We start from the raw sequence: 57671 nt of genomic DNA, 5'->3' as shown, positions 1-57671 counted from the left end.
GGCCGAGATCATTGGGATTTGTCCCAATGTTTAACGATGGGTTAACTTTTTTCTTGCCCATCAATAGGTTCGGCGGCAATCTCCCGGAATTGCTTTTGGGGGACTACCAATGTTGAAGAAGTCTATTGTCGCGCTCGGCGCGGTTTCAATGCTTGCTGCCTGCGCGACGCCGCCGAAGGACATCGCGCCGGCCTATGTTTCGACCACGCTGTATGAGAATTTGACCTGCCAGCAACTGCGCAACGAGGCGGAAGGCGTCTCCGCCCGTGCTGCCGCGGCATTCGGTAAGCAGGAATCCAACCGAGGCCAAGACGCAGCCATGACGACCGTTGGCGTGGTGCTGTTCTGGCCGGCACTGTTCTTCATGAAGGGTGACGGTGCTGACGCTGCCGAAGTGGCTCGCCTCAAAGGCGAAATGCAGGCCATCGAGCAAGTGAACCGCGTTAAGAACTGCGGCATCGTGTTCGCGGCGAGCTAACTCGGGTTGATCCTTTTGGACCGGTCATTCATATTGCCGGTCCACCCAGCCTTCGGGCAGTGGAATGGAAGGTTGGCTCGAGTGGTTGAAGGCACCTGATTGAAAATCGGGCGGGCGTCGAAAGGCGTCTCGCGGGTTCGAATCCCGCACCTTATTTGAGAACGCCGCTCCGGTTCTTGCCGTTGAGCGGCGTTCCGCATTTTTGCGTCTAAGCCCGGATAGACTCCCCCACCACGTCAGCCCACTCAATGACCCGATCGACCGTCACGCCGCTAGCCGAGATGACGGCATGATCAACATGCACTCCGACGTAGTGGCCCGGCTCGACCTTGCCCAGAAACGGCGGGCTGCACCGCTTGGCACGCATGGCCTGCATCATGCCTGTGGAAGTGAGCCGGAAGTCGTCTCGATTGTAGCCGGCGGCTAATATTTCATCGGCGGACAACTCCGGCCCAAGGGCAACGTTTTCGCGCCATTCGAACCGCAATGCCGGGATGCTGGTGTCGTCCAGCCGCAGGCTCCGGAAGCGCCAAATCTGCGGCCCATCCTTTTCGGATATGCAGCCGATGACCAGTTCAAACGGAATCGGCGACGTGACTTCTGGTCGGTCTGGCAGTACCCGTCCCAGCCACTGGATGGCCTGGTCTACGGTGCCGCCCATTGTGGCCGAGATCACCAGGCGGGACAGTGCGTCGATTTCATCATTGCCGCCGCAACCACCAACCACCAACGGTGCATTGGGTGCCTTTCGGAGCTTGTCTGTCTTGGCGACCAAGGTGCCTGTTTGGTCGAACGTGGCACCGTCAGCGGCCATCTCGATATGGTCGCCATATCGCGTTGCAAGCAATGCGCTCATGCGGCTTCTCCCAAGGGCAGTGCATCGGTGAATTCGCCGACCATCGGCCCAAGCTCGCGCATGACGGCTGTCTCGGCCTTCAGCGCATCAATACGCTCGCGCATGCCAGCAACTGCGTCGGCGAAGTTGTCTCGACTGCCGGCACTCGTGGTGCCGCTGGTCTTGGGTGACGCGGGCACTTCCGGCGGCTCGATCTTGAACGTGCCGTCGGGGTTGAGGCCGAAAGCCGCGTAGACGTCGGCAGGCTTGCGGATGCCGCTGAGCTGCACGTCCAGCCGGAACTGGTTTCGCTGGTCGGGCGTCATCTGGTCGAAAAATGATTGGTTGGCGCCGGCCTTGAGGGTGTTGGGATAATCAATGAACTCCTGGAATCCAGTCAGGAAGTTCGACATAGCCGTGGCGGCCTCGACGACGGCGCCCTTCAGCGCCGTGCCGACGGTTTCAGACACGGCTTGGAATTTTCGGTCTAGCTCGGCAGCATTGTCGACGAGGTCTTCCGACATCACGACGCCCAAATCGCGAGCCTGCTTGATCGTGTCGCGAATGCCGTCCTCGCCCTGCTCAATGAGCTGCACAAACTTTTCGCCGCCGGTGCCTCCGAAAATCTCGTCGGCAATCCGGATTTGGGCTGCCTGGTCGAGCCGGCCAAGTTTGCCAATGATTTCGGAGAACAGGGCCGATGGGTCTTGAAGCTTTGCCTTGAGTTCTTCCGCGGTGAAGCCGAGACGCTGGAATGCCTCGGCGGCCGGCCCAGCGCTGGTGACGATAAACTCGTCGGCACGCAGGGACAGCTCCTTGAGGCCGTCCGTTAGGGCGTCCATACCAATGCGATTCTGCCGCGCGACGTAGCCTAGTTCTTGGAAGGCCTCGATACCGACGCCGGCGCGCTTAGCCTCATCACCCACACTGGCGACGGCGGACGCCACCTGTCCGACCTGGCTGATCAGGCCACCCACGCCAAGGGCGACAAGCGGGCCTGCGAGTCCCTTGGCCATGGCCCCGAACGACGAGACCACGCTCTTGTTCATTCTAGCAAAGCGGCTCTCAATCGTCTTCGCCGACCTGTCGGTTTGCTGCATCGCCTTGCGCATGGTTGCGTCATATTGCGAGATGCGAGCTTCGAGGCTCACCAGCAGCGTTTGGATTTTATCGGCCACCAGGCGCCTCGAGGTGGGCAGCCATCGAGCGCAACATTGCTGCGACTTCTACCCGACCAGACGCAGCCACCAGGAAGGCGACAGTTTCTGCCAGGATGCGGTCGGCGGCGATTTCTTCGGGCGCGAGTTGGCGTTCCGCGGCCGGAGCCGGCGGTTGGGGAGTGGTCATGTTGTCTCCGGAAAATGAAAAACCCGCCGGCGAGGGCGGGTTTTTTGTGTGGGCGGCAGATCTTTAGTTGCAGAATTAGAGCATCGACTGTATTTATTGGCCGATGCCCATCGTCATCCAACTGTCCATCGCGTCAAAGCACTCCAAGTGCGGACCGCAATGGCGCAATCCGCGAGCAGCAAGCTTCAACTTGCCAATCAAGGAGTGACAGATGGTTGTTTGCCACTGGCCTAAGTCGGTACACGTATGCTCTTACATGCGTTACCGTTTTGGACGTTGGGAGTTCGTTCGCGAACACTGCCGTTCATATCCGTCGTAATCGGTTGGCCACCTAGACGGTAGATAAGTCGGCGATGGGCGTCACCCTACTCCAATATCCGAATAGCGAGCAAGCGTTAAGATTGCGTTAAGCACTCCTCTCGGGGAAAAGCACAAATGCAGCAAATGCACGGCGATCCTTAATGGCCACCGCCGCAAAGTCTTTGATAGCTGCTTCGACGGCGTCGATGTCGACGAGTACGGTCGACTTGTGCGTCCTGGCTGTCGGGTCGTAATCTGCAGTATGCCGCTTCAGCTGCATTTGCCTGAACATGTAGGCAAAATCTTGAATCTCTTGAGGAAATTTCTCTAGAGTTTTTGACTCGCAGGCTTTTTTGGCGGGGCCATGACTTAAAGAGCGATAGACTTGTTTCCAAGCGGAGCTGCTTCGCTCTGCACCAGTCCCACCAACCAATAGATCTGCACAGCATCGCGCCAACGCATGGAACATTGCGTAGTAGGCGGTGCTCGTCGCGCGATGAAGGTTAGTTTGCCTCGGCTTGCCCGAGCCATTCTCTGCCAAACAGCGGGCCGTCTTTATCAGATCATGCGGGAGCAAGTTCCGTACGCCCTCGATCGCTGTTTGCGACAAAAGACAAAAGAGGGAACGCCATCTCGCCGATCGCGCTCAGATGGGGGCGCACATGCCGAACTGCTCCCGATACTTTGCGTGCGTCGATGTCTTTGCGCGTGCCTTCAAAGACTACTTCGATCTTCAGAACCTCATCGCCTTCAAAGTCGACATCACGAGCGACATTGACGCTAAGAATCTTGATGTTGTCAAAATCCTTTGTGATCGTGTCTTCGATGATCTTCTGCAGATCCATGGCCCTGTCCGAGTCTGTCAAATTCAGCTCTTTTGCGCTCAGCGTTATCGGTCAACAGAATGCTTGACAAGCGGTAAAATTTTTATGTACGGAGAGTTCTCCGTACATAAATTTGTGTTTGGTCAGCCATGTTTCAACCCTTGGGACGTAGGTTGGGTTCCAAACAATGACCATGAGACGGTTTTACTACCCAAACTCTGCGAACGGATCTACCGGCTCATCCCGGCTACCGGGCGCGCCGACCTTGCTCCGATCCGTTGGGCTAAATCCGAGCTTCGACAGTGCCGTGATAAGCTTTGAAGCATTCCGTCCATCACCGGTCCGGAACTGGTGAAACAGCCGAACGGCGATTTCCAAAATGAGCCGGTCTCCGGCCGTCAGCCAGACGCCATAGCCGGACAGCTCGCCCCAAACGGCCGTCTCTGCCGGTGACAGATTGTCCGGCGCCGAGCCAATCGGATCAGTGATAGCCGGTTCATTCCGGCGGTCAGCATAGCGCGCCGGCCGCCTGTCCAGTTGGCCAGACAGACGCAGCATGTGGGTGGGTTTGCGTGGCCGTGCCATTTGACCCTCATATTTTGAATTGGGTTCTTGCGCACGTTAGGGGGCGCGCGGTGTGGGAAAATCAGTTCTTTCCGAAGCTGACCCACCCCTCCCTAAGCCTTGCGCCACGCCAAGCGGTCGCCAGCATCGGCAGGGAGCAGTGCGGTGTCCCGCGAAACAATCAATTCGCGCGGCTCCGTGGAGGCATCAGGGGACTTGCCAACAGCAAGGTACACATCGCCATAGGTCTCAACCTGCAGTTCATACTCGCCATCGTCTGGCGGCACTGGTTGGGTGTTGCCGGCGCGGTACAATGTTTCCTGCCACATGAAGTCGCGCTCAACAGTGCCACCGTCCATGCCGATCAAGCGGTAGCATTCCACGACAATCATACCGCAATGCCCCGGCGGCGCATTGCCGCCTTGGCACGCGCGACCGACGCGCTCCGGTTTCCCGCTTCCTGGACCAACGCCGCGACGGTGTCGTCATAGGCAGGGAATGCCACAATGCTGACTTCGTAGAGGTCAAGGTCGAGGATGGTGCGCACTGGCATGTCGCCAGACTCATCCCACTCCTGGGACTTCACACGAAACCCAAATGAGCACCCCGAAAGGTCTCCACGACCCACCAGGCCGAGAGCGGTCTGGCCATCTGGAGTGGTATCATCGATGTCGACATTGAAATACAGTCCAATGCGGTCGACTCGCAGCTTGAGCGTGCCTGATTTGGTCCTTCCCAACACGCGCCCCGTGTCATGGTCCAGCAGACAGCGAACGTCCGCTTTCTCCTTCAACGCGCTGTCAAAGCACTTGGGGTGCAGGCGCTCCACGAAATAGTCGCCAATGACGGCATCGCTGTTAAATCGTGCGGCATACCCACTAATTGCGGCCAATGCTACGCCCCCGTTTTCTCTTGGCGATGTTCTCGCGTAGCTCCTTCGCCACTTCGTATGGATCAGAACGGCAGTACCTTGCTGCCTGGCCAGGTAGTTTCAGCCACGACCAACCGGGGCGCCGTTTTGTCTGATCATCCGCAATGTCGGTGTTCATCTCGTTTTTAGACATAACCAGCCGCCTTCGCTTCTCGAGCAATCCGCTGAACATGACCGTCGCGAGCGTCGCCCAGCCAAACAGGTTCAAAGACACCAAGCCGCGTCCAGGACACGCCATCGGCCTCGAGGTCATCCACCAGTCGGCGGAGATCGAGGCGAGCTTCATGGGCTGCTTCGAGGGCCGTGACCATCGCTGCAACGCGCATGCCGTATTCAGCTTTCACGGCCTCGCACACCGCCAGAGATGCCCGGCCGCGGGCTTCCTCGACGCGGGCCTTTTGCAGGGTAACCGCCGCATCATGGTCTGAAATCGACCTGTTGACCTCGGCCAGGCGCGATCGCAGGGCAGTGCGAGCGTCGACGGTTTCATCGCCCAACAGGGCCGCGACGGATGGCCGGACAGCCGGTGCTGGGGTGTCTGCCAGTTCACGTTCGATGCGGCGCTGCTCCTGGCGAAGGCTAGAAAGTGCAGCGTTGAGGGTCCCTAGTCGCTCAACGCGGGCGGCGTAGTCGGTGTCGGTTTCCGCCATTGTCGGCGCTTCGAACGGTGCCTGCTTCTTCATCAGGGCCATGTCAGATCCTCGAGAATGTTGCGCGGATGGCCTTAGCGAAGGCCGAGCCGGTGACAATGCAGGCGCGCCGGTGCGAGGTGACCTGCCAATGTCCGGCGATCGCTCCAGTCGGTTGGAAGCGCTCGACGATTTCACCGGGCCATGTGATCGCGAGTTCATCGAAATTGCTGACGACTTCGATCGCCGTGGGCAGGTCTTCGTCGACCAGCGCTGTTTCGATCAGGTCCAGCAGGGAGCGGCGGGCCGTAGGGATGGATGCTGGCGCGCCTTCGAGCGATGCACCGCCTGGGGTCATCGCAAACAGGCGATCAACACGCGGTGCGGCCTCGTGAAGCGTCGTGTCGCCGGCCAAGGCCAGGAACAGAGCGATAAAGCCGTCGTCATTGATCTCAGGTTTTGAGCCGGACGAGCCAAGCGGAAGAATGCCGGCCTCTTGCAGACGACGAGCAATCGTGCGGCTCCGGGATTGTGGGAAGCCGAGATGGCGCTCGAAGGCGGCCAAGGCGGCGGTGATAGTTGGCACGGGTGGCCTCCTAGATTTTCAGTTTTTCAGGGTGGTGGACAAAAAGAAGCCCAGCGCTTGGCTGGGCTAAAGTGCAGGGAGGACATCCCTTCATTCTCTATTGGGCGGCTGATCTCGGTTTTTGGGCTACGCCGCTAGAAATTCCTGCAACGCCAGCGCCGCGGCCGTCAGCCGGCGCTTACCCATTTTGTTGTCATTCGCCGGAACTAGAGCGCTCATGGACCGTACGGCCGCGGCGCCCATCAATATGTTGAAGTGGTCGGGTTCGGTGGCTTGGAACTGATCGACCGTTATGCGGTCCAGAGCGGCTTCCTCGACTGTATAGGTTTCCGGGTCGCTGCGGCGCACGCGACTGGATTCACCCATGCCATCCACTCGGCTTCCTCGACCAGCGAGCAGCCCAGAGAAAAGCCGTTCTGGCTGGGGGCCATAAGGCAAGCCGGCAGGAAGTGGATCGGCATGCGGAAGTCCGACCGCTGCGCGCGCCTCTGCCAGTGTGCCACCTCTCAAATGGGCAAAGGCCTGGCGGTCGATCGGTGGTTGCTTGGGGCGGCGGCGCATCGATTTCTTCGGATTGCCGGACGGAATGGCGCCCAGCATCTGACACAGCCAGTCCAGCGTGGTTTGGCGCGCCTTCACTTCGAATTCGGCTTCCGATTGCCGCGTTCGACCGGTTTCTTGCTCAAGTTTCCTGCCCCAGACATGCGTCAGTGCTCCTTTCGGAACGCGAAAGTTCCTGGCCTCCAGCTCGCCTTTGACCATGACAAACTGGACGTCCTGATAGGCGCGGGTGGCGAACTTGAGTTTGCCCCACTCGCTGATGGGTGGCAGGGGCGGGGTCCATATTGGGAAGCCCTCCTGATCATGCCCATCTGGCTCCGGCAGCGCTCGGAGAAGTTCACGCGCGTAGCCACCGTCATCCGCGAGCTTGGTGTCCCGGACTTTAGGCGTGGTGGTGTTATCGTTGGCGGCGCCGAGTGGGGTGGGGTCTATCTCAATGGCATGGGCAAACCAGGCAAGAGCCGATCGGTAGGGTCCTAAGTCATCATGGCGGCCAGCCACGACCGCGGAAAGCAGCGATTGCATCGGGTGTCCTCAAGAATTGCCGGCGGCTCTTCGGCCGCTTCTGGCTCGAATATATGTGTCGACCCACCACGAATTCATGGTGGCAACCGTCTCTTGTGGCGCTGGCTGGCGCTGGTCAAATCGGGCGGGGCCGAATTTCCGATTTTGGTTGCGAACAATAATGCTTACCGCGGCGGTCGTGGAAACCGGTGTTCAGGGAAGCTGACATACCCCCTCCGGGGCCTCTTGAAATGCGCAGAAGGTTCACCCATTTCATTTTTATGGCCGCACGACGGCCAACGGAATAGCCGCGCGGTGTACTGAAGGGCAGACCCAAGGCGGAAAACACGTGCCCTTCGACCTGGCCTAATGTGCGATGGCGGCTACCGGAAGGGACCCTCGCGCACTACGAGAAGGGAGCGCGACATGTTCGCTTCTGCCGTCTCGAAGCCGGGCAGTCTGGTGCCACTAAGTGGTATCGGGTCGAGTTGGGGTTGATGATTCACCCCGGTCTGGCTTCGGTGCTCATCTATTGGTCTAGATTGCTCTAGGGACCTGTTCCCGAATAGAAGGGGCACCCTCGGGTGTCCCTTTTGTTTTTGCTATGCGTCTTGGCCAGGCTGGCAGGATTGTCATTCGCCGGCCGGCGATCCGGGCGCAGCTGCCAGAACTCCTGCCATGTCATGCGGCGGCCTCGGAACGGGCGGTCGGTGGTTGCCGCGGGATTGGCGGCGCGTTTGGTGGTCATGAGTTTCCTCCCGTTCATCCTCGGATGTTCGCCTTGATCGCCGCCAGGAAAAAGTCGGTGCGCGCCACCGATGCTCCACCGGAGCAAGTCGGTGGGTGGAGTGTGCTCCACCACCACTTTTTACTATAGGCGAAATTGGTGGTGGAGCAGACCGTTTGCCGGCTCGATTTGCTCCACCAGTGCTCCACCAAAATTTGGTGGTGGAGCAGATCAGTTCATGGACTTTCCGGGCCGGTTCGCCTCGATGACGCGGATGCCCTTTTTGTCCTTTCGGTCGGCTTCGTCGTAGAAGGTGACCTCATCAATGACGCCGTTATCCTTCCACGTCTTGAGCACCTTCGCCGCTCTCGCGGGCTCCATTTCGCAATGGCGAATTACGACATGGCCACCCCATCGTGGGCCTCGCTTCGTGTCAGTGTAGGAACACGGCACGCCGGTGACCTCGCCATGCTCATCCACAAAGCCGGCCGACAAGTCGTCCAGGATGAGATTGATGGTGGCAATGGTCAGGCCCTCCATGACTGAAGGGGGCTGCCATGGGTGGAGCACGCCAACGTCATCACCGTGTTGAGTGGCCGTGCCGTTGTTGAGGCGGACCGTCTCCTTGCGGAACCACTTGGCCTGTCCAGTAACCAGCGTCAGGTTGGCTTTGGCGTCATCGAACCGAACAAACATATGCCGCTCGCGATCCTCAACCCCCATGACCTTTGCGTCGCCTTCGGACATGGCGAACAGCGTGGAGACCGAGCGCGCAACACCCACAAGGGCACCGCCGCCTCGAGCAGCATTCATGTCGCCGGGCGAGGACGAACCAGCCTTGCTAACGTGGTGCACCAGCAAGACGGCGCAGTCAGTTTGACGAGCGACTTCACGCCAGATTGCCGCAGCCCATTTGACCTCGCTGTTGCTGTTCTCGTCACCTTCGAAGGTTTCCGCGAATGGGTCCACGACCAGAACGTCGATGCGCTGCTGCCGCACGGCCGCAATGAGCTCGTCGACCAGCGGCATACGTGTCACCGTTTTCGACTTTGGGTCCGTTCGTGCCACTACAATTGATGAGGGATCATCAGCCAGAAAAATCCGATCTGCAATGTCGCCCTTGTTGATGCCCATGGATCGAACGCTCGCAGCCAGTCGGCGCCGCATTTCATCCACATCGTCCTCTGAGTTGACGACCAAGACTCGGCTTGGATAGCGCGGCACGAAACCGCCCCACTCTTCACCGCGTGCGGTTGCCAGCGCCAGCTGTAATGTAAGCAACGACTTTCCGGCGCCCGGTGGGGCCACCAGTACCGAAAGATGGCGCCTGATGAGCAGTCCAGGGATGATCCATTGCCGTAGCGGGATCTCGGTCTCATCAAAATCCAGTGCCGGCACCATAGCGATGGCTGGGGTGTTGCCGCCGTTATCATTCGCAGCCACAAGCGGCTCGAACGGCTTTTCGGGGGTGTTCACGATGCGCTTAAGCGGCGGCATTGATCACCTCCGCCATATCGCTGCCTGCCTGCGCAGGCATGACCATATGCACCTCGCGCCCGGCTTCGTGCCAGCGCTTGCCGCAGTCATTTGCCGCCTTGACGCCTGCAGGGTCGTGGTCCGCAAAAATGGTAACAGACTCGATACCGGACAGGGCTGGGAACGCAGACATCGTGCCGGCCGAGAGGCAGGCCCAGATCGGTCGGAATAGCGCCGCCAAGGCGGTCTCTATGCCTTCGGCGACGGCAAGGCCATGCGTCACGGTTTCGTCCGGTGACAGCCGTACCACGGCGTATTTGGCGCGGCCCATCATTTGCTTTCCGGGCGCAGCCTTGCCGCTGCCATCGGCTAGCAATGCGGTCCGGTGGATGCCGGTGGGCTCGTTGGTGAGGATGTCGGTCATGAGACCGAGCATGGCCGGATGCCGGTCCTTGCCAAAGGGGCATGACGGGTGGAAGCGAAGCGCGTCGCCGTCATAGGCCAGGCCGCGGCTGGCGAGATAGGCTTCGGCCAGCGTTCCGGCGATTGGCACGGCTTCGGACCATATGCGCATGGCCTTGGCGCTCTGCGCGCGCTTGTCGAGCGGCCGGACGGGTTCCAGCGGCAGCGGCTGCGGTTCGCGATCGTCCAAGCCGAGAACGGCTTTCACGTGGTCCCGGCATGCAGCAAAATCGTCGCCGGCAAATGAGTGGGTGGTGAAGCTGCCGTCTGTGGCGAAATACACCGACAGGCTGCGGTCGGCGCGGCTATGGCCAGGACCGGGGCAGACGATGCGGTTGCCGATGCGCTTGCCGCCTAGCTGGCCGGCGTATTTATCGAGAAGTGTCATTGGGCGCCTGCCCTCCAAATGCGGCCACAGCGGCAGCGGTGATAGTGTCGTGGATCTCGGACGAGATGATCGCGGCCGGCGTTCCGTTCCGGGCGGATGGGCAGAAGGTTCGCCACAGGCCCGATCGAGAGCGGCGCAACTGCCAGGAGGTCAGGCGAAGGCCGGGCGCGACTTCTATGTCGAAGGTCGCAAGGCATCCGCCCGCGGCCGAAGGCCGTAGGTTGGTAATGTTCATGATGGTCCTATGGGTAGGGGGTTAGGCGGCCTGTGCCCGAGAGTTGTCGTTGGCGGGCCGTGCCGCGATGCGCGCCGCGATCCACTCTTCGACTTCGGACTTCACAAAGCCAATTCGCTTATCGCCGAGCGGCACGGCGGCAGGGAAGCGGCCGTCGGCACGCGCCACGTTGATAGCGGTGCGGGAAAGGCTGGTCATGCGAGCGGCTTCTTTAATGGAAATGAGCAAGTCGACCTCCGGGTTGCGCCGGCATCATCACCGGCACAAGGTCTCTTGTGGACGGTGGTCAGTATGGTCAAACTGGTCAGCAGAATTATTTCTGGCCGGTGCAGTAAGCGGCCCATGTCTCCATCAACTTACGCCGCTTCTTGAAGGCATCGCCGCGCCGATACGCCCGTTCGGTTTCGTCGCCGACCAAATGCGAAAGGGCCGCTTCGGCGACCATCCCATCGACGTCGGTTTCTTCGGCGACCCAGTCTCGGAACGTCGACCGGAATCCGTGGACGGTTGCGGTATCGTGTAGCCGGCGCAGCGCCTTGGTAAGTGTCATATCGGACAACGGGCGGCCCTTCCGCTGCCCCAGAAAGATGAAGTCGTTGGGTTTGGGCTTCTCCGGTCGGATGGCCTGCAACACAGCGACGGCCTCGTCGGTCAGTGGGACGCGATGAAGACGTTTTTCTTTCATGCGCTCCGCCGGCACGGTCCAGACTTTGTTTTTTAGGTCGATTTCCGACCAAGGCGCCTCGCGCGCTTCGCCGGGCCTAGCGGCGGTCAAGATTGCGAAACGCAGGGCGGCGCCACCTGATCCGCCGAGATTTACCAGCTTGGACCAGAAATCCGGCATTTCGGCATAGGGTAGGGCGTCCAGGTGCTTCTTTGTGTCCGACTGTTTGGCCAGCAAGTCGAATATGTGACCCTTACCGCGAGCTGGGTTGTCGCCCGACCGCAGTTCCTTCGACTTGGCGTATTCGAGCACCGACTCAATGCGCACCCGGACGCGGCGACCCACCTCTGGTGTCTCCAGCCAAATGGGCCTTAGAATCGACAACACGTCTTCGGTGTTGATCTGATCGACCGGCTTCGCCCGGATCGGTTTGCAGACCACGGTCAATGTTCTTTCCCATTGGCGCACATGATTCGCGTTGGACCATCCGGGCTTTTTGGCTTCGAAGAACTCATCGGCCACGGCGCCGAAAGTGGGGATGCCGGCCGCCTTGCGCTTCTCGGCGATCGGGTCGAGACGATTGGCAAGCTGGTCGCGTACCTGGTCGGCTTTTTGGCGAGCCAATGCCAGAGATACGGGCGCCGCTCCAGAGCCATAGGCGCCGAGTCCGATTTCGCGCCGTCGGCCGTGCTGGTGAAACACGAAGACCCATGACCGTGCTAAGTTGCCCGCCTTCGTCTTTGTGGTGCGCAGGTAAAGGCCGTCACCGTCCGACAGCATACCCGGCGCCTTGGTCGTAAGTTGCGTCACTTTGAGCCGATGTTTGCCAGCCATTCATAAGTCCTTTCATAAGGATAAGGCTTGTCAACATGGTCAATATGGTTGGAAGGCACAAGAGGCGATGCGAAAAACACAAGGAAAACAGGTAGTTTCGTGTGTCATTGTTGACACTGTTGAACAGACTTATAGTCCTTGTGCACCCACCAAAGCCTTCCGGTGGACAGTCGTTGTAAAGAAGCTGCGCTCCCGCGCCGCATCGATGCTCGACTCTTAGCCTTCGTTTCCCACCAAGATTGCTGATTATTCATCCGGCGGAATTGGGTGGGATAGGTTTGCTCCCGTAAATCGGGGCCATGCCCACTGCCGATATGCGCAGTGGCCCTGTCCGAATGGCTCCATCATGAAGGAAGGCCCAATGACGCTTCACGTCGACGACCACCATGCCCATGACCTTGGATTTGCACACGATCTGCCGAGGCTGATCGGCCGACGGCGCCTGCTGGCACTGATGGGTGGCATGGGCCTTGTCGGTCTTGCTGGCGGCCCGGTCGCCGCACTCGACTGCGTGGCTCTGCCCTGGGAAACCGCCGGCCCCTATCCGGCCGATGGCAGCAATGTGAAGAACGGGCAGGTGGTCAATGCGCTGACCCAGCAGGGCGTTATCCGGCAGGACCTGCGGACATCGTTCGGCTCCCTGACCCGGGTGGCAGATGGTTTGCAACTCGACCTGGAGCTCACCCTGGTCAACGCCGATGGCTGCACGCCGCTAGAGGGTCATGCCATTTATCTTTGGCACTGCGACACCACCGGCAATTACTCGCTATATGACATTACCGACGCAAACTTTCTGCGTGGCGTCGGCGTAGCCGATGCAGAGGGAAAGGTGCGGTTCACCACCATCTTCCCCGGCTGTTATGACGGGCGCTGGCCCCATATCCATTTTGAGGTTTTCGAGAGCATCGAGACTGCGGTGAGCGGCGAGGCCTCTGTTCTCACCGCGCAGATCGCCATGCCCGAGGCCGACTGTGCAGATGTTTATGCCGCCGATGCCCGCTATTCCAATGGCACAGTCAATCTTGGACGCATAAGCATCGCCACGGACAATGTCTTCAGCGACAACAGCGCCGACGAGATCGCGCAGCAGACGCCGGTGCTCACCGGCGATCCGCAAAGCGGCTATACCGGCGTGGTGACCATTGCCGTGGATCTGACGGCCGAACGCAGCAGTGGCGGCCTGATGGCCCCGCCGAACGGCGCAGCGCCGGGCGGACCACCGCCGGATGGCGGCAACGGGGCGCCGCCTGCCATGCCATCGAACGGCTAGTGTTCACGGGGGGCGGCATCGCCCCCCGTTTCTTGTCCTGTGGATGACAGCGCCCAATCTGTCGCCAAGCTGTCAAAATGGCCCTGAAACCCCTTCAAATCTTGAACTTTCGTCGTGCTGGGCCGTGAAGCCACTTGATGTGAGGGGCTGGCGGCAGTAGCAGCGTCACAGCACACGCGACACGCCCAGCAAGGACGCATCATGTTCGGCTTCGACCCGAGTTTCTTCTCTTCGCTTCTGCAGGTCATCTTCATCGACCTGGTCCTGGCTGGCGACAACGCCGTGGTGATCGGCCTGGCGGCCGCGGGCCTGGCGTCGGATCTTCGACGCAAGGCCATCATGATCGGCATCCTGGCGGCGACCGTCTTGCGCATCGGCTTTGCGTTGATCACGACGCAGCTGCTCTCGCTCGGCGGCGGCTTGCTCATCGCCGGCGGTATCCTGCTGCTGTGGGTCTGCTGGAAGATGTATCGCGAGCTCACCGTCACCGAGGCCGAGGAAGAAGAGGCCACCGAGGCGCTCTCCAATGCCGACTACAATGCCGATGGCAGCGTGGCCGGGCGGGCGCCGCGCAAGACCCTGCGGCAGGCGGTGGTCCAGATCATCATCGCCGATGTGTCGATGTCGCTCGACAATGTGCTGGCTGTGGCTGGTGCCGCACAACACCATTTCGAAGCGCTGGTCTTCGGCCTGGCCCTGTCGGTGGTGCTGATGGGTGTTGCCGCGACCTTCATCGCGCGCTTGCTGCACCGTTTCCACTGGATCGCCTGGATCGGCCTGCTCATCATCCTGTTCGTTGCGCTTCGCATGACCGTTGAGGGCTTGGGGGCCTTTGTCGCCATCCCGGAAATCCCGTTCATCTACACGCCGCATGCTGCAGCGGCCGCTGCGCACTGATCCTTGGTCTCCCAGTCCGAACTGCGATAGCCTTTGGTAACCAACGGCGAAGGTTTGCGGCATTTGTCCGGCGCGGATAGGGATTTGCACACCTCGAAAGACTAGCTTCCGGCTGAATGCCTCTAGCCGGAAGCACCGCCATGTCCACCATCGCAGGATTGAGCATCGACCCGTCCTCCGCTGTCCCACACGAGCATGGGCGGAGCGACATCCCGGCGCTCGCTACGCGCAAGGTCACGGGCGCTGAATGGGACCGGGTGATCTCCGGCTTTGACGGCATATGCCAGGAACAGTTGTTTGCCTTCGCCTCGATCCGATGGCCGGGCGTTTCGCCCGAGCCGCGGCTTTTCGAATCGAAGGGGCGCATCGTTGGTGGTGCACTGGTACTCGTGCAGCGGCTGCCGCTCGGCCTGTCAAAAATTGCCATAGTCAAGTGGGGGCCCATGCTGGCCGATGCCGGCGCTGCTGATGCGTCAACGCTCTATGCTGGGATGATAGAAGCCCTGGTCGGCGAATATGCCGAACAGCGGGGCATGATGCTTTCGGTCCTGCCGCATGCATCGCCCCGCGAGCGCAACGACGAATATCACGCACTGCGCGACCGCGGCTTCAGGCGCGGCGCCGTCCTGCGCTTTCCGGATCGCTACCTCGTCAAACTACGCCTTTCCGATGCTGCCCAGCGCCAAAGCTTTGGCCAGGCCTGGCGGCGGCAGCTCAGCAAGGCCGAGAAGTCCGGCCTTGTGTTCGAGCATGCGGGTGCGGACCGCATTGAGGACTTCAAGACGCTTTACGCGGCCATGAGCGATCGCAAGCAGTTCCCGGACTATTCGGCTTTCGATACGCTCGATGCCCTCATGGCCATGGACGAGCCGCTCCGGCCCGAATTGTTCTTCGTGCGGCATGACGGCGAGCTGGTGGCCGGTGCACTGATCTTCAAGGCCGGCGACCGAGCGGTCTATCTCTACGGCGCCACCAATGACCAGGCATTGCCGTTGCGCGCGGGCTATTTCCTGCACTGGCACATCATTGGCTGGCTGCGCGACCATACACGCGCCAGCTGGTATGATCTGGGTGGTACCGATGGATTTCAGGGGCTGCACCAGTTCAAGAAGGGCATGGTGGGGGACGCCGGCGTCATCCGGCCGGTGCCGCCGGTCGCCAACTACGCCTCGCGCCCATTGGCCTATGCCTTGGGGGCAGGGGCCTTCGCGGCGCGCGAGGCTTACAACGAGTTGCGCCGCCGCATCGAGATGATCCGCCCGTCGCGCGCCAGGCCGGACCAGGTCCCAGCGCCGTTGCCGCCGGAGTTTCTGTGAGCCTCGCGCGACGCCTGGCGTCGCAATCCACCATCATTTTCGGCGGGCGGTTGTTCGGGGCCGGCCTCATCTTCCTGGTCCAGGCGTTCATTGCGCAGGTCTGGGGAGCCGCCATTCTGGGCGACTACCTGATTGTCATCGCGGCAGTGAACCTCATCGCCGTTGCCATGCCGCTGGGCTTCCAGACGATCGGCACCTATTTTGCGGCCGAGTATCGCGCGCGCGGCGACCGCCGGCAGCTGATCGCCTTCCTGTCCCGCGCATATGGCCACGTCTTGGCGGTCTTCCTCGCGGTTATTCTGGTCGGTCCGCTCCTGATGGGTTGGCTCGGCCTCTCGGGTCATGTGGTCGCGATGCACTTCTTGCCGGTAGCGCTGCTCGCGCTGGCCACCGCCCTGGTCTACGTCAATGGCGGGGTCCTGGTGGGCCTCAAGCGCCCCTATGCTGGCTTCTTTGCCGACGGCATCTTCCGCCCCATCATGGTGCTTGCAACGGTCCTGGGGTGTGCCGCGCTGTCGAGCGCGCCGACGGCAGCATTCAGCGCCATGCTGTGGATCATCGCGCTTGGTTATGTGGCCATTGCCCTGGTGCATCTGGGCTTTGTTGTCGCCACCCTGCCGCGCATTGAGAATACCGATGGGGCGCATGTGGCCGAAGTGCCGCGTTGGTGGCGCTTTGCCGCACCGTGGGTGCTGATCACGCTGGCGACGGACTTCTTCTTCGATATCGACCTTCTGCTCCTGGCCAATTTGCTGGACCGTGAGGAACTGGCGATTTTTGGCGTCTGCACGCGCATCTTCTCGCTGGTTTCGTTCGGCGTCGCGGCTGTCTATGCCGTCATCCTGCCGGACATGTTCGAGAGCGAGGCCAATGACGACCGGGAGGCCTTTCACCGTAAGGTCGGGGAGGCCAATCTAGCGGCGAGCCTGGTGTCGCTGGGCCTGTTCGCTCTGGTCGCCATCGGCGCGCCCTTCGCCCTGCTGCTCTTCGGTCCGGACTTCACCGCCGGGGCGGTCCCGCTGTCGATCCTGTGCCTGGCGCTGGTGGTGCGCTCTGCGATGGGGCCGGCGTCAATGGTCCTGTCCATCCACGACCGACCCTGGGCCAGTCTCCCCGCCGTCCTGCTCGGGATGGGGGCCCTGGCCCTCGGCAACGTGGTGCTGGTACCGATGTTCCACCTCGTGGGCGCGGCACTGGCTGCCATCATCGCCATATCGATATGGTCCGTGGCGCTCTGGGTGATTGCCCTGCGCACGGCCAGGATCGACGTTTCGATCCTGCAATGGTTCCGATCGCGCAGGGCCGTGGCGGCGGAGTAGGCTACGCCCCCACCAAGCCCTTGAGCCGCTGTTTGAGCCTGCCCATCCGACCCACATAGCCGCTGTCATACGGGACGTCGGGGCGCGAATAGAACTTCTCGATCAGCATGTAGTCCTGCCCGAAGATGTGTTTTTCGAGCAGCGCCGTCTCCTGGTAGCCGTAGCGCTTGAGAAGGGCCCGGGCGACCTCGTTCTCGGGGCGCACGAATGTGTATGCCTTGTGGAACCGGGTATTGTCCCAATGTTCGTCGAACTGGCGCATGCCGAACAGGCCGAGCTTGGTCTGGCGGTGGCTCGGGAAGACCCAGCTCCAATAGCGGAAGATCGATCCGCATTCCGGGCCGGAGACCATGGCCCCGCCAGGCACGCCGTCGGCACACATCAGCATGATATGCCAGGGGTCGATGGCCATCAGGCCCTTGAGGAAACCCTTGTTGAGGCGGCCCGCCTCGTGCTGCTTGAAGCGGTCGTTGTAGTGTGGCGAGGTCATGATGACATCGCTCAATTCGCGGTGGACGAGGTCAAGATCCGCATGGGTGGCGGCTCGGATGGTCATTTCGGCCATGATGTCCTCCTCGCGACGGCCATCGGCTGGCCGCCCTGGTCCAGAACCCTAGCATTTGCGCGGTTAACGTCCCGTGCCGTGCCCATTGGGCAAATGCCCATGCCGGAAAAAGCCATTAAGTCGCGGGCACAAGCCCTTGCCGCCTCGGGGGCGCGTCATTAGAACGGATCACGGGAGAGATAAGGGAGGATGACGATGAGCGACCAGCTCCTATTCCAGCCAAGCGCGGCCGCGATCGCGCGCACCCATACCACCGCCGAACAGTATGACGCGCTCTACCAGCGCTCGATCCAGGATCCGGATGGATTCTGGGCCGAGCAGGCCAAGCGCCTCGACTGGGTGACTTTCCCCACCAAGATCAAGAACTCCACGTTCGAATATCCAAACGTCTCGATCAAGTGGTTCGAGGACGGCGTCCTCAACGTTGCCGCCAACTGCATCGACCGTCATCTGGCTGAGCATGGCGACGATATTGCCATCATCTGGGAACCCGATAATCCCAATGACCAGGCTGAGTACATTTCCTATCGCACGCTGCACGAAAAGGTGTGCCGTTGCGCCAATGTGCTGAAGTCGCTGGGCGTCAGGAAGGGCGATCGCGTCACTATCTACCTGCCCATGATACCGCAGGCGGCCTATGCAATGCTGGCCTGCGCGCGCATCGGTGCCGTGCATTCGGTGGTGTTTGGCGGTTTCTCCCCCGATTCCCTGGCCGGCCGGATCAATGACTGCGACTCGGCCGTCGTCATCACCGCCGACGAGGGTCGCCGCGGCGGCAAGACCGTGCCGCTCAAGGCCAATGTCGACAAGGCGCTGGAAGACTGCCCTGGCGTTTCCAAGGTGCTGGTGGTCCACAATACCGGCGCTGATGTTGCCATGAAGGGCAGCCGTGACGTGTGGTGGCATGAGGCGGCAGCCGGCGTCGAACCGTTCCATGATCCCGAGCCGATGAATGCGGAAGATCCGCTGTTCATCCTCTATACCTCCGGCTCCACCGGCAAGCCCAAGGGCGTGCTGCACACAACCGGCGGCTATCTCACCTATACCTCTCTGACCCACGAGCTGAGCTTCGACTACAAGCGGGGCGAAGTGTTCTGGTGCACGGCGGATGTCGGCTGGATCACCGGTCACAGCTATATCGTCTATGGTCCGCTGGCCAATGGCGCGACCACGGTGATGTTCGAGGGCATCCCTTCCTGGCCCGATGCCAGCCGCTTCTGGCAGGTGGTGGAGCGTCACAAGGTCAACATCTTCCACACCGCGCCGACCGCGATCCGTTCGCTGATGGGCGCCGGCCCGGAATTCGTCGACAAGCATGACATGCCCTCGCTGCGCCTGCTCGGCACGGTGGGCGAGCCGATCAATCCCGAAGCCTGGCTGTGGTATTACAACAAGGTCGGCAAGGGGCGTTGCGAGATCGTCGATGCCTGGTGGCAGACGGAAACCGGCGGCCACATGATCGCGCCGTTCCCCGGTGCTATCCCGACCAAGCCCGGCTCGGCCACCAAGCCCTTTTTCGGCATCCAGCCCGAAGTGCTCTCGCCCGAAGGTAAACTGCAGGAGCAGACCAAGGCCGAAGGCGTGCTGGTCATCAAGGACAGCTGGCCCAGCCAGGCGCGCACCATCTGGGGTGATCATGGCCGGTTCGTCTCGACCTATTTCGAGACCTACAAGGGCAATTACTTCACCGGTGACGGCTGCCGTCGCGACGAGGACGGCTATTACTGGATCACCGGCCGCGTCGACGACGTGCTCAATGTCTCCGGCCATCGCCTCGGCACGGCGGAAGTCGAAAGCGCGCTTGTTGCCCATCCCAAGGTGTCGGAAGCGGCGGTGGTCGGCTTCCCCCACGACATCAAGGGGCAGGGCATCTATTGCTACGTCACGCTGATGGCGGGCGAAGAGTATGACGACGCGCTGCGGGGCGAGCTGCGCAACTGGGTCCGCAAGGAAATCGGGCCGATCGCGTCGCCGGACTTCATCCAATGGGCGCCCGGCCTGCCCAAGACGCGTTCGGGCAAGATCATGCGTCGCATCCTGCGCAAGGTCGCGGAGAACGATTTCGGCTCTCTGGGCGACACTTCGACCCTGGCTGATCCGACGGTCGTGGATGACCTGATCGCCAATCGCCAGAACAAGCCGGCCTGACCGGTTGTGAACCAGGGGGCGGTGACCGCGAGGTTGCCGCCCTTTCCCGTTGAACGGGGCGCCGGGTTGGCCGCCTGGCCAAAGCCGTGCTTTTGCAGCGGCGATCATTGTGTTGCCGCCATTTGCTGGGCAAGGTGCCACTCCCGATTCACAGTCCGGTGGCCCAGCGTGCTGCGTTCTTTCCTCGCTCTTTCCGTCCTTCTGGCCCTGGTGCCGCAAGTGTCCGCGGCCACGCTCGAGCAAATGGCCGGGCAGATGATCATTGTCGGCTTCGAGGGTGACGGCGTGGATGATGCCGGCGTCGAGGCGGTGGCCGGCGAACTTGCCGCCGGGCGCCTGGGCGGGGTGATGTATCTCAAGAAGAACGTGGCGAGCCTTGCCGCGGTGCGCGAGATGAATGCAATGTTTCGCGCCGCGGCACCGGAGTTGCCGCCCTTCATCACCCTCGATCAGGAGGGTGGCGCAGTCGAACGCCTGACCAAGGATGTCGGCTTTGCCGAAATCCCCAATGCCGCAACTGTTGCGGCCCGCAACACACCCGATGAGGCCGAAGCGCTTTATGCCCGCATGGCGGCGGCCATCGCGGACCAAGGCTTCTCGGTCAATTTTGGCCCGGTGGCCGATCTCGACATCAATCCGGACAACCAGATCATCGCGCGCTTCGGGCGCTCGTTCTCGGCCGATCCCGAAACGGTCATCGCCTATGACAAGGCCTTCATTGCGGCCCATCGGCACGCGGGCCTGGTGACCGCACTCAAGCACTTTCCAGGTCATGGCTCGTCGACCGCCGACAGCCATGAGGGCTTTGTCGACATCACCAGGACCTGGTCGGCGCTGGAGCTCGAACCCTACCGGGCGCTTGTCGCCCAGGATATGGCCGACATGGTCATGGTCGGGCACCTCTATCATGCCGACTATGCCGATGGAGACGGCCAGACGCCGTCTTCGCTCTCCCCGCGCTGGATCGATGGCGTCCTGCGCGGCGAACTGGGGTTTGACGGCGTGGTCATCAGCGACGATCTCGAAATGGGTGCCATCCGCGACCACTTTTCCCTCCAGCAGACAGTAACCGAGGCGGTGCGGGCGGGGATGGATATCCTGTTGTTCTCGAACACCGCCAAATACCGCCCCGGATTGTCGAAAGAGGTGCTCGACATCCTGCTCGCCGAGGGCCAGGCCGACCCGGCCTTCGCGGCCCGGATCGAACAGAGCTACGAGCGCATAGTGACGCTCAAGGCCCGGCTGCAGTGACATCTCTTTCCCCGGCTTTCTCCCTGCCCGTGTTTGCACCGTCATCGTTGGGCGATAAGATGGGCGGCAGTGACCAGGAGGCCCCAGGCTGATGTCGGAAGACCGCGAGATCCGCCGCGTCAGGGCGATGTTTCTGTCCGATGTGCATCTGGGAATGAAACCCATCCGCTGCGCGCAGCTCATCGAATTCCTGCGCGCCCATGATGCGGAGACCATCTACCTGGTTGGCGACATTCTCGATGGGTGGCGCCTGGCCAAGCAATGGCACTGGCCCGAGCAATACAATGCGCTGATCCAGATCCTGCTCGAGAAGGCGATGGCGGGGACGCGCATCATTTACCTGCCGGGCAATCACGACGAGTTCCTGCGCGAGTATCTGGGCACCTATTTCGGCGAAATCGAGCTGGTGGACCGCACCATCCACACCTCGGCGACCGGCAAGACCTATCTCGTCATCCATGGCGACCAGTTCGACGTGGTGGTGATGAACGCCAAGTGGCTCGCCCATGTGGGGGACTGGGCCTATAACGCCGCCCTGCGCGTCAACATCGCCATCAACTGGGTGCGCCGGCGCCTGGGTCTGCAATATTGGTCGCTCAGCGCCTGGGCCAAGCAGAAGGTGAAGAATGCGGTCTCGGTGATCGGCCGCTTCGAGGAGGCCCTGGTCCACGAGGCCAAGGAAATCGGCGTCGATGGCGTCATCTGCGGTCACATCCATTTCGCCGATATCCATGACCGGCTGGGCATCCAGTACATCAACACCGGTGACTGGGTGGAAAGCTGCACCGCTATCGTCGAGAATCACGAGGGCACCTTCGAGCTGATCAAGTGGACCGAGATGGTGACCGGCGAGCCGCGTCGGGCCAGGAGCCGCCGGGCGAGCGGACAATAATTTTCCTCGCCGGGGCGCCAGGCGCGCCGTTGAGGGCAAAAGCCATCCACAAACGCGGTCGCCCCCTTGCATTGCAACGATTTACAGGGCACGAAGCGACACGCGGCGCAGTTTCCCGGCGCCGGGAGTCTTTTTCCATGCCACCGGCCTTTACGCGCTTGGACACACCCGAGCTGCGCGCTTCCATTTATCAGTTTACGGTCTATCTTCCCGGCGGCGTTGCCTCGGTGTTCCTGGGCATCTGGCTGAGCGAGCATGGCATTCCCGCCGACCAGATTGGCGTCATCAATGCGCTGCCCACGCTGCTGCTGCTGCTGCTCAACATGATCGTGGGTCGCGTTGCCGACCGGGCGGATGACTGGCGTACGGCCCTCATTGTCATCTCCATTGCCTCGGCACTGGCGCCGCTGCCGCTCTATTTCGTCTCCGAATTCTGGGGCATCCTGCTGGTCTGGGCGCTGTGCGCCACGAGCAATGGGCTGGTGGCCCCGGTGATCGACGCGGCCACGGTGCGCATGACGCGCCGCAATGGCACCGATTTCGGCGTCATCCGCGCCTGGGCCACGGTGGGCTATGTGGTGGGTGCCGGCGGGCTGGGGCTGTTTCTCAACACGCTGGGCTCCGCGGCATTCGTGACGCTCTATGTGATCATGGTGGTGGCCCGGGCGGGCCTGGCTTATTTGCTGCCGCGGTTTCGCGCACCGGCGCCACAGGTGACGCTGGCCGATGCGGCGCCCGAGGCGGTGGCGCCGCCGAGCCGGCTGCGCGATTCCCTGCAGCCCTGGTTCGTCCTGCCGCTGCTGGCCTTTGCGCTGGTCAATTCGTCCAATGCCATCATCGGCAGTTTCGGGGCGCTGCTCTGGCATGAAAACGGCATTCCGAGCTATTTCCTCGGGCCGCTGCTGGGCTTTGCCGCGGTGGGCGAGGCGGTGCTGATGTTCGCCTGGCGACGCTTCGGCGGAAGGGTGACGGCCCGAAGCATGATCCTCGCCGGAGCCATTGCCGGTCTGGTCCGGTTCACGGTCATGGCCTTCAATCCGCCGGTGGAAGTGCTGTTCATGACGCAATTGCTGCATGCCTTCAGCTTCGGCATGGGCTATTTCGGGGTGGTGCACTTCATCGCCAACTGGACCAATGAGGCCAATGCTGCCGAGGCCCAGGGCTTTGCCAACATGCTCAACATGGCCATGGCGATGACGGCGCTGATCGTGTTCGGCGTGCTGGTGGAGCATTTCGCCGCCTATGCCTTCTTCTATTCAACGGTGACCTCGCTGCTGGCCATCGGCTGCGTGCTGCTGTCGCTCAAGATGCGGCCGCCGAAATCGCTGGTGGGGTAGGGGTATTGCCCGTGGCCGGGATTGGCCGGGCCGTGACACAGCGCCGGACGGCATCACTGCCTCCGGTTTGAATGGACGTGTCCCGAGGCGCGTGCGTCTCAGTAAAATAGTAAAATAGAGACGTCGCCGCCTCGGGACGCCGGTTTTTCGTAGAGGTCTCGGTCCCCATTGAACGCTCGTCGCAGGGTGACCGCTTCCTGGACGCGCAACTGGAGCGACCCAGCTACGCCCGGCTCCCCCCGCAAAAGTTCGCTGCAGTCCGTCCGCGCGGGAGTGATGGGGGGATTATGAGTGAGGTTCTGGACCCGGGGATAAAATGTTTCGCGCCTCGCGCTCAACCGATCCCGGTCCGTCCTCGGGCCTGACCCGAGGACCTCTGTCAACGCGCGCGCCGGCCTGGCGTCGACCGGCCCTCGGGTCAGGCCCGAGGGCGGCGCGGTGGGTGGGGCAGGATCGGTGCAAATGGCGAGGATGGCAGGTTCGGACCTCAAATCTGTCGTTCGAGCCCATACGATGAGACGATCAAAACCTGCCGACTTGCCACCCACCGCGCGTCACCCTCGGGCTTGACCCGAGGGCTCTTCACCTGGCGATGTCATCCCAGAGATCGCGCCCATTCAGACTTGTGTCGCTTCATAGCGCCCCTGCCAAACCCCCAAAGTACAGGGCGCTCGGCTCAAGGCCGAGGGTGACGGCCGGTGGGGTGGAAGCAAAGAGACAAAACCGGAAGACCGATTTCGACCCCATTTCTGCCCCTGAAAAACAAAGAGGCCCCGGATTGCTCCGGGGCCTTTTTTGCGTTCATTGCCGGACCGCTCAGTTCAGGCGGCCGCTTGCATGGGCGAGGGTTGTGTAGACCTTGCCCTTGTCCGAGAGCAGGTATTCGCGGGTTTCGGCGGCCGGGTTGGGGCCGGCGGCGGCGCGCTTCAGGAGCTGCTCGAACTCGCTCATATAGGCCTGGGCGGTGCGGGCGAATTCGGGGTCGCGCTGGATGCGCTTGCGCACTTCGTCATAGGTGCCCTGGCCGGTGAGCGTGTAGATGCGGCGGGTGAAAACGTTGCTTTCGCCAGCCTGATAGCGGGCCCAGGCTTCGCCAAGCGCCGCATCGTCGATGGAGCGGGCGATTTCCTCGCTGAGGCCGGACAGGGCCTGGGGCGACTGGCCGCCGGCCTGCTTGGCCGAGGCGTTGCGCAGCACATCGCGCAGCCATCCGCCGCCTTCGGCTTCGGCAGGCTGGCGCGGGGCGGCAGCAGGTGCGGCGGCCGGGGCTGGTGCGGGGGCAGGGGCCGGCTGCTCGATCACGGCCGCCGGGCGGATGGGATCGACCAGGGTCTGGCGGGGCGCTTCGGGGCGCCAGGCTTCGCGCGGCTCGGGCTGGCGGGCCGGCTCGGATTGGCGCGGCGGCTGGTAGGCCGGCGGCTCGGGCTGGCGCGGGGCACGCTGGGGCGCACGGCGATCGGTGAGGTCGTGGCTGGCCGGCTGCGAGCGGACGATGGCATTGAGCTCGGACAGGGCCTCGATCTGCTCGGCCACGACGCGGCGCATGGCGGCGGCGCTGGCACGGGTTTCCTCGGGCAGTTCGTTGACGCCGCGCGCCAGTTCGGCGCGGGTCGATTCGAGCTCGCTGCCCACTTCGCGGGCCGTTTCGCGCATGGCGTGGGCGGTATCGGCAAAGCGCTGGGTGGCTTCCTCGATGGCGCGCTGCATTTCGGTGACCATGCGCTGCTGGGCTTCCTGCAGGGCCTGATTGGCGCGGCGGCCTTCGGCGTCGGCGGTTTCGTGGAACTCGCCCAGCTTGCCGGTGACTTCGCCGGTGGTCTCGTCCAGGGCACGGCGCAGCTGGCCGGTGTTCGAGGCGATGGCGTTGCGCACCGAGCTGGTGGAGTCCGCGATGGTGTCGGCCAGCGAACTGGTGGTCGAGGTGAGCACGTCGGTGACGCTGCCGGCGGTGGAGGTGAGAACCTCGCTGACCCGGCTGGCATTGTCCTCGAGGGCCGAATTGACCTGGCTGGACTGTTCCGAAAGCGCCATGCGCACCGAGGTCGAGGTCTGGTTGAGGGCGGCGGCTGCCGCCTCTGCCGCGCGCTGCACGGCGCTGTCCATCTGCGAGACATTGGCGCTGAGCGCGGTGGAGAAGCGCTCATTGGTGGCGTAAAGCGCGTCGTTGACGCTGTTGGCGTTCTGCTCGAGCGCCTCGGTCACGGTGGCCGTGGTCTGGGCCAGGGCATCGTTGACCGTATGGGTGGTGGCGTTGAGGGCTTCGTCCATGGCGCGGCGCGCACCGATCAGGCGGCGTTCGGTATCGTTGACCGTATCGGCAATCGACTGGGCGAACAGGCGCATGCGGCCATCGATATCGTCGGCACGGGCGGCGAAGCTCTGCGCCAGCGCATCCATGGCGCCACGGCGATCCTCGAGGTTTTCGAGGGCAGTGGAGCTGGAAGCGTCCAGGGTCTGGGCGGCCTGGGTGAGGCCGGCGGCCTCGGTGTCGAGGCGACCAAGAATGGAGGCAAACTGCTCGACCATGCCGGCAATGGTGGCCTGCAGGGCGCCCACATGCTGGGTGACCATGGTGCCGGCCTGCTCGGTCTGGCCCATGGCTTCGCGCATGGTGTTGGAATAGTTCGCCGTCTGCTGGGCGACGCTGGTCTCGAGGCTCGCGAGGTTTGCGGTCGATGCATCGAGCACCCGCTGTAGCAGCAGGTTGGAGTCGTTGAGCTTGTTGAGCGCGCTGGTGACGTCGGTGAGAATGCGCGAGGTCGAGACCGACATGATCTCTTCGGCTTCGCGGGCATTGTCCGACAGGGCGTCGCGCAGCAGGTTGCCGTGGCTGGCCAGGGCCGTCTGCAGCTGGTTCGACTTCTCGTTGACCAGATGGGCGAATTCGCTGGTGTGCTGTTCCACCGAACGGTTGATGTTTTCGAGGCGGCTCTCGATGGCGTCGGCGGCGCCGACGGCCTTCACGGAAACCAGCTGGTCGATATTGGTCGCGGCCAGACGAATCTGCTCGAGCGCACTGCGCACGGCGGTATCCATGCGGTTGGCGGTGTTTTCGACATCAGCGGAAATAGCGCTGGTGGCGGCGGTGATGCGGGTGGCGATGGTCTCCTCGATGCGGTCGGCACCGGCTTCGAGATCGGCCATGGACTGGGTGATCGAGGTGCTGATCGAGGCATTGAGGGCGGCAAGCCGCTCGGCAGTGATATCGGCGCGGGCGGTGATGGCCTCGGGCAGGGTGCCCAAGCGCTGATCGACCATATCGGCAATGGCCTTGCGGGCCGAGTTGACGCCGGTTTCAATGAGTTCAGCGGCCTGGCGGGCGCTTTCGCCCACACTGGTGCTGGCGCTCTCGATGCGGGCGGCGACACCGGCTTCGGCGTCGGAAATGCGGGCAATGGCCTGGTCGAGGCCGGCACCAAGGGTTTCGTTGACGTCGCTGACCTTGCCGGAAACGCGGGTCGACATATCGTCGAGACGCTCTTCCATGGTGGTGGCGACGCGCCGGAGCGAACCTTCGATGCTTTCCTGCGCGCGGGCGCTGTGGTGGTCGAGCGTTTCGGCCAGTTCGCTGGTGTGCAGGCCGATGGTCTGGCCCATGGAGGCGGTGTGCGTCTCCAGCGTGTCGGCAAGGGCCTGGGTGCGGGCCGCCAGGGCCTCGGACAATTGCTGGGTGCGGGTGTTGACCGCGCCGGCCAGTTCCTGGGTCCGTTCGTCGAGCGTACCGGACAGTTCCTGGGTGCGTTCGTCGAGCTGGCTAACGAGGGTGCCCGTGCGTTCGTCGAGCTTGCCAACCAGGGTGCCGGTGCGCTCGTCGATCTGGCTGGCGAAGTCGCCGGTGCGGGTCTCGAGTTCGAGCGAGAGGGCGTTGGTGCGCTCGGAGATGGTCTCGCTCAGGGTCTGGGTCGTCCGGTCCAGCGTCTGCTCGAAGCGCTGTGTCTGGCCCGACAGCGTGTCGGCCATGCGCTGCGTGCGGCCAGCAATCGCCTGGTCGAAGGTCTGGGTCCCGGTCGACAGCGTGTCGCCCAGTTCCTGAGAGCGCAGGCGGATGGCCTCGCTGAGCTGCGCGCCGCGGCTCGACAGGGTGTCGTCGAGTTCACTGGTGCGGGCAGCGAAGGCGTCGCTGACCTCGATGGCGCGGCTCGAAAGGGTCTGCTCCAGTTCACCCGTGCGGGCCAGAATGGCCTCGCTGACTTCCTGGGCGCGTGTCGAAAGCGTGCCATCCAGCTCGCTGGTGCGGGTGCTGATGGCGTCGCTGATCTCGATGGCGCGGCTCGAAAGAACCTCGTCGAGCTTGCCGGTGCGGCTGTCGAGCGCCTCGGTCAGGATTTCGGCGTGGCCGTCGAGGCTGTCGGAGATTTCCTGGGTGCGGTTGGTCAGCGTCTCGGTGATCGCCTTGGTCTTGGCGCCGATGACATCGCTCATCTCGCGGGTGCGTTCGGTGACGATGTCGTTGAAGCGGCCCGATTCCTCGTTGAGCGCCATTTCGAGCACATTGGCGCGGGCCGCGAAGCTCACCCCCTGCTGGTCCAGGCGCTGCACCAGCTCATCACCCTTGTTGCCGATGACATTGTCGAGTGCGTGCAGCTTGTCATCGAGCAGGCCGGTGATCTCGGTCAGGCGCTGGTCGAACAGGCTGAGCGAATCCTGTCCGGCCGTCGAGACGGTCAGGCGCGCACGCTCGGAGGTGTCGTCGAGGGCCCCATTGATCTCGATGATGGCCGACTGCAGGCGACTATCAAGGGCGTTGAGCTGGATGGAGACGGATTCGTCGAGCTGCCGGGTGAGGGTGGCGAGCAGCAGTTCGGCCTCGGTGGAGCGGCTGGAGATGTCGCCCGAGACGCGGGCGCCGATGGCTTCGAGCGCTTCACTGACCTCAAGGCCGCGATCGCGCAGTTGGTCGACCAGGCTGGTTCCGCCGGTGGTGAGCAGGTTGGCCAGCGCGGCGGTGCGGTCCTCGATAGCCGAGGAGAGCGAGAGCGTGTGGGTTTCAAGCGAGCCGGTGATGGTGGCGGCGCGGCTGTCGAGCGCCTCGGTCAGCGCCGACATGCGGCTATCGATGGCCGAGGTGATTTCGAGGGTGCGGCTTTCGAAGTTCTTTGCCGTGCTGGCGGCGTGGTCCTCGAAGCCGAGCGAGAGGCGGCTGGCGCTGTCATCGAGGGCGGAGAGGAAGTCCGAGGTGCGGTTATCCACCAGGTTCACGAAGCCATCGGCACGTTCGGAGAAGCCGGTGGTCAGCGTGTTGCCGGCGGTTTCGAGCGCGCGGGTCAGGTTGCCGCCGCTCTCGACGATGGTGCCAGCAATGCGCTGGCTGATCATGTCGAGGTCGAAGACCAGGCCGGTATGGCTTTCCGTGATCGCTTCGCGCACGCGCTCGGTATTGGTGAGCACGCTTTCGCGCTGGCTGGCCAGTTCGGCGATCAGCGCGCGCATGCGCGATTCATTGTCCGAATAGGTGCGTTCGAGCGCGGTGACCTCGTTGTGGATCATCACTTCGAGCTCGCCGGCGCGGCTGAGTGCGCGTTCGAGGCCATCGCCCAGAGCGTTGACCTCGCGGCGCACCGCCTGGCCCACCGAGGCGACCTTGTCGGCGGCGGTGACTTCGGGCTCTGCCAGGCGAATGGCGGCCTGGGTGATGGAGGAGGCGGCGTTCCTGAGGTCGGCGGCGCGGCGGAAGAGGGTCGCGACGGCAAAGAAGCCCAGCACCGGCACGAGCATGATGGCCAGGGTCGCCACGAATTCGATCGAGCCCATGAAAGCGCCGAAATCGGCCATTTGCGGGCCGAAGCGCAGCCAGGCGACGGTGCCCACCGCCGCGATCCAGACGAGGGAGAGCAGGAGGGCCAGCCAGGTGGGTGCGGCCGAGGAGCGGCCCTGCAGGCTATAAAGAAGCTTGGAGGTCGAGACGCGGTCGTCATTGGCCACGGCGCTGGCCTGCTGGGCGATACGGTCAGCGGCGCGGAGGCGCTCGGAGCGGGCCGGATCGGGCTTCTTGTCCTGCTTCTTTTCCTGGGCGGGCTGGGCCGGCGGGTCCAGATTGAACACGGAATCCTTGAGGGCATCCTCGACAGCCGAGAAGGCCAGGGCGGCCGGATCGTTCTGGGGGGTCGGGTTTTTCGCCATACTCTTTACAACTCTCGCGTCGGCACTGCAGCAACTCGGCGGACATTACGAGCAGTCATGGCGCATGGGCCCTTTCCGGGCCGGTCGCCAAACCAGGACAATTCGATGCAAATGCTCTGCATTGTCCCCCCAACCCTCGCCGCCGCGCGCTGGTTCAAAGCTCATTCATACATTCAATTTTATGCAAACCGAACGGTTTCTTACCCAAAGGTTAATTTTTGGGTGGGAAACGTTAACGAATGGACGGGCAAACAAAGGCAAAGATGTGGCTTAATCCCCTGTTCACGCCCTCCGCTTTAGGCTTGTGCACAGGGACCGGCGTTTTCCGGTTCCTGGTCGAGCCAGGAGCAGCCAGAATGGCGCAGAGAGCAGTTGTCGAAGCCGCGCTTCCCGAAATCCAGAAGCGGCCCATGCGGCCGGTGGACCTGGTGCATCTGGCCAAGCAGTGCCTGGGCGACGAGAATCTCGAGCTCGAAATCCTGCGCCTGTTCGACACGACGCTTTCCACCTATTTCGGCCGGCTGAAGCTGGCGACGGCGTTCGACGACCTGGCCATCAACCTCCATTCCATCAAGGGCGCGTCGGCGGGCGTGGGCGCCTGGGGTGTCTCCGATCTCGCTGCGGCGCTGGAAAAGGACCTGCAGGCCGGCCGTCCGCTCAAGGCTGAAAAGATCGACGACCTCGGCATGGCCGTCGAGGAAGTCCGCGACTTCATTGCGCGGATGCTGGCCAATAGCGAAGAGGCCTGAGGCGAGGGCTGATCGCGCCCAAACGACGCAGCCGTCCTAATGTCCCGGCATCTTGCGTGCGGATTGGCATAGCTATCACCGTCGTGTATCTCTCGCACGCGGCCCAAGCAGTTGCCTTCAAAACAAAAATGGTCGCGCATCGGGGGACAAATGCCGACCTTGGAACAACTGCGCGCTCGCGATTATCAGGCCGCGATGGCCAAGGGGCCGACCGGGCTCGGAGGGTGGCTCATCCTGCCCTTGATTGGCATGCTTGCATCGCCAGTCGCCAACGCGATTGTCGTTCTGAACTCTCTCGATGTTCTCGGACCGGGATACGTCCTGACCACTCAGCAGGCATTCGCAGTGCGATTTGAATTGGCACAGGCTGTCGTGATCGGGGTCGCACCAATCGGCTTGCTGGTGCTGTTTTTCAAACGGAAGAAGGTATTCCCCGGCGCGTTCATTGCCTGGCAGGTTGTGAACTTGATCTGGATGCTGATGGCGTTCGCACTGACCCAAAACGCGTTCCGCGACTACTACGAAGCATCTGGGGTCAGCTTCTGGGGCGATGGCAACGGACGAACATTGGTGGGCGCTTTGCTGGGCATCGCCATCTGGACCGGATACATGCTCAACTCGGTCAGGGTCAGGAATACGTTTGTGCGCTGAAGACCTGTCCAGCGGTGCCACGACCAGCGTTTCGCTGGTGCGCGGTTTGACCGCATGCTTGTGTTTCGCCTATAGAGCGCCCAAATGACATCGGGCCGCGTGGCATGTCGCACCGGCCGAACTACTCAGCAGAATCCATGTCCCTGTCCAATGTTGCCGAGGTTTCACCCCGGCCCACCGCCGAACCCTATCGCCTGCGCCGCACGTTTGCGATCATTTCGCACCCGGATGCGGGCAAGACCACGCTGACCGAGCGCCTGCTCGCCGCCGCTGGCGCCATCCAGCAGGCCGGCGCGGTGCGCGGCAAGGCCGGCGCGCGCTCGACCCGGTCGGACTGGATGGAGATGGAACAGCAGCGCGGCATTTCCATCACCTCGTCGGTGATGACCTTCGACTATGACGGGCTGACGCTGAACCTGCTCGACACGCCGGGGCACTCGGACTTTTCCGAGGACACCTATCGTACGCTGACCGCCGTGGACGCGGCCATCATGGTGATCGACGCCGCCAAGGGCATCGAGAGCCAGACGCTGAAGCTGTTCGAAGTGTGCCGCCTGCGCGACATTCCGATCATCACCTTCATCAACAAGGTGGACCGCGAGGGCCAGAGCCCGCTCGACCTGATCGATGAAATCCAGAGCAAGCTGGCGCTCGACCTGACGCCGGTGCTCTGGCCGATCGGGCAGGGCGTCGATTTCGGCGGCTATATCGACCTGGTGGAAAAGCGGGTGCTCAATCCGCAGGGCAAGACCATTGCCGAGTTCGAGGCGCTGGAAGACCTGCTCGAGGTGGACGAGCTGGTGGATAATCCGGTCTTCATGACGGCGCTCGAAACGCTCGAAATGGCGCAGGCCATGCTGCCGGGCTTCGATTTGAAGACCTTCCACGAGGGACATCTGAGCCCCGTGCTGTTCGGCTCGGCGCTCAAGGGCGTCTCGGTGGCTGAACTGCTGCGCACGCTGGGTGACTGGGGTCCGGAGCCGCGGCCGCAGCCAGCGCTGCCCGCGCCCATCCCGCCATCGGACAAGAAGGTCACCGGCTTCGTGTTCAAGGTGCAGGCCAATATGGATGCCAATCACCGCGACCGCATCGCCTTTGTGCGGCTGTGCTCGGGCAAGTTCGAGCGTGGCATGCGTTTGAAGAACGTGCGCTCGGGCAAGGACATGGCCGTCTCCAACCCGATGTTCTTCTTCGGCAATAATCGCGAGCTGGCCGAGGAGGCCGTGGCTGGCGACATTGTCGGCATTCCCAATCACGGCACGCTGTCGGTGGGCGACACGCTGACGGAAGGCGCCAATATCAACGTCACGGGCATCCCGAACTTTGCGCCGGAAATCATCCGCCGGGTGCGGCTGACTGATGCGATGAAGACCAAGCAGATGGCCAAGGCGCTATCCGATCTGGCCGAAGAGGGCGTGACGCAGGTGTTCCGGCGCATGGTGGGCGCCGACTGGATCGTTGGCGTGGTGGGTCAGTTGCAGCTCGAAGTGCTGTCGGCCCGTGTCGCCAAGGAATATGGCGTGCCGATCACCTTCGAAAGCATGGGCTTTGAAGTGGCGCGCTGGGTCGAGAGCGATGATCCAGACGAATTGAAGCGCTTCATTGCCGCCCAGAAGGTCAACATGGCCGAGGACCGCGCCGAGGCGCCGGTTTTCCTGGCGCAGAATGCGTGGTGGGCGGACCGGGCCAAGCAGGACTGGCCGAAAATCCGGTTCCTGACCACCAAGGAACGGCATTGAGCGCACCCGATCGCATCGCCGAATTCGTGACGGCGTTCGGCAATGCCTTTGCCGATGGCTCCATGGTGCGGCTGAAGCTGGGCGGCTATCATGGCCCCGAGGCGGACCTGAAATCGGTCGAAGGGCGCAAGGTCGCGATCAAGGCTGGCGAGCGCCTCAGCCTCGTCTTCCGCTACAAGACACGGGACATCACCAAGAACCTGACGCCGGAGGAAGCCGCCGCTTTTCTTTCGGAAGGGCTGACCGAGCATTATCGCAGCGCGCGGCTGGAAACGACGGGCTTCGACCTGCAGTTCGAGCGACAGGGCGACAAGCAGCGGTTGAAACGCAGCGACGTTGCAGGCCGGGAGGCGGTCGAAGCCAGCCATGACAGGGCCAAGAACCGCGCGCTGACCGATACATCCTCGATCTGGCTGCAGGCGCTCGGTATCACCGGCAAGGATGGGCAGGTCCGCAATGACGCGCAGGACAAGTTCCGCCAGATCAACAAGATGGTCGAGATCTTTGCCCCGCTGATTCAGCAACTTAAGGCAGAGAATCCGCGCATCGTCGATATGGGCGCGGGCAAGGGGTATCTCGATTTCGCGCTCTATGACTATCTCGCCAACCGGGCGGGCCAAGATGCTGAAATCATTGGCGTCGAACTGCGTCCGGCGTTGGTTGAAGCTGGCAATGCCCTGGCGGCGAAGAGTGGTTTTGGCGGTTTGCGGTTCGAAGCCGGTTCAATCCTCGACTATGACGCTTCCGGCGCCGATGCGGTGATCGCGCTGCATGCCTGCGACACGGCAACCGACGACGCCATCTATCAGGGCATCAAGGCGGGAGCCGGGCTGATTGCCGTAGCCCCCTGTTGCCACAAGCAGATCAGGCGACAGATCGAGGCGGGCACGGCCGATGATCGTCTCGATTTCCTGTTGCGCCATGGCACGTTCATGGAAAAGCAGGCCGAAATGGTCACCGATGGGCTGCGGGCGCTGTTGCTCGAAGCCAGCGGCTATCGCACCAAGGTGTTCGAGTTCGTCTCGGACGCGCATACGCCCAAGAACAACCTGATCGTCGCGCAGAAGGGCAATGCCGGTTCACGCCAGGCAGCGCTCGACCGCATTGCGGCGGTCAAGGCCATGTTCGGGATCAAGCAGCACTATCTGGAAGGGCTGCTCGGCCTGTAGGCTTATTGGGTTACGCGGCCGGCAAAGCAGCCGAGCGTATAGGGATAGTCCTCGGTGAAATGGTAGTGGTACATTTCCACCACCTTGCCGTCCCATTCGATAGGGCCCGTATGGCCGTGGCATGCGTCGAGGTCGTCGGTGGAGAGCTCGTCGCCGGTGCTCTCATACTTGCCATAGAGACCGAAGCCATCGAGTGCATGGCCGATGAGGTCGCTGTGCCCATCCGGGCCTGAGCGCGCATCTACGAAACAGTCCGAGTAGTTGTGGTAGTGATATTCGCCCTGCCGCTCGGGGTGGCCATTGCAACCATCCTGAATCTCATGGGCCGGCGCGTCATCGCCCTTAGCGTCCAGCGCGTTGTAGATGGCCGCGCCGGAGAGTGCAAAACCGATCATGCCCATTGGGACGCAGCTTGGCGTGTTGGCCAGGCTCGGCGTGACATCCAGGCGCAGAAGAACACTCTGTGCAGTGATGCTGTTGGGATTGCGGTCATATCGATAGGCGTCGTCAGAGCGGCTGACGGGAAATGTCCCGGTGGCATGATCGGGCAAGCCGTTGCCGCGGACAATGCGCTGGGTTCCTTCTACCGACAGTGTGATCTCGCTGGGCCATTTCACCGACCCGTCCACGATTGGCTTGAGGTCGGGGTCCCAGGTGCCCGAGGCTTCGTCGAGCCAGGCACCGCTGGCCTGGGCGCCGACGCCGTTGGCGGGGAAACGGGTCTGGCAGGAATAGACATAGCCTTGTCTGGGTGAGGTTGAAATCCTGCCATCGCCAAGGGGCAGGTCGTGGGCGCTGCCATTGGCTGTCCCAAGAGCGAAGACGAGCGTCGCGATGGCCGGTCGAACGCGCTGTATGGTCCGTGTGGATGTGAACATTGTGCTTCTCCTCACCGTTTTGCCATCCACAGTGCAGGTCGATTGCGCCGCCCGCGACTTAATTTGCAGACATCTGCGTGACAAATCGGAAAGGCGGGCCTCCCTTGCGAGGCCGGGCGGCTGCCGCTATATCCGGGACGGTGCAGCAAGGACGACCATGACCAAGATCACCTATATCACCAATGACGGCGAACGCATTGAAACCGAAGCGGAAAATGGTTCGACCGTGATGGAGACCGCGATCATGAACGCGGTGCCGGGGATCGTTGCCGAATGCGGCGGGGCCTGCACCTGCGCGACCTGCCACGTCTATGTGGACGAGGACTGGCGCGAGGTGGTCGGCGGCCCTTCGACGATGGAAGAGGACATGCTCGATTTCGCCTTCGACGTGCGCGAGAACAGCCGGCTCTCCTGCCAGATCAAGGTGCGCGACGCGCTGGACGGGCTGGTGGTACGCGTGCCCAGCCGCCAGGGCTGATCAGAGACAGCGATTGTAGATATAGGGCAGGGCCCAGTCGGGCTCGCCCTCGCTGACGGCATCGTAGAGATAGAAGCTGTCGGGCGTGACCCAGATGGATACGTAGCTCGGACCGCCGGCGATGGGCTCCCAATTCGTGCTGTCGCCGGATGGGATCAATGAGATGGCCGCATCAGCTTCTGCCTGGTCCGGGCCCAGATAGAAGATGTGCGTCGGATTGGCCTGCTCGATATGGATCGGCGCGGCGCAGGTGACCAAGATGGCGTCGCCCTCGCTGGCCTCCCGCGTGGGAAGGGTCATGGACCAGGCGCCGACAAAGGGGGCGGCCTGACCTGGGGGCACTGCGCTACTGGCCGCAGGTCGCAGCATCGGCGCCATGGCGCTGGACGGGCCAATGGCCATGCCAAGGACGGCGAGAACCATTGCGAGGCTGCGCATGGGCAGAGGTGGCATGAGAGCGGTCCCCTCGGGATATGAAGCCGGCGGAGATTACGCCACTCCGGGCAAATAATTCTATCGGTGGCGCCGGCGAAGATTCATTTGGCGGCAGCGGGGCCGGGAGCGCCTTGGGATTTCCAAGCGCGGACCCCGAAGGGAAATATAAAAGCTATTGATTTTCAAGGCATTGTCGGGCCGGGCGGGTTTGGATTATTTTCCGGCATTCTCTCGAACAGGACGACTATGGGACTTCTCAACACATTTCCGTTGAGCTTCAAGGTCAGGGGCAAGCGCATCATCATCGTCGGCGGCACCGACGAAGCCCTGAACAAGGTCCGATTGGTCTCTAAGACGACTGCTTCGATAGAGATTTATTCCCCCCACATCGAAGCTGACTTTTCAGCCTTTCCGGCGACTGTGTTCGAGCGCGCCATTCGCGCTGATGATGTAGCCGGCGCGGCTCTTGTTTTCGTGGCCGAAGAGGGTGAAGACGCAGAGCTGGCCAAGTCGGAAGCGCGGCGCCTGGGCATCCCGCTCAATGTCGTCGACGTGCCGGGTGAATGCGATTTCTACACGCCCTCGATTGTCGAGCGCGCGCCGCTGACGGTGGCGATCTCCACCGAGGGCGATGCGCCGGTGCTGGCGCGGCTGGTGCGGGCGCAGATCGAGGCGCTGCTGTCGCCCGGGATTGGCAAAATCGCGAGTCTTGCGGGTGGTTTGCGCCACAAGGTTGAGAGCCTGATTCATGATGGTGCTGCCCGTCGCCGCTATTACGAAGACCTGGTGACCCGTCCGGGCATGGATGCTGCCAGTGCCGAAAAGCTGCTGGACGCCCATGTGGCCAATGGCGCGGGGCAGGGCGTGGTCTGGCTGATCGGGGCCGGCCCCGGCGCCGAAGACCTCCTGACCCTGCGTGCGCAGCGGCTGCTGCAGCAGGCCGATGTCATCGTGCATGACCAGCTCGTGCCCGCCGCCGTGGTCGAGATGGGCCGGCGCGATGCGGAGCAGATTTGCGTCGGCAAGACGCGCGGACACCACTCCTTCTCGCAGGCGCAGATCAATACGCTGATCGTGCGGCTGGCCGGTGAGGGCAAGAAGGTCGCGCGGCTCAAGTCCGGCGACCCGATGATCTTCGGGCGCGCGGGCGAGGAAATTGCGGCCCTGCGCAAGGCCGGGCTTGCCTATGAGATCGTGCCGGGCGTCAGCGCGGCATTGGCGGCGGCTGCCGATACGGCGACGCCGGTGACGCTGCGCAAGGTGTCGAGCGGCTTCGTGGTCGCCACGGCGCATGGCGCCGAAGACAGCGATCTGGCCCATTGGGCCGCTCTCTCGCAATCGGGCCTGACCCTGGCGCTCTATATGGGCAAGGCGATTTCGGCCGACGTGGCCGGCCGGCTGTTGGCGCATGGCGCGGCACCGGATCTGCCGGTCGGTATCGTGGTCAATGCCGGGCGGTCGGACAGCACAGCCTATGCCGGGACGCTGGGCGGGCTCGCCAATGGTGCTGTCGATTTCGTCGATGGCCCGGCCGTCATCCTGGTTGGCAAGGCGGTGGCCGAGGGCGACTGGGCCGAGGCGGCCGCAGCGGCGGCAACGAACAGTTTCAAGGTAGCGTGACCATGGAAATTCTGACGGGCAATGAGCTGATCTCGGGCGCCACCGTCTATCTCGACGGAGCGGGCAACTGGGTCGAGGACCTGCAGGCGGCGCGGCTGTTCTCCAAGGAGGACAAGGCCGAGCAGGACGGCGCGCTGGCGGCCACCAAGGCCTCGGGCCGGATCATCAGCCTCGAAATCGAAGAAGTTGAGCAGGTGGAGGGCCGCATCGTGCCGAAGCGCCTGCGCGAACGCATCAGGGCGGCGGGCCCCACCGCTCCCCTCTCTCTCAACGGGCAGGCGTTTGATCGCCAGCACTTAGGTGAAGACGGGCATGTATCGATATGACGAATTCGACGCCGCTTTCGTAGCGGGTCGTACGGCACAGTTTGCAGACCAGGTGAAGCGCCGCCTTTCGGGCGAGCTTTCCGAGGATCAGTTCCGGCCCTTGCGGCTGATGAACGGTCTCTACCTGCAGCTTCACGCCTATATGCTGCGCATCGCCGTGCCTTATGGCACGCTGAGCTCGCGGCAGATGCGCAAGCTGGGACATATCGCGCGGACCTATGACCGCGGCTATGGGCACTTCACCACGCGGCAGAACATCCAGTTCAACTGGCCCAAGCTCAAGGACATTCCGGTGATCCTGGAAGAGCTGGCGAGCGTGGAAATGCACGCCATCCAGACTTCGGGCAATTGTATTCGCAATGTGACGACGGACCAGTTTGCCGGTGCGGCTGCCGATGAGATCATCGATCCGCGTCCGCTGGCCGAGATCATCCGCCAGTGGTCGAGCCTGCATCCGGAGTTCTCGTATCTGCCGCGCAAGTTCAAGATCGCCATGACCGGGTCACCCAATGACCGGGCGGCGATCCGCTTCCACGATATCGGGTTGCAGGCGGCAGTGAACGGCGCCGGCGAGATCGGCTGGGAAGTCTGGGTTGGCGGCGGGCTGGGGCGCACGCCCATGGTCGCCAAGCTGATCAACAGCTTCGTGCCCAATGAGCACCTGCTCGCCTATCTCGAGAGCATCATGCGCGTTTACAACCGCTATGGCCGCCGGGACAACAAGTACAAGGCGCGCATCAAGATCCTCGTGCATGAAGAGGGTCTGGAGAGCATCAAGGGCCAGGTCGAGGCCGAGTTTGCCGAAGTGCGTGGTGGTGTCCTCACCCTGCCGCAGGAAGAGCTTGACCGGATCACTGCCTATTTTGCGCCGCCGGCCTTTGCCGACCGCGCGGGCGAGACCGTGGACGTGGCCTATCAGTCGATCATCGACCCGGCCTATGGCCGCTGGCTCGACAATAATCTGCATCCGCACAAGCAGCCGGGCTATGCCTCGGTGACGGTTTCCCTCAAGCCTGTCGGTGGTGCGCCGGGCGATGCGACGGACACGCAAATCGACGTGGTCGCGGACCTGGCCGAGAAATACTCCTATGACGAGCTGCGCGTCACCCATGAGCAGAACCTGGTGCTGCCCCATGTGGCGGTATCCGATCTCCGCGCGGTCTATGACGTGCTGGTGGCCAACGGTCTGGCTGAGGGCAATAACAACCTGATCACCGACATGATCTGCTGCCCGGGCCTGGACTTCTGTGCCCTGGCCAATGCCCGCTCGATCCCGATTGCGCAGGAAATCTCCAAGACCTTCGCGTCGCCCGAGCGGCAGAAGGATATCGGCGATCTCAAGATCAAGATTTCCGGCTGCATCAATGCCTGCGGGCATCACCATGTGGGCCATATCGGCATTCTCGGCGTCGAGAAGAAGGGCGGCGAGCTCTATCAGATCACGCTGGGCGGCGATGCCACGGAGGGCGCGTCGGTGGGCAAGATCATCGGCCCGGGCTTCGAAGCCGAGCAAGTGCCCGGGGCCATCGAGAAACTCGTCGACTTCTATATCGCCAACCGCACCAGTGCGGATGAACCTTTCCTCGACGCCTATCGCCGGCTGGGCGAAGCGCCGTTCAAGGAGGCCCTTTATGGCACAGTCTAACCTGGCACCGGCGCAGGCCGCGCATGACAAGCTCAAGGCGCTTGGAATCCTGGCGCTCAACGGCATGTTCGACGAAATGGACGCCGTGGGCGTGCTGCGCTACGCCATCAATGAAGTGTTGCCGGGGGATCTGGCCATTGTCTCGTCCTTCGGGGCAGACTCGGCCGTGCTGCTGCACATGGTGGCGCAAGTCGATCCGTCGCTGCCGGTCTATTTCCTCGAGACCGGCAAGCATTTCCCGGAAACGCTGGCCTATGTCGAAACCCTCAAGAAGACGCTGGGCCTGATCAATGTGCACGCGATCCATCCCAATTCGGAGGATGTGAAGCGGTTCGATCCCAATGGCGACCTGTGGGAAAGCGATCCGGATTCGTGCTGCCATATCCGCAAGACCGAGCCGCTCGAGCCCATCACCGAGCAATATGGCGGGTGGGTCACTGGCCGCAAGCGCTACCAGACGGCCGAGCGCGGGGTGCTGCCGCATTTCGAATTGACCAGCGATGATCGCATCAAGGTCAACCCGCTGGCGCATTTCACCGATGCCGACGTGATCGAATATCGGCAGGCGCACAGCTTGCCCGAGCATCCGCTCTATGCCAAAGGCTTCAAGTCCATTGGCTGCGCGCCCTGCACCTCGGCTGTCGCCGAGGGCGAGGATCCGCGCGCTGGACGGTGGCGCGGCCTGAACAAGAAGGAATGCGGCATCCACTATGACTTCAATGGAGCCATTGCCTCGCCGATGAGTGCCGCCGCCCGCCATACGCTGTGGAAAGACGGCGCCTTCATTGCCGATCCGTTCAAGAGCTGGACGGAAGGTACGGACCCGTCCGAGGCGCGCTACACCCATGTGCCGCTGCCCGAATTCATCGCGCATCGCGAGGCGTATCTCGCCAATCCGCATCCGCTGGGGCTGCTGGTGCTGCCCGGCGACCGGATCGAGGACGTGGCCGAAGATGTCAGCCGCTTCGCCTCGATCGCCGTAGCCTTCCCGGCCTTTTCCGACGGGCGCGGCTATTCGACCGCGCGTCTTCTGGTGGAGCGCCTGAACTATGCGGGCGAAATCCGGGCCGTTGGCGATGTGCTGCAGGACCAGATCCCGCATATGCGCCGCTGTGGCTTTAACGCGCTGGTGGTCACGCATGCACCCACCCGCGAAGCCCTGATCGACAATCGCCTGCCGGAAATGGCGCTGTTCTACCAGCCGGTAGGCCGCACTGAAGTGCCGCTGGGCACACGCCCCTTCCTTCGTCGCGTCTCCTGATATAACTGGAGCGTATTAGTCGTCTTTATGGCGAAAGCCGGGGCCGCTGGTGACAGCGGCGGTTCCCATGATCAAGAGCGGGGCCGTGCCCCGATGGGACCAATTCCGGGGTCAAGGGACCTCGGGTTCGAATGGACTTTGAGACATGAGCACTGAGATCACCACCGATGTCGTCGTTATTGGCGCGGGCCCCTGCGGGCTGTTCGCGGCCTTCGAACTCGGGCTGCTCGATATCAAATGCCATTTCATCGACATTCTGGACCGCGCCGGCGGGCAGTGCGCCGAGCTCTATCCGGAAAAGCCGATCTACGACATTCCCGGCTTTCCGGTGGTCACCGGCCAACAGCTGACCGACAATCTGATGGCGCAGATCGCGCCGTTCTCGCCGGAGTTCCACTTCTCGCGCATGGTCAATTCCATCGAGAAGCTGGAAGACGGCTCTTTCAAGCTGCAGACGGATGCGGATGAGACCTTCTTCACCAAGGTCGTGGTGATCGCGGCCGGCGGTGGTTCGTTCCAGCCCAAGCGTCCGCCGGTGGAAGGCATCGAGCAATACGAGAACAAGTCGGTGTTCTATGCCGTGCGCAGGATGGAAGACTTCCGCGACCAGGACGTCGTCATTGTCGGCGGCGGCGACTCCGCCCTGGACTGGACGCTGAACCTGGCGCCCATCGTCCGCACCCTGACCCTTGTGCATCGTCGCGATGCCTTCAAGGCGGCACCGGCCTCGGTCAACAAGATGAAGGAGCTGGTCGCCGACGGGAAGATCAACTTCCAGCTCGGCCAGATCGCCAAGCTGGACGGTGAAGACGGCCAGATCAACCATGTGCACCTGACGACCGAAGCGGGTGATCTCTCGATCCCGGCGACGCGGCTCCTGCCGTTCTTCGGCCTGACCATGAAGCTGGGTCCGGTGGCGGACTGGGGGCTCGAGCTCAACGACAACACCATTGTCGTCGACACCGAAAAATTCGAAACCTCGGTGCCGGGCATCTTCGCCATTGGCGACATCAACCACTATCCGGGCAAGCTCAAGCTGATCCTCTCGGGCTTCCACGAGGCGGCATTGATGGCGCAGGCGGCCAAGGCCGTGATTTCGCCGGGTGAGCGCGTGGTGTTCCAGTACACCACCAGCTCCACCAAGCTGCAGAAGAAGCTGGGCGTGGCTTAAGCCGAATTGCCAAGCGGCCCCGCTCTTGCGGCGGGGTCTTTTGAGGGGTATGGACGCCCCGCTGTTGAGGAGCGCCCCATGAAGATCACTGTTACCGACCAGGCAGGCGAAGTGCACGAGCTCGAAGGGCTCGAGGGCTGGCGCGTCATGGAGGTTATTCGCGACTGGGGCCTCAATATCAAGGCCGAATGCGGCGGCGCCTGTTCCTGCGCCACCTGCCACGTCTATGTGGATACTGACTGGCTCGACGCCGTCGGCGCCCCCAGCGACGAGGAAGAGGACATGCTGGATAGCGTGGGTGACGTGAAGTCCAATTCCCGCCTCTCCTGCCAGATCCTGTGCTCCGACGCCCTGGACGGGCTGAAGCTGACCCTGGCGCCGAGCGCCGCCAAGGACTGATCACGATCCTTGCCGCATTGGCAATGCCTTAAGACGTTTGCCGCAGGCTGGCGGAATTTGCTTCTTCCAGTTTCGAGCATAGGTCGGATTTCATGGGCGTGACGTGCCAAGGCTGCCAGAATGGCGAAGACTTTCCGGTGCCGTTCACGATGGCATTCCACCCAATAGTCGATCTGGCCGCGGGCGAGATCTGGGGCTATGAAGCCCTGGTGCGCGGTGTGGACGGCCAAGGCGCCGGTGCGGTGCTGTCCGCGGTGACCGAGGCCAATCGCTACGTGTTCGACCAGGCCTGCCGGGTCAAGGCCATTGAACTGGCCGGGGAACACCTGCCGGCGACGTCAAGAGCACGGCTCTCGATCAATTTCATGCCCAACGCTGTCTATGAGCCGAAGGCCTGCATCCGGGCGACACTGGCCGCGGCGGCGCGTGTGCAGTTCGACCCCAGGCGGTTGATGTTCGAGTTCACCGAGAACGAACGCATGGGCGACACGGCGCATGTTGCCAATATCGTTGCCGAGTACCGGCGCATGGGCTTCATGACAGCACTGGACGATTTCGGCGCCGGCTATGCGGGCCTGGGCCTGTTGGCGAAATTCCAGCCCGACCTCATCAAGATCGACATGGACCTGCTTCGCGGTGTCGACAGTTCGGCCGCCCGGCAGGCGATCATCGCCGGCATTGTGGGCATTTGCCGCCAGCTCGACATCGCCGTGCTGGCCGAAGGGGTAGAGACCGAGGCGGAGCTGGTTGCCCTCAGGGCCGCGGGCATCACGCTGTTCCAGGGCTTCTATTTCGCCAAGCCGCAGGTCGAGACTTTTGAGGCCGATCTGAAACTGGCGGCCTAAGGCGGCTCAGTTAGTGCCGGATTTTCCAGCGTCTCCGACAACGCGGGTGAGTTCCCCGATGAAGTCGCGCACCATGGGCTGCGGCAGCGTCTCGAAGGGCAGGGGGCGGACCACGCGCATGGCGGCGATGCCGACGCGCACGGTCATCAGGCCGTTGACCACGCCCTCACCGAGTCGGGCGGAGAGCTTCGCTGCAAGACCCTGGCCCACCAGTTGTTCGACCACGCCATCGGTCAGCACCAGGCCGCCGGTGACGGCCAGATGGGCCAGCACGGCCCCCGCAAGCCGCCAGAAGCCGAAAAAGCCCGGGCGGGCGCCATAGAGCGCAGCTATGGCCCCGGCCAGCCTGACGCTCTCATAGATGACGAAGGCAATGTCCACCAGGGCCCGGGGCGACACTGCCGTCACCAGGGCCACGCGGCGCGCGGAAGCGGCCGTCAGCGCCTTGGCGCGTGCATCCAGAGGCGCCATAAGGCTGCGCTCGGCCAGGGCGATGACCTCGGTGCCGTCGAACAGGTTGGGCAGGTGTTCGGTCAGCGTGGTGCGGGCGCGAGCGAGGTCGGGGCGGTCGGCATAGATGCCGAGGAGATGGTCCGCGACAGTGCCGGCGGCCTTGCGGTCATTGTCCAGGGTTGCGCGTGCAGCTTCGTGCCGGAGGGCGTCCAGAACGCGCAGGCGACGCAGGGCAAGTATCTCTCGGGTGACGATGGCAATGACGGCCAGCACGAAAAGACCAAGCACGCCCAGGCCCAGCCAACCCAGCCATTCATTGGTCGCAAAGAGGTCGCGGATCAGCCGGTCGGCGGCCAGGCCCAATGCAGTGGAGACCAGAATGCCGCCCGTGGTCCAGGCCAAACGGCCGAACCAGCTCATGCGGCGTGGCGGCGGCGCCGGCTCCACTGGCTCGGCCTCGGGCGCGAAAGCGGCCTCGACGATCTCGGCGCGATCTGGGGTGAAGGCGCGAGGGGCGCGCACCATATCTGTCGGGCGGTCGGCACTGTCCATGGTTCGGGCAACGGGGCGTTTCATGCCATCCAGTCTCCGATGAGAAAGTCCATGGCCTGGTCGAGCCGGATATGGGGCAGCACCGGATCGCCGGCAGCATTGCGGTCCAGTTTCTGCGGTGGGGTGAAGCGCAGAAAATTCAGGGATACGGGCTCTCCACCCTCGAACAGTGAATCAGGGCGTTCCGGCAAGTCCCCGGGAAACAGGGCGATTTCGGTCCTGCCGTCATAGATCGCCCCGTCCAGCGTCTGGCCCTCGACAGGTGTTCCGACAAGGGTGGGCAGGGTCTCGCCATGCTCGCGAATGGTGCCTTCGCTGGTGGCGCGAATGCCCGCAATCGCGAGGGACCGGGTGGCGGCCCCGGCAAAGCGCGCCCGCTTGCTGGCATTGGCCACGAGGCGGTTGAGAATGGCCTGCAGGCGATCGTGGCTGGTGTGATGCACATGGTCGGCTTTGGTGGCGGCGAACAGGATGCGGTCGATGCGGCGCGAGAAGGGCCGCAGCAGGGGATTGGCCTCGCCCTGGCGGAAGCAGGCCAGCACAGCGGTCAGCGCCGTCTCAAGGTCGTTGACGGCTTCGGGACCAGCATTGAGGGCGCGCAGCGTGTCGACGAGCACCACCTGCCGGTCGAGCCGGGCGAAATGGTCGCGGAAGAACGGGCGCACCACCTGCGCCTTATATGCCTCGAACCGGCCTTCGAGCATGGCGTAGAGGCTGCCATTGCGGGTAGCGCCGGCCGGGCGAGGCAGTGGCGCGAAGGTGAGCGCGGGCGAGCCTTCGAGGTCGCCGGGCAGGAGAAACCGACCGGGCGGCAGCGTCGAGAGCGCCCCATGCTCGCGGCTGCGGCGCAGATAGGTGGTGAAGGTGGATGCCAGGCGCTCGGCATCGACATCGCTGGCGTCCCCGGACACATCGACGCCCTCGAGGGTCCTGAGAAAATCGGCAGCCTCAGTCGCATGGCCGGGCAGGCGGGCGCGGTCCAGCGCCTCGGCGCTCCATTCGGCAAAGGAAAGGCCGAGCAAAGGCAGGTCGAGCAGCCATTCGCCGGGATAGTCGACTATGTCGAGGTTGAGCGTGGCCGGCCCGGTCATGCCGGCCCACCACTTGGCCGACTGGAACTTGAGGACCAGGCGCAGTTGCGAGATGCGTCGCGTGCCCTCGGGCCAGGCCGGTGGAGTGCCGGTCAAGGTCGCCAGATGCTGCTCATAGGCAAAGCGCGGGATGGTGGCATCGGGATATTCGGCCAGCCGGGCGCCGATGAAGCGGCCGTCGGCCAGCGGGGCGAAGCCGGGCAGGCGGCCCTGGGTGAGAAGGTTGTGGACCAGTGCGGTGATGAAAATGGTCTTGCCGGCGCGGCTGAGGCCGGTGACGCCGAGGCGCAGCGTCGGCGTCAATACGCCGGTGGCGCTGTCGGCGAGGTTGGAGAGGGCGATGCCCAGTTCGTCGGTGAGGGTGGTCGGCGGCTGCGGCAAGGTTCGTCCCCAAGTGTCCCTGCAAGGTAGGGAGCGGGGTGCGGTTTGCAAAGAGGCAGCCGCGTCCCAATCGGGAGTGCCGGTCCCCCTCGGGTCTCGCCGAGGGGGGTGGCTTTATTGCCCGATCTTGTCCAGTTCGAACGGCGTCGTCTGGTAGATCTCGTTGATCCAGTTCTGGAACAACAGGTGCGCATGGCTGCGCCAGCGGTTCTCCGGCACGGCGCTGGTGTCGCCGTTGGGGAACAGGTTCTGGGGCGGCGGCGTATCGAGACCGGCCTTGATGTCCCGCTCATACTCGTCGGCCAATGAGCGGTTGTCATATTCCAGGTGGTTCAGGAAATAGACGGCGCGTTCATTGCGGTCGCCCAGCATGCACAGCCCGATCTCCTCGTTGTCGATCAGGATTTCGAGCCGGTCGCCGAGGCTTTCACGATCGATGTCGTTATAGCGCGAGACCGGGATCATGGGACTGTCGGACAGGCCGCGCAGGAAGGGCGAGCGCGGGTTGACGATCCGGTGTCGGAAAACGCCAAAGGCCTTCTTGTCCATGCGGTAGCGGCGCGCACCGTGGAAATGGTGCAGGGCCGCCTGCGCGCCCCAGCAGATGAACATGGTGTGATGCACGTTGGTGCGCGTCCATTCCATGATCTCGAGCATTTCGGGCCAGTAGCGGACCTCCTCGAAGGGCAGGTTGGCGATGGGCGCACCGGTGACGATGAAGCCGTCGAACTTGCGCTCCTTCACTTCCTCCCAGGTCTGGTAGAAGGTGTTGAGGTAATCCTCGGGCGTGTTCTTGGACTGGTGCTCGGTGACCCGGACCAGGCTCAGATTGATCTGCAGCGGGGTGGCGCCGATGAGCCGCGCGAACTGGGTCTCGGTGCGTTCCTTGTTCGGCATCAGATTGAGGAGCCCGAATTCGAGCGGACGGATGTCCTGCCGCGCAGCACGGCTGGAATCCATGACGTTGACGCCCTCGTCTTCGAGCGTTCGTCGGGCGGGCAGGTTGTCTGGAATTCGAATAGGCATGGCAGCCTCTTAGCTGGGAAATACGAGAAAGCGATTCAAGCCGGCGCGCAGGCGTCACTGAGACGCCGCGCGCTAGCGCATTCGCTTCTCGATGGCGGAGGCGACCAGATCGACGAACTCGTCGCCGTCCCGCACGGTGGCCAGGTCGGAGGCTTCCACGACATAGCCGAAATTGTCGGCCAGCGCCTGGTAGCGGGGCAGGCGGTCGTGCAGCAGCGCTTCGAAGCCCCAGGCGCCGAAACCGGCCGGGTCGACATCGTTATCGTCGAGAATGCCATTCATCAGCTTGTACTCCGTCCATTTCTCGACGAGGAAATCGGGCTGATAATACATCGGCTTGGGCGACTTCTTGAAGCGCTTCACCAGTTCGGTGGCATCCTTTTCGGTGCCGCGAATATAGATCAGCGCCGTGCTGGCCGCGAGGGTCCGGATCACCGGATCCTCGGGATCTGCCGGATCAACGACCTCGATCAGCGAGCCGCCAGTGTCGGCGATGAAATCGTCGTAGCCATAGAGTGCCTTGGCGCGCTCGATGAAATAGGGCACGTCGCAAAGCGCTGCCACCTCGGCAACGCGATGCTGCTCCTGCCGGCGCTGGTATTCCGCCAGGGGGAGTCCGCCACGATTGGGGTCGCCCGGGGTGCCCAGATAGGTCGAGAGCGGGTCGAGATTGTCGAAGGTGATGTTGGACGAGATATAGATCGAGTCCGTGCGCAGAAGCTGCGCCAGGAAGGGCACCTTCATGGCTTCGCGCTTGAAATTGTCGACGATGAACTCGCCCATATAGCGCGTGCCGATGCGATAGTCGGCCGAATAGTGGAACCAGTGATTGGCGCGCAGCATGTTGCTCAGCCGCGTCTTGCCAACGCCGGCCATGCCGAAGACGGTCACGGCGCGGCGCGGGGCCTTCACAAATTCATCGACGCTGGAAAACAGCATAACAGACGCTCCGCGGGGGACCGAAGCGTCCCTTGCCCGTGTTGCGTTTAAAGCAAGCCTGCCGCGATCTCAAGCGACCGGCAAAATCTGCCCCATGCCCGGACTCAATTGCCGCCTTGTCGCCGCATTCAGCGGAGCTCTGCGGAAAAACATCAGGAAAATCAACGGTTCTGGCGATTGGCATCAGGTTTGCATCTGATGTGCTGAACGCGCCCAGCGGCGCATCGGGGATTACGGAGTTACAGATGGGTATCTATGGGGCTCTTTCCAGCGCGGTGACTGGCCTGCGGGCACAATCGCATGCGCTGGAAAACATTTCGGGCAATATCGCGAACTCGCAGACCACCGGCTACAAGCGGATGGAAACGAGCTTCATGGACCTCATTCCGGACGCGCCGCTGAAGTCGCAGGTCCCGGGTGCGGTGCTGGCGCAATCGCGCGCCACCAACAATATCCAGGGCGATATCCAGACGAGCTCGAACGAAACCTATATCGCGCTCAATGCCAATGGCTTCTTCGTGGTGGAGCCCAAGGTCGGTCAGTCGGACGGCAATTCAGTCTTTGCCGGGTCGAACTACTTCACCCGTCGCGGTGACTTCGAGATCGACAAGGATGGTCTGCTGGTCAACGGCGCCGGCTACTATCTCAAGGGCCTGCCGATCGATCCGGCCACGGGCAATATCTCGGGCTCGGTGCCCGAGGTGATCGAGCTGTCCAACGCCTTCCTGCCGGCCAACCAGACCACGACGATCAATTATCAGTCCAACCTGCCGCAATTGCCCAAGACGGCCAACTACAAGTCCACCGTCTATAACAGCGAGCTCCTCGGGTCCGAGAACTTCGCGGCCGGCTCGACCACTGCGGCGACCAACGGCACGGTGAACCTGGGGGCCGGCGCCGGGGCCAACCTTGCGACCACGGTCTTTGCCGATGGCGATACCATGACCATGACGGTCAATGGCGTTGCCGTGGACTTCAAGTTCTACGACAGCGGTTCTTCACCCGTGCCGACGGGTGGCGTGGCGATTGACCTGGTCGCGCCGCGGACAGTCCAGAACGTGCTCGATGACATGCAGTCCGAATTGCGTGACTTCGGCGGTGGCGCGGCCGCCTCGGCAACAGTGTCGCTCAACGGCTCGAACCAGTTCAACGTGACGCTGGGCACCGATTACCACTCCAGCTTCTCGATTTCCGGCGTCAGTGCAGCCCTCGAGACGGCCCTGGGCCTCACCGATCCGCAGACCTCCTCGGACCCGACGCTGGCAACGGTCAATACCGTTTCGGCCGACGATGCCGACGACTTCGTCGCCAATTCCATCTCTGGCGGCGCCATCACCGTCTATGCCAGCAATGGCGCGCCGGTGAACGTGCAGCTGCGCTGGGCCAAGGTCGATAGCGCTGCCTCGGGCGGGACCGACCGCTGGAACCTGTTCTACCTCTCCGACAGTGCTGCAGTGGGCGGTTCGCCGGCCTGGACCAATATCGGACAGGATTATGAGTTCGGCAGCAATGGTTCGCTCTCGACCAGCGTACCCCAGGCCACCATTGATGATCTGCGCGTCAATGGCGTGCTGATCGGCGATGTGGTGCTGGCGCATGATACCAATGGCGTCTCGCAGTTCGCCGACGTCAACGGCACGGTGACGGTCTCGACCCTCAACCAGAACGGCTATGGGGCGGGTGAATTCCTCTCTGTCGCCATTACCGACTCCGGTCGCGTCGTCGCGACCTATTCAAACGGTGAGCGCATCGAAATGGCGCAGGTGGTGACCGCGCAGTTCAACGGCATCAACTCGCTCAAGCGTCTCGATGGCGGCGTCTACGAGGCGACCTCAGAATCGGGCGAGCCGATCTTCGACCTCTCGGGCTCGGGCATTATCGGTGGCGCGCTTGAAGCGTCCAATACCGACATTTCCGACGAGTTCACCAAGCTGATCATCACCCAGCAGGCCTATTCGGCCGGCACCCGCATCGTCTCGACCGCGGATGAGATGCTGCAGGAAGCGCTGAACATGATCCGCTGAGGCGGACGCTGAGTAATGGTCCGGGGCGCGAGGCTCCGGACCGCATTCCAGTTTGAGGGCCACGGTCATGGGTCTGGTTTCGTCACTTTCGAACGCTGTCTCGGGTCTCCGGACCAGCCAGGATTCCATCACTATCCTGAGCCGCAACGTCTCCAACTCGGGCACGCCGGGCTATCACCGGCAGTCGCTCAACATCATCGACTACTCGTCGGTCAACAGCACCTATGCCCGTTCCGCGGGCGTGGACCGCGCCTTCAACCTGAGCCTGCAAACCTATTACAACCGGCAGGTCTCGGACACGTCCATGTCCAATGTGATGGGCGACTACCTCAACAAGCTGCAGGGCTATCTGGGCAAGCCGGGCACGGCGGGCTCGCTCGACACCATGTTCGGGTCGTTCAAGAACTCGCTGCAGGCGCTGGCGACCAGCCCTGACGATTATTCGACCCGCGCCAATGTGGTGTCGGAAGCCCAGGCCTTTGCCCAGCAGCTCAACACGCTCTCCGGCGTCATCCAGCAATTGCGCCAGGAGTCCGAGACGCGCATCGCCAATGACGTCTCCGAGGTCAATGCGATGCTGATCTCGCTCGACGAGGTCAATGCCCGCATGCTGGACCTGGGCATGACCGATACTGCCCGGGCGCAGCTCTATGACCAGCGTGATCGCCTGGTCGCGTCGGTCGCCGAGATCATCGACGTGCAGGCCGAATACCGCTCTGACGGCACGGTGGCGCTGATGACCCGCTCGGGCGTGGGTCTGCTCGACAACGGATTTTCTACCTTCAAGTTTACCTCGGCCGGGGCGCTGTCGCCGACCTCCCAGACCAATATCGACCCCGATGCCAGCAAGGTCGGCAAACTCACGCTGACGACGCCTTCGGGCCTGACCATCGACCTGGTGCAGCAAGGTGTGCTGCAGGGCGGTGAACTGGCCGGTCTCGTGCAGTTGCGCGACAAGATCCTGGTCGAGGCGCAGACCCAGCTCGACGAGATCGCGGGCGGCATTGCCTCGGTGTTCAATACGATCACCACCGCCGGTACGGCCGCAACCGGGGGCGGTGGGGCGGAGGGCCTTTCGGCGGACATCTCACATCTCAAGCCTGGCAATGATGTCCTCCTGACCTATTCGCAGAATGGCGCCGAGCAGCGCGTGCGGATCGTCAACAGCACCAATGGCCAGGACTTCATCGATGCGAGCGGCCAGCGGGTCATTTCGGTCGATCTTTCCGACGCCACGGCGGCGGCAGCGACCCTGCAGGGGAAACTGCCGGGCCTGGCCATAACCAGCCCCAGCGCCGGTGTGCTGCAGGTTCTCGATGACGGCACCGGCGGCACACGCGACGTGACAGGGCTGACCACACGCGGCTCGGCCACCGGCACCCAGCAGGGCGAACTGGCCATGGCGCTGTTCGTCGATCAGGGCAATTCCGCCTTCACGGACAATCTGGATACAAACCCGCCGCAGATCCTTGGTTTTGCCGCCCGAATCTCGATCAACCCGGCCGTCGTTTCCGACAATCGGTTGCTCGTGCAGTTCGATGTCGGTGGAACGCTGGGGGATGCGTCACGGCCGGAATATCTGCTCGACCAGCTGCGGTCGATGAGCTTTGTGTCGGGTACGACGCCGGCCGCCAATGAAGGGCGCTTCCAGCTCAACGGCACTGTCGAGCAGATCATCGAACAAGTGCTCAACTATCAGGGCACGACGATCGGCACAGCCCTGACGGCGCGCGACAGCCGCCAGCTGACCCTGGATACCATCTCCACCCAGATGGAGAGCGAGTATGGGGTCAATATCGACGAGGAAATGGCCCGCCTCACCGAGCTCCAGAGCGCCTATGCGGCCAATGCGCGTGTCGTGTCGGTGGTCAAGGAACTGCTCGACACGCTGTTTTCGTCGACTTGAGGAGTAACGCGTCATGATCGTCAATAAGTCGATGTTCCCGCTCACGACCGGTTTTTCCGTCATCTCCAAGATGCAGGACCAGTTCGCGCAGTTGCAGATGCAATTGGGCACCGGGGTCAAGGCGCAGACCCTTTCGGAAATGGCGCGCGATCTGCCCGTTTCGTTGTCGGTGCGGTCCCGCCTGACGACGATTTCGGGCTACAATGCCAGTATCGAGCAGGTCGACCTGCGGCTGAGCTTTTATGACAACGCCCTGACTCGGTTGGACCAGATCGAAGGCCAGGCGCGCAATTCGGCCGTGCAGGGCCAGTACGGTTCGAACAATATCAACATGGCCACCATTTCCAGCCTCTCCAAGGCGCGGCTGGACGAAATGGTGACGCTGCTCAATTCCGACGTGGCGGGGCGCTATCTGTTCGGAGGATCGGTGACTGACAAGGCGCCGCTGCCGACCACCACTGAATTGCTCGATGGCGCTGGCGGCCGGGCGGGCTACAAGACCGTGGTGACGGAGCGGCAGATGGCCGATCTGGGCGCATCCGGGCAGGGGCGCCTGACGACCACGCTGGCCACGCTGACGGCCACCGATCCGGCGACTGTCAATCTGACCGAGGATGGCGATCATCCCTTCGGCTACAAGCTGTCCACCGTCTCGGCGGTCGGCGCCAATATCGGCATCGTCTCTGACTTTGCGACGACGCCGGCCGATATCGAGTTCACCTTCCCGGCCCCGCCCGCAACGGTGGAGGAAGGCGACAGCGTCACGCTGGGCTTCACATTGCCAGATGGCACGGAAACACAGGTGACGCTCAAGGCCGTATCGGCGGCCAATGCGAATGGGTCGACCAACGAATTCGTCATCGGCTCCGACGCCATCGAGACAGCGACCAATTTCGAGACAACGCTCAAGAACACGCTCAAGGAGACGGCCGAGAGCGAGTTGCGGGCGGCATCGACCTATGCGGCAGCGCAGAACTTCTTCAATGCGGCCGGCGAGCCGGTATTGCGCGTGAGTGGCGCCGATCCATACACCTCCACCAGCCTGCGGGTGGCCACCAAGACCGACACCGTCATGTGGTATGGCGGGCAGACCGCTGCGGTTTCGGCCGTGGGCATGGGGCGGCTTACCTCTGCCCGTGCGGCCGAAACGGTGACATTGACCGAGAATATCCCGGTTTCCTCGGCGCACGGGTTCCAGATTTCCGGCGTGACGTCCAGCGTCACCAATGCCGGGGCGCTGACGGCCACCCATACGCCAGGCGATCCGGCTTCGATGTCGGTGGCCTTCGACGATACTTTCGCCCTGACGGCCGGCGACAGCGTCACCGTGACGCTGACCGAGCCGAACGGTACCAGCCGCCAGGTGACCCTGACGGCAGTGACCGGCAAGGCGGGACCGGGCCAGTTCACCATTGGCGCGGATGAAGCGGAATCGGCGACCAATTTCGAGAAGGCGATGATCCGCTCGGTGACTGAGGCGGCCGCTGCCGCCGAAGGCAATCCGCGGCAATCGGTGACGGCGGCCGTGGAGGATTCCGGGCGGGTTGCCTATGGCATGCAGGCCAATGAGAGCGGCTATTTGCGCATGATGCGCTCCATGGCCGCCATGACCGTGGAAACCTATCCAGAGATCACCAATGCCACCGATCCCAATTCGGTGGATCTCGACCCCGCCAAGCTGCGCTTTGACGCCATGGCGCGCCGGCAGCAGCTCGAACTCTCCGAAGGGCGGAACGCCGAGCGCGGGTCCATCGAGCTGATCACGATGGAACTGGGGATCGCCCGCGCGGGCATCCAGGCCGCTGGCGACCGGCACACAAATTACAAGGCGCAGCTGGACAATCTGCTGAGCGATGTGGAGACGGTGAGCAAGGAAGACGTCGCCATGGAAATCCTGGCGCTGCAGACCCGCCTGACGGCGAGCTACCAGGTGACGTCCATGGTCAGTCAACTGAGCCTGGTGAACTACCTCTAGAGCAATTCCCGTTCTGATTGAATCAGAACGGGAGCTCTATCTCTTTGTTCTGTCATGCTTTCGAACCGCAAAAGTGGTGTCCACTTTTGCTGAAAGCGCTCTAGGGCAGGCCATACCGGTTCAGGCGTCCACACCCACCGCCCCGCCTTCGGGCTCGATCCGAGGGCCACTGAGGACACCCAAAAGGCACGCGTGGTAACTGGTCCTTGGGTTAGTCCCGAGGACGGCACCGGGTCATTGAAGCGTCCCATTGCCCCAAAAGAAAAACCCCGCCGAAGCGGGGTTCTTCTCGTTCATGGTCCCTGCGGCCTACATGCCGCGCAGGCCCGCCGCAATCTGTCGGTTGAGCTGCACCAGCACGGTCAGCTGTTCGGGCTGGGGGACGCCCTCATAGAGGATTTCGCGGGTCTGGTTCATCACGAACATGCCCAGATTGGCGATGTTCTGGCGAATTTCCTGGGGCAGGGGGCTGTCGTCCTGGGTCACCGCGGACATGAAGATGGTCCAGAGCTTGCGGTTGAAGTTCAGCGCCGTGCGCAATTCCTCGGTCGTGGAGATGTTCCACTCATCCTTGACCTTCTGGAGGCCGGCCGCGGCCTTCATGAGCAGAGCAGATTCGCGCTGGCGTGGAGACTCAACGACTTTCGCCGTCTGTTGATACGCTTGAGCGCCTTGCTGATGCATGATTGAGCAGGTCCTGTTCGTATTCAATAAGCCTTTGGGCGGCCTTGAGAGCCTTGTACAGGGACCCGGTTAATATCTCGTTATTGATTTGGTCGACAATCGGTAGAGAACTGGGCACTGCGGCCACAAAGTCCCTTGATAAATCATTGTAGACGGACTGGGCCTTGTCGGTGTCGCCGTCGATATACATCAGCTGTACGGCCAGATAGATGCGCCGGGCGGGCGTATTGGCGGTCTCGGACGTCATGATGTCCTTTTCCCGCAGGATCGGGGCGCTGCCATCGATGAACAGGCGGGTGCGCTGGTCGGAATTGGTGATGATGCAATTGCCCACCAGCAGTTTTTCGCCAGGCTTCAATTCGACCTTGAGCGCCATAGGATCTGTCTCCGGGACTCGGGGAAGTACCCTGTTTGTCTAGACCGAGATTGCGGCGAAAACAACGAAGGCGGACCGATGGCCCGCCTTCCGAATGCGATGTGGTAAGCGATTTACTGCAGGAGCTGCAGGATCGACTGGTCGGCCTGGCTGGCCAGCGAGAGCGAGTTCTGCGACAGCTGCTGGCGGGTCTGCAGAGCCAGCAGGTTGGCCGCTTCCGTATTCATGTCGGCCAGGGTGAGGTTGCCGGCGCCGGTTTCGAGCGTGTTGATCATCGCTTCGGTGAACGACTTGCGGTTCTGCACGATCGACAGGTTCGAGCCGAAGGTCGAGGCCTGCGAGCGGACTTCGTCGAGAGCTGCCTTGAGATCGGTGAGCAGGCCGTCGATGGTGGTGTCGCTATCGAGCTGCTCTTCCTCGAGCTGGGTCGGTACGCCCAGGTTGAAGGCGTTGATGGTTTCGCCATTCTTGGTCTGGATGTCGATCGAGGAGGTGCCGGTCTCGTTGAAAGTGATCTTCAACTTGTCGCCGCGCAGCAGGTTGATACCATTGAACTGGGCGTCGTCGGCGAGCTTGTCAAGCTGGTCGCGCAGTTCGTTGAACTGGTCGGCCAGGCCGGCGCGCACCGAGTTGCCCAAGATGGTTGAGGCGCCAGATGAGGTTCCGTCGATTGCACCGCCGGACGAGACACCGTCCACAGTCAGTGCCTGTGTGGACTGGTTCTCGATGCGCAGTTTGCCATTGTCGTTCGAGGCGCGAATTTTGCCCTTGAGATCGGTATTGGTGTTGATCTCGCTGACAAGTGCGTCGAGCGTCTTGGCGGCCAGAGTGTCAGTACCCGAACCGTCGGTGATGCCCGAGCCAGTGGCGCCATTGGCGGTGGTGTAGTTCGAGATGGTGACGTCGGCCACGCTTTCATTAGCTGCAGTGCTAGTGAAGTCGATCTGGCCGCTGTCGTTGACGGTGGCCGAAACGTTGGTGACGTTGGCGGCCGTCAGGTCGGCGTTGATCATGGCCGCCAGTTCGTCGGCGGTAACCGCGGACGCGTCGGCGGCAGCGGCGTTGGCTTGGGCGTAGTCGATGGTGACCGTGGTTGCAGTGCCGCCATTGACGGCAATGTCGAAGCTCACCGAGCCATCGTTGCCACCGCTGTTGGTGAAGTCGATCGCGGTGAAGGCGGCGCCGGCCTTGGTCGAGGTGGCGGAGGCCAGTTCGATATCAACAGCGGTCGTGCCGACTGCGCCACCCGAGAACGAGAGCTTGTCGCCGGACACGACGTTGGTATCCATGGTGTAGGAGGACGTCTGGAAGGACTTGTCCTGACGGGCCTGACGCAGGGTCGACTGCATCGATTCCAGGGTCTTGGTCATGGCCGAGAGGCCATTGTCAGCGGCTTCAAGCGTCTGGATGCCGTTGGCCATCGAGTCGATGAGTGCACCCAGGTCGCTGGCGCGGTTGGTGAGGCCCTTGGCGGTGAACCAGTTGGAGGGGTTGTCCAGAGCCGAGTTGACCTTGTTGCCCGTAGCGAGACGATTTTGTGTCGTCGCCATCATGTCGGCGGTGCCCTTGAGCGAGAGAAGATTGGCCCGAACGGCCTTCGAAAGTGAGATATCCGCCATCTAATGCAATCCTTGCCTCAGGCCGTTCCGGCCCCTTGCCCAAAGAGTTAACCGCAGTTTCTTAATGGCGCGTTAACCATGCGGATTGACGTCTCGTAAACCATGTTTTTTCGAGGCGGACGGGCGCAAAGCAGAAGGGGCGGGCCTTGCGACCCGCCCCTTCCTGTATCGTTCTGGTGCTGTTCCGATTAACGGATGAGCTGCAGGATCGACTGGTCGGCCTGGCTCGCCAGCGAGAGCGAGTTCTGCGACAGGGACTGACGGGTCTGCAGAGCCAGCAGGTTCGCAGCTTCCGTGTTCATGTCGGCCAAGGTCAGGTTGCCGGCACCGTCTTCGAGGGTGTTGATCATCGATTCGGTGAAGGTCTGGCGGTTCTGCACGATCGAGAGGTTCGAGCCGAAGGTCGAAGCCTGCGAACGGACATCGTTCAGAGCGGTCTTCAGCTTGGCCAGTTCAGCGTCGATATTGTCGTCGCTGTCCAGATCCGATTCCTGCAGAGTCGTCGCCACACCAAGATTGGCCGAGTTAATGGTATCGCCGTTCTTGGTCTGGATGTCGATCGAGGAGGTGCCGGTCTCGTTGAAGGTGATGGCCAGCTTGTCGCCGCGCAGGAGGTTGATACCGTTGAACGAGGCGTCGTCGGCGAGCTTGTCAAGCTGGTCGCGCAGTTCGTTGAACTGGTCGGCCAGGCCGGCGCGCACCGAGTTGCCCAAGATGCTTGCTGCGCCAGTCGAGGTGCCATCAATTGCACCACCGGACGAGACACCGTCCACAGTCAGTGCCTGTGTGGACTGGTTCTCGATGCGCAGTTTGCCATTGTCGTTCGAGGCGCGAATTTTGCCCTTGAGATCGGTATTGGTGTTGATCTCGCTGACAAGTGCGTCGAGCGTCTTGGCGGCCAGAGTGTCAGTACCCGAACCGTCGGCGATGCCCGATCCAGTGGCGCCATTGGCGGTGGTGTAGTTCGAGATGGTGACGTCGGCCACGCTTTCATTAGCTGCAGTGCTAGTGAAGTCGATCTGGCCGCTGTCGTTGACGGTGGCCGAAACGTTGGTGACGTTGGCGGCCGTCAGGTCGGCGTTGATCATGGCCGCCAGTTCGTCGGCGGTAACCGCGGACGCGTCGGCGGCAGCGGCGTTGGCTTGGGCGAAGTCGATGGTGACCGTGGTTGCAGTGCCGCCATTGACGGCAATGTCGAAGCTCACCGAGCCATCGTTGCCACCGCTGTTGGTGAAGTCGATCGCGGTGAAGGCGCCGCCGGCCTTGGTCGAGGTGGCGGAGGCCAGTTCGATATCAACAGCGGTCGTGCCGACTGCGCCACCCGAGAACGAGAGCTTGTCGCCGGACACGACGTTGGTATCCATGGTGTAGGAGGACGTCTGGAAGGACTTGTCCTGACGGGCCTGACGCAGGGTCGACTGCATCGATTCCAGGGTCTTGGTCATGGCCGAGAGGCCATTGTCAGCGGCTTCAAGCGTCTTGACGCCGTTGGCCATGGAGTCAAGCAGAGAACCCAGGTCGCTTGCGCGGTTGGTGAGGCCCTTGGCGGTGAACCAGCTGGAGGGGTTGTCCAGAGCCGAGTTGACCTTGTTACCGGTCGCGAGGCGGTTCTGGGTGGCAGCCATCATGTCGGCCGTGCCCTTGAGGGACAGCAGGTTCGAGCGGACGGCTTTCGAAAGAGAGATATCGGCCATTTTGGCGGGGTCCTTTTCTAGGATTACGCATACTAAGACGCCTCTCCTGAGGCAGGGCGATCCTCACCCTCGAGGCTATAAGGAAGGGTTAAGTCGCTGCCGAATATTTGGGCAAAATCCCGCGC

52 protein-coding genes and 1 tRNA gene are annotated in these 57671 nt (G+C 62.6%); 25 read left to right on the top strand and 28 right to left on the bottom strand.

Translation table 11 applies throughout. The features are described 5' to 3' along the window. Positions 1-109 precede the first annotated feature (109 nt). Complete coding sequence (locus K1X15_RS11825) at positions 110-478, top strand: hypothetical protein (protein WP_220303801.1); 369 nt, start codon at positions 110-112, stop codon at positions 476-478. Between the two features lie 66 nt (positions 479-544). Beyond that, a tRNA-Phe gene (locus K1X15_RS11820) sits at positions 545-634 on the top strand. Between the two features lie 52 nt (positions 635-686). On the opposite strand, the gene K1X15_RS11815 is transcribed toward K1X15_RS11820, so the two are convergent. From K1X15_RS11815 to K1X15_RS11740, 16 genes are all read right to left on the bottom strand, one after another. Continuing rightward, positions 687-1334: a hypothetical protein gene (locus K1X15_RS11815; protein ID WP_220303800.1), complete on the bottom strand. Its 648-nt coding sequence runs from the start codon at positions 1332-1334 to the stop codon at positions 687-689. Then, a complete protein-coding gene (locus K1X15_RS11810) occupies positions 1331-2491 on the bottom strand; it encodes a phage tail tape measure protein (protein WP_220303799.1) in 1161 nt (386 codons plus the stop codon). Before K1X15_RS11810 ends, K1X15_RS11815 begins: the two co-directional genes overlap by 4 nt. Beyond that, entirely contained in the window at positions 2481-2660 is a 180-nt protein-coding gene (locus K1X15_RS11805; RefSeq protein ID WP_220303798.1) for a hypothetical protein, read from the bottom strand. The genes K1X15_RS11810 and K1X15_RS11805 overlap by 11 nt, the downstream gene beginning before the upstream one ends. Before the next feature lie 406 nt (positions 2661-3066). Beyond that, positions 3067-3501: a hypothetical protein gene (locus tag K1X15_RS11800; RefSeq protein WP_240549473.1), complete on the bottom strand. Its 435-nt coding sequence runs from the start codon at positions 3499-3501 to the stop codon at positions 3067-3069. Between the two features lie 22 nt (positions 3502-3523). Next, positions 3524-3805: a hypothetical protein gene (locus K1X15_RS11795; RefSeq protein ID WP_220303796.1), complete on the bottom strand. Its 282-nt coding sequence runs from the start codon at positions 3803-3805 to the stop codon at positions 3524-3526. Positions 3806-3991: 186 nt separating this feature from the next. Next, positions 3992-4369 (bottom strand): hypothetical protein, encoded by a 378-nt coding sequence (locus tag K1X15_RS11790; protein WP_220303795.1) that lies wholly within the window; start codon positions 4367-4369, stop codon positions 3992-3994. A 92-nt stretch (positions 4370-4461) separates the two neighbouring features. After that, complete coding sequence (locus K1X15_RS11785; RefSeq protein ID WP_220303794.1) at positions 4462-4740, bottom strand: hypothetical protein; 279 nt, start codon at positions 4738-4740, stop codon at positions 4462-4464. Further along, positions 4737-5240, bottom strand: a complete 504-nt coding sequence (locus K1X15_RS11780) for an HK97 family phage prohead protease (RefSeq protein ID WP_240549472.1) — start codon at positions 5238-5240, stop codon at positions 4737-4739. Before K1X15_RS11780 ends, K1X15_RS11785 begins: the two co-directional genes overlap by 4 nt. A gap of 164 nt (positions 5241-5404) precedes the next feature. Continuing rightward, positions 5405-5971 (bottom strand): hypothetical protein, encoded by a 567-nt coding sequence (locus K1X15_RS11775; protein ID WP_220303793.1) that lies wholly within the window; start codon positions 5969-5971, stop codon positions 5405-5407. Between the two features lies 1 nt (position 5972). Further along, positions 5973-6494, bottom strand: a complete 522-nt coding sequence (locus tag K1X15_RS11770; protein ID WP_220303792.1) for a hypothetical protein — start codon at positions 6492-6494, stop codon at positions 5973-5975. A gap of 126 nt (positions 6495-6620) precedes the next feature. Beyond that, complete coding sequence (locus tag K1X15_RS11765) at positions 6621-7580, bottom strand: hypothetical protein (RefSeq protein WP_220303791.1); 960 nt, start codon at positions 7578-7580, stop codon at positions 6621-6623. A 526-nt stretch (positions 7581-8106) separates the two neighbouring features. After that, on the bottom strand, positions 8107-8307 hold the full coding sequence (locus K1X15_RS11760; protein WP_220303790.1) for a hypothetical protein: 201 nt from the start codon (positions 8305-8307) through the stop codon (positions 8107-8109). A gap of 210 nt (positions 8308-8517) precedes the next feature. Further along, on the bottom strand, positions 8518-9783 hold the full coding sequence (locus K1X15_RS11755) for an AAA family ATPase (protein ID WP_220303789.1): 1266 nt from the start codon (positions 9781-9783) through the stop codon (positions 8518-8520). Next, the gene (locus K1X15_RS11750; RefSeq protein WP_220303788.1) at positions 9770-10612 is read right to left on the bottom strand and encodes a DUF7146 domain-containing protein; all 843 of its coding nucleotides are present in this window, start codon (positions 10610-10612) and stop codon (positions 9770-9772) included. The genes K1X15_RS11755 and K1X15_RS11750 overlap by 14 nt, the downstream gene beginning before the upstream one ends. A 256-nt stretch (positions 10613-10868) precedes the next feature. After that, a complete protein-coding gene (locus K1X15_RS11745) occupies positions 10869-11075 on the bottom strand; it encodes a helix-turn-helix transcriptional regulator (protein ID WP_276315263.1) in 207 nt (68 codons plus the stop codon). Positions 11076-11160: 85 nt separating this feature from the next. Beyond that, the gene (locus tag K1X15_RS11740) at positions 11161-12345 is read right to left on the bottom strand and encodes a tyrosine-type recombinase/integrase (protein WP_220303787.1); all 1185 of its coding nucleotides are present in this window, start codon (positions 12343-12345) and stop codon (positions 11161-11163) included. A 361-nt stretch (positions 12346-12706) separates the two neighbouring features. On the opposite strand from K1X15_RS11740, the gene K1X15_RS11735 reads away from it, so the two are divergent. The 4 genes from K1X15_RS11735 to K1X15_RS11720 all read left to right on the top strand — a co-directional run bounded on the left by K1X15_RS11735 (position 12707) and on the right by K1X15_RS11720 (position 17147). Continuing rightward, positions 12707-13615: a dioxygenase family protein gene (locus K1X15_RS11735; protein ID WP_220303786.1), complete on the top strand. Its 909-nt coding sequence runs from the start codon at positions 12707-12709 to the stop codon at positions 13613-13615. A gap of 201 nt (positions 13616-13816) precedes the next feature. After that, a complete protein-coding gene (locus K1X15_RS11730) occupies positions 13817-14512 on the top strand; it encodes a YjbE family putative metal transport protein (RefSeq protein ID WP_220303785.1) in 696 nt (231 codons plus the stop codon). 140 nt (positions 14513-14652) lie between these two features. Next, entirely contained in the window at positions 14653-15828 is a 1176-nt protein-coding gene (locus tag K1X15_RS11725) for a lipid II:glycine glycyltransferase FemX (protein WP_220303784.1), read from the top strand. Then, positions 15825-17147 (top strand): lipopolysaccharide biosynthesis protein, encoded by a 1323-nt coding sequence (locus K1X15_RS11720; protein ID WP_220303783.1) that lies wholly within the window; start codon positions 15825-15827, stop codon positions 17145-17147. The genes K1X15_RS11725 and K1X15_RS11720 overlap by 4 nt, the downstream gene beginning before the upstream one ends. Before the next feature lies 1 nt (position 17148). Here the strand turns inward: K1X15_RS11720 and K1X15_RS11715 are convergent, their stop codons facing one another. Then, positions 17149-17712, bottom strand: coding sequence for a GNAT family protein (locus tag K1X15_RS11715; protein ID WP_220303782.1), 564 nt, complete (start codon positions 17710-17712; stop codon positions 17149-17151). Between the two features lie 195 nt (positions 17713-17907). On the opposite strand from K1X15_RS11715, the gene acs reads away from it, so the two are divergent. The 4 genes from acs (at position 17908) to K1X15_RS11695 (ending at position 23340) form a co-directional block, all read left to right on the top strand. Next, positions 17908-19860 (top strand): acetate--CoA ligase, encoded by a 1953-nt coding sequence (gene acs, locus K1X15_RS11710; RefSeq protein ID WP_220303781.1) that lies wholly within the window; start codon positions 17908-17910, stop codon positions 19858-19860. A gap of 168 nt (positions 19861-20028) precedes the next feature. Then, positions 20029-21111: a glycoside hydrolase family 3 N-terminal domain-containing protein gene (locus K1X15_RS11705; protein ID WP_220303780.1), complete on the top strand. Its 1083-nt coding sequence runs from the start codon at positions 20029-20031 to the stop codon at positions 21109-21111. A gap of 91 nt (positions 21112-21202) precedes the next feature. After that, entirely contained in the window at positions 21203-22003 is an 801-nt protein-coding gene (locus K1X15_RS11700; protein WP_220303779.1) for a UDP-2,3-diacylglucosamine diphosphatase, read from the top strand. A 137-nt stretch (positions 22004-22140) separates the two neighbouring features. After that, positions 22141-23340: an MFS transporter gene (locus tag K1X15_RS11695; RefSeq protein ID WP_220303778.1), complete on the top strand. Its 1200-nt coding sequence runs from the start codon at positions 22141-22143 to the stop codon at positions 23338-23340. 816 nt (positions 23341-24156) lie between these two features. Here the strand turns inward: K1X15_RS11695 and K1X15_RS11690 are convergent. Further along, positions 24157-29460 carry an apolipoprotein A1/A4/E domain-containing protein gene (locus K1X15_RS11690; RefSeq protein WP_220303777.1) on the bottom strand — a complete coding sequence of 1768 codons (5304 nt, stop codon included), beginning with the start codon at positions 29458-29460 and terminating at the stop codon, positions 24157-24159. 356 nt (positions 29461-29816) lie between these two features. Between K1X15_RS11690 and K1X15_RS11685 the strand changes: the two genes are divergently transcribed. The 4 genes from K1X15_RS11685 to K1X15_RS11670 all read left to right on the top strand — a co-directional run bounded on the left by K1X15_RS11685 (position 29817) and on the right by K1X15_RS11670 (position 33768). Further along, complete coding sequence (locus K1X15_RS11685; protein ID WP_220303776.1) at positions 29817-30209, top strand: Hpt domain-containing protein; 393 nt, start codon at positions 29817-29819, stop codon at positions 30207-30209. Positions 30210-30359: 150 nt separating this feature from the next. Beyond that, positions 30360-30860: a DUF2569 domain-containing protein gene (locus K1X15_RS11680; protein ID WP_220303775.1), complete on the top strand. Its 501-nt coding sequence runs from the start codon at positions 30360-30362 to the stop codon at positions 30858-30860. Between the two features lie 137 nt (positions 30861-30997). After that, the gene (locus K1X15_RS11675; RefSeq protein ID WP_220303774.1) at positions 30998-32599 is read left to right on the top strand and encodes a peptide chain release factor 3; all 1602 of its coding nucleotides are present in this window, start codon (positions 30998-31000) and stop codon (positions 32597-32599) included. After that, positions 32596-33768, top strand: coding sequence for a class I SAM-dependent methyltransferase (locus K1X15_RS11670; protein ID WP_220303773.1), 1173 nt, complete (start codon positions 32596-32598; stop codon positions 33766-33768). Before K1X15_RS11675 ends, K1X15_RS11670 begins: the two co-directional genes overlap by 4 nt. 2 nt (positions 33769-33770) lie before the next feature. Here K1X15_RS11670 and K1X15_RS11665 read toward each other — a convergent pair whose 3' ends face one another. Further along, positions 33771-34646 carry a YHYH protein gene (locus K1X15_RS11665; RefSeq protein WP_220303772.1) on the bottom strand — a complete coding sequence of 292 codons (876 nt, stop codon included), beginning with the start codon at positions 34644-34646 and terminating at the stop codon, positions 33771-33773. A gap of 157 nt (positions 34647-34803) precedes the next feature. Between K1X15_RS11665 and K1X15_RS11660 the strand changes: the two genes are divergently transcribed. Beyond that, a complete protein-coding gene (locus K1X15_RS11660) occupies positions 34804-35124 on the top strand; it encodes a 2Fe-2S iron-sulfur cluster-binding protein (RefSeq protein WP_220303771.1) in 321 nt (106 codons plus the stop codon). On the opposite strand, the gene K1X15_RS11655 is transcribed toward K1X15_RS11660, so the two are convergent. Beyond that, positions 35125-35577, bottom strand: a complete 453-nt coding sequence (locus K1X15_RS11655) for a hypothetical protein (protein WP_220303770.1) — start codon at positions 35575-35577, stop codon at positions 35125-35127. Positions 35578-35805: 228 nt separating this feature from the next. Here K1X15_RS11655 and cysG point away from each other — a divergent pair, with 228 nt between their 5' ends. From cysG to K1X15_RS11620, 7 genes are all read left to right on the top strand, one after another. Beyond that, positions 35806-37179, top strand: coding sequence for a siroheme synthase CysG (gene cysG / locus K1X15_RS11650; protein ID WP_220303769.1), 1374 nt, complete (start codon positions 35806-35808; stop codon positions 37177-37179). A gap of 2 nt (positions 37180-37181) precedes the next feature. After that, a complete protein-coding gene (locus tag K1X15_RS11645; protein ID WP_220303768.1) occupies positions 37182-37505 on the top strand; it encodes a DUF2849 domain-containing protein in 324 nt (107 codons plus the stop codon). Continuing rightward, entirely contained in the window at positions 37492-39150 is a 1659-nt protein-coding gene (locus tag K1X15_RS11640) for a nitrite/sulfite reductase (RefSeq protein WP_220303767.1), read from the top strand. The genes K1X15_RS11645 and K1X15_RS11640 overlap by 14 nt, the downstream gene beginning before the upstream one ends. After that, complete coding sequence (locus tag K1X15_RS11635; protein WP_220303766.1) at positions 39137-40411, top strand: phosphoadenylyl-sulfate reductase; 1275 nt, start codon at positions 39137-39139, stop codon at positions 40409-40411. Before K1X15_RS11640 ends, K1X15_RS11635 begins: the two co-directional genes overlap by 14 nt. Before the next feature lie 145 nt (positions 40412-40556). Beyond that, positions 40557-41582, top strand: coding sequence for an NAD(P)/FAD-dependent oxidoreductase (locus K1X15_RS11630; RefSeq protein WP_220303765.1), 1026 nt, complete (start codon positions 40557-40559; stop codon positions 41580-41582). 78 nt (positions 41583-41660) lie between these two features. After that, positions 41661-41981, top strand: a complete 321-nt coding sequence (locus K1X15_RS11625) for a 2Fe-2S iron-sulfur cluster-binding protein (RefSeq protein ID WP_220303764.1) — start codon at positions 41661-41663, stop codon at positions 41979-41981. Positions 41982-42130: 149 nt separating this feature from the next. Continuing rightward, entirely contained in the window at positions 42131-42826 is a 696-nt protein-coding gene (locus K1X15_RS11620) for an EAL domain-containing protein (protein ID WP_476700507.1), read from the top strand. A 6-nt stretch (positions 42827-42832) separates the two neighbouring features. Here the strand turns inward: K1X15_RS11620 and K1X15_RS11615 are convergent, their stop codons facing one another. The 4 genes from K1X15_RS11615 to K1X15_RS11600 form a co-directional block, all read right to left on the bottom strand. After that, entirely contained in the window at positions 42833-43855 is a 1023-nt protein-coding gene (locus tag K1X15_RS11615) for a YcjF family protein (RefSeq protein ID WP_220303762.1), read from the bottom strand. Further along, entirely contained in the window at positions 43852-45303 is a 1452-nt protein-coding gene (locus tag K1X15_RS11610; RefSeq protein WP_220303761.1) for a YcjX family GTP-binding protein, read from the bottom strand. The genes K1X15_RS11615 and K1X15_RS11610 overlap by 4 nt, the downstream gene beginning before the upstream one ends. Before the next feature lie 114 nt (positions 45304-45417). Further along, on the bottom strand, positions 45418-46329 hold the full coding sequence (locus K1X15_RS11605) for a homoserine O-succinyltransferase (RefSeq protein WP_220303760.1): 912 nt from the start codon (positions 46327-46329) through the stop codon (positions 45418-45420). Positions 46330-46401: 72 nt separating this feature from the next. Next, a complete protein-coding gene (locus K1X15_RS11600) occupies positions 46402-47268 on the bottom strand; it encodes an ATPase (RefSeq protein ID WP_220303759.1) in 867 nt (288 codons plus the stop codon). Between the two features lie 245 nt (positions 47269-47513). Here K1X15_RS11600 and K1X15_RS11595 point away from each other — a divergent pair, with 245 nt between their 5' ends. The 3 genes from K1X15_RS11595 to K1X15_RS11585 all read left to right on the top strand — a co-directional run bounded on the left by K1X15_RS11595 (position 47514) and on the right by K1X15_RS11585 (position 53173). After that, positions 47514-49292 (top strand): flagellar hook protein FlgE, encoded by a 1779-nt coding sequence (locus K1X15_RS11595; protein WP_220303758.1) that lies wholly within the window; start codon positions 47514-47516, stop codon positions 49290-49292. A gap of 67 nt (positions 49293-49359) precedes the next feature. Beyond that, positions 49360-51198, top strand: a complete 1839-nt coding sequence (gene flgK, locus K1X15_RS11590) for a flagellar hook-associated protein FlgK (RefSeq protein ID WP_220303757.1) — start codon at positions 49360-49362, stop codon at positions 51196-51198. A gap of 13 nt (positions 51199-51211) precedes the next feature. Beyond that, entirely contained in the window at positions 51212-53173 is a 1962-nt protein-coding gene (locus K1X15_RS11585) for a hypothetical protein (RefSeq protein WP_220303756.1), read from the top strand. 309 nt (positions 53174-53482) lie between these two features. On the opposite strand, the gene flaF is transcribed toward K1X15_RS11585, so the two are convergent. From flaF to K1X15_RS11565, 4 genes are all read right to left on the bottom strand, one after another. After that, the gene (gene flaF / locus K1X15_RS11580; protein ID WP_220303755.1) at positions 53483-53857 is read right to left on the bottom strand and encodes a flagellar biosynthesis regulator FlaF; all 375 of its coding nucleotides are present in this window, start codon (positions 53855-53857) and stop codon (positions 53483-53485) included. Further along, positions 53808-54233, bottom strand: a complete 426-nt coding sequence (gene flbT / locus K1X15_RS11575) for a flagellar biosynthesis repressor FlbT (protein WP_220303754.1) — start codon at positions 54231-54233, stop codon at positions 53808-53810. The genes flaF and flbT overlap by 50 nt, the downstream gene beginning before the upstream one ends. A gap of 113 nt (positions 54234-54346) precedes the next feature. Next, entirely contained in the window at positions 54347-55852 is a 1506-nt protein-coding gene (locus K1X15_RS11570) for a flagellin N-terminal helical domain-containing protein (protein ID WP_220303753.1), read from the bottom strand. 188 nt (positions 55853-56040) lie between these two features. Then, positions 56041-57546, bottom strand: a complete 1506-nt coding sequence (locus K1X15_RS11565) for a flagellin N-terminal helical domain-containing protein (RefSeq protein ID WP_220303752.1) — start codon at positions 57544-57546, stop codon at positions 56041-56043. Positions 57547-57671: the final 125 nt, after the last annotated feature.

Origin of the sequence: Devosia salina (assembly GCF_019504385.1) — a bacterium.
In the GTDB taxonomy this organism is placed as follows: Bacteria; Pseudomonadota; Alphaproteobacteria; order Rhizobiales; family Devosiaceae; genus Devosia; species Devosia salina.
This window is presented reverse-complemented; position numbering and strand designations above follow the sequence as displayed.

What these genes read in the sequence shown, in the direction of transcription:
- K1X15_RS11825 (WP_220303801.1), top strand. Translation starts at nt 110, where the DNA reads ATGTTGAAGAAGTCTATTGTCGCGCTCGGCGCGGTTTCAATGCTTGCT.
- K1X15_RS11815 (WP_220303800.1), bottom strand. Translation starts at nt 1,334, where the DNA reads ATGAGCGCATTGCTTGCAACGCGATATGGCGACCATATCGAGATGGCC.
- K1X15_RS11805 (WP_220303798.1), bottom strand. Translation starts at nt 2,660, where the DNA reads ATGACCACTCCCCAACCGCCGGCTCCGGCCGCGGAACGCCAACTCGCG.
- K1X15_RS11795 (WP_220303796.1), bottom strand. Translation starts at nt 3,805, where the DNA reads ATGGATCTGCAGAAGATCATCGAAGACACGATCACAAAGGATTTTGAC.
- K1X15_RS11790 (WP_220303795.1), bottom strand. Translation starts at nt 4,369, where the DNA reads ATGGCACGGCCACGCAAACCCACCCACATGCTGCGTCTGTCTGGCCAA.
- K1X15_RS11785 (WP_220303794.1), bottom strand. Translation starts at nt 4,740, where the DNA reads ATGATTGTCGTGGAATGCTACCGCTTGATCGGCATGGACGGTGGCACT.
- K1X15_RS11775 (WP_220303793.1), bottom strand. Translation starts at nt 5,971, where the DNA reads ATGGCCCTGATGAAGAAGCAGGCACCGTTCGAAGCGCCGACAATGGCG.
- K1X15_RS11765 (WP_220303791.1), bottom strand. Translation starts at nt 7,580, where the DNA reads ATGCAATCGCTGCTTTCCGCGGTCGTGGCTGGCCGCCATGATGACTTA.
- K1X15_RS11760 (WP_220303790.1), bottom strand. Translation starts at nt 8,307, where the DNA reads ATGACCACCAAACGCGCCGCCAATCCCGCGGCAACCACCGACCGCCCG.
- K1X15_RS11755 (WP_220303789.1), bottom strand. Translation starts at nt 9,783, where the DNA reads ATGCCGCCGCTTAAGCGCATCGTGAACACCCCCGAAAAGCCGTTCGAG.
- K1X15_RS11750 (WP_220303788.1), bottom strand. Translation starts at nt 10,612, where the DNA reads ATGACACTTCTCGATAAATACGCCGGCCAGCTAGGCGGCAAGCGCATC.
- K1X15_RS11740 (WP_220303787.1), bottom strand. Translation starts at nt 12,345, where the DNA reads ATGGCTGGCAAACATCGGCTCAAAGTGACGCAACTTACGACCAAGGCG.
- K1X15_RS11735 (WP_220303786.1), top strand. Translation starts at nt 12,707, where the DNA reads ATGACGCTTCACGTCGACGACCACCATGCCCATGACCTTGGATTTGCA.
- K1X15_RS11730 (WP_220303785.1), top strand. Translation starts at nt 13,817, where the DNA reads ATGTTCGGCTTCGACCCGAGTTTCTTCTCTTCGCTTCTGCAGGTCATC.
- K1X15_RS11725 (WP_220303784.1), top strand. Translation starts at nt 14,653, where the DNA reads ATGTCCACCATCGCAGGATTGAGCATCGACCCGTCCTCCGCTGTCCCA.
- K1X15_RS11715 (WP_220303782.1), bottom strand. Translation starts at nt 17,712, where the DNA reads ATGGCCGAAATGACCATCCGAGCCGCCACCCATGCGGATCTTGACCTC.
- acs (WP_220303781.1), top strand. Translation starts at nt 17,908, where the DNA reads ATGAGCGACCAGCTCCTATTCCAGCCAAGCGCGGCCGCGATCGCGCGC.
- K1X15_RS11700 (WP_220303779.1), top strand. Translation starts at nt 21,203, where the DNA reads ATGTCGGAAGACCGCGAGATCCGCCGCGTCAGGGCGATGTTTCTGTCC.
- K1X15_RS11695 (WP_220303778.1), top strand. Translation starts at nt 22,141, where the DNA reads ATGCCACCGGCCTTTACGCGCTTGGACACACCCGAGCTGCGCGCTTCC.
- K1X15_RS11690 (WP_220303777.1), bottom strand. Translation starts at nt 29,460, where the DNA reads ATGGCGAAAAACCCGACCCCCCAGAACGATCCGGCCGCCCTGGCCTTC.
- K1X15_RS11685 (WP_220303776.1), top strand. Translation starts at nt 29,817, where the DNA reads ATGGCGCAGAGAGCAGTTGTCGAAGCCGCGCTTCCCGAAATCCAGAAG.
- K1X15_RS11680 (WP_220303775.1), top strand. Translation starts at nt 30,360, where the DNA reads ATGCCGACCTTGGAACAACTGCGCGCTCGCGATTATCAGGCCGCGATG.
- K1X15_RS11675 (WP_220303774.1), top strand. Translation starts at nt 30,998, where the DNA reads ATGTCCCTGTCCAATGTTGCCGAGGTTTCACCCCGGCCCACCGCCGAA.
- K1X15_RS11665 (WP_220303772.1), bottom strand. Translation starts at nt 34,646, where the DNA reads ATGTTCACATCCACACGGACCATACAGCGCGTTCGACCGGCCATCGCG.
- K1X15_RS11660 (WP_220303771.1), top strand. Translation starts at nt 34,804, where the DNA reads ATGACCAAGATCACCTATATCACCAATGACGGCGAACGCATTGAAACC.
- K1X15_RS11655 (WP_220303770.1), bottom strand. Translation starts at nt 35,577, where the DNA reads ATGCCACCTCTGCCCATGCGCAGCCTCGCAATGGTTCTCGCCGTCCTT.
- cysG (WP_220303769.1), top strand. Translation starts at nt 35,806, where the DNA reads ATGGGACTTCTCAACACATTTCCGTTGAGCTTCAAGGTCAGGGGCAAG.
- K1X15_RS11645 (WP_220303768.1), top strand. Translation starts at nt 37,182, where the DNA reads ATGGAAATTCTGACGGGCAATGAGCTGATCTCGGGCGCCACCGTCTAT.
- K1X15_RS11640 (WP_220303767.1), top strand. Translation starts at nt 37,492, where the DNA reads ATGTATCGATATGACGAATTCGACGCCGCTTTCGTAGCGGGTCGTACG.
- K1X15_RS11635 (WP_220303766.1), top strand. Translation starts at nt 39,137, where the DNA reads ATGGCACAGTCTAACCTGGCACCGGCGCAGGCCGCGCATGACAAGCTC.
- K1X15_RS11630 (WP_220303765.1), top strand. Translation starts at nt 40,557, where the DNA reads ATGAGCACTGAGATCACCACCGATGTCGTCGTTATTGGCGCGGGCCCC.
- K1X15_RS11625 (WP_220303764.1), top strand. Translation starts at nt 41,661, where the DNA reads ATGAAGATCACTGTTACCGACCAGGCAGGCGAAGTGCACGAGCTCGAA.
- K1X15_RS11620 (WP_476700507.1), top strand. Translation starts at nt 42,131, where the DNA reads ATGGCATTCCACCCAATAGTCGATCTGGCCGCGGGCGAGATCTGGGGC.
- K1X15_RS11615 (WP_220303762.1), bottom strand. Translation starts at nt 43,855, where the DNA reads ATGAAACGCCCCGTTGCCCGAACCATGGACAGTGCCGACCGCCCGACA.
- K1X15_RS11605 (WP_220303760.1), bottom strand. Translation starts at nt 46,329, where the DNA reads ATGCCTATTCGAATTCCAGACAACCTGCCCGCCCGACGAACGCTCGAA.
- K1X15_RS11600 (WP_220303759.1), bottom strand. Translation starts at nt 47,268, where the DNA reads ATGCTGTTTTCCAGCGTCGATGAATTTGTGAAGGCCCCGCGCCGCGCC.
- K1X15_RS11595 (WP_220303758.1), top strand. Translation starts at nt 47,514, where the DNA reads ATGGGTATCTATGGGGCTCTTTCCAGCGCGGTGACTGGCCTGCGGGCA.
- flgK (WP_220303757.1), top strand. Translation starts at nt 49,360, where the DNA reads ATGGGTCTGGTTTCGTCACTTTCGAACGCTGTCTCGGGTCTCCGGACC.
- K1X15_RS11585 (WP_220303756.1), top strand. Translation starts at nt 51,212, where the DNA reads ATGATCGTCAATAAGTCGATGTTCCCGCTCACGACCGGTTTTTCCGTC.
- flaF (WP_220303755.1), bottom strand. Translation starts at nt 53,857, where the DNA reads ATGCATCAGCAAGGCGCTCAAGCGTATCAACAGACGGCGAAAGTCGTT.
- flbT (WP_220303754.1), bottom strand. Translation starts at nt 54,233, where the DNA reads ATGGCGCTCAAGGTCGAATTGAAGCCTGGCGAAAAACTGCTGGTGGGC.
- K1X15_RS11570 (WP_220303753.1), bottom strand. Translation starts at nt 55,852, where the DNA reads ATGGCGGATATCTCACTTTCGAAGGCCGTTCGGGCCAATCTTCTCTCG.
- K1X15_RS11565 (WP_220303752.1), bottom strand. Translation starts at nt 57,546, where the DNA reads ATGGCCGATATCTCTCTTTCGAAAGCCGTCCGCTCGAACCTGCTGTCC.